Origin of the sequence: Paenibacillus sp. E222, from assembly GCF_013401555.1 — a bacterium.
Taxonomy (GTDB): domain Bacteria; phylum Bacillota; class Bacilli; order Paenibacillales; family Paenibacillaceae; genus Paenibacillus.
Map to the genome: position 1 here is coordinate 634385 of NZ_CP058552.1, position 57671 is coordinate 692055.

Sequence of the window (57671 nt, forward strand, 5' to 3'; positions counted from 1 at the left end):
GATCATCCCGGGCTTTCTGACACGCGGCGAGGAAGCGATCGGACCATTCGGGGTCATGGGCGGTTTCATGCAGCCCCAGGGTCATGTGCAGATCGTCATGAATACGGTGGACTTCCACCTCAACCCACAGGCTGCGCTCGATTCTCCGCGCTGGCAGTGGACCAAAGGCAAAACGATCCTGGTTGAGCCCGGATTCCCTCAGCATATTGCACAGGCACTTGCCCGCAAAGGGCATGATATACAAGTCGCCCTCGATCCGTCGATGTTTGGTCGCGGCCAGATCATCTGGCGCAACCCGGACGACAGCGTATTGTGCGGCGGTACGGAAAGCCGGGCCGATGGCTCGGTAGCAGCGTGGTAATAGGCTGCAAGTGCAGCTGAATGAGAGCGGGAACGTAACGCTCAGGCGTATTGCATATGCTAAGGGGAACAGGGAAAACCGTTCATATATATGAATTTTTTGATTCATGATATGTAGTCATTCATCATTCGTTTGGTTTCAGGAAAGAGGCAAGGAAGAGATCTGATCGGTCTCTTCTTTGCTTTTTTTATCTTTTTTCCCCGTTGACCAGCAAGACGTATTACAGGTTCTGTATAGAATTCATGTCTCTTCAAATGTAAATCCCATGTATAATTCATAGTTTTCATTTTATTTTCATAGATTTTCCGTAAATTTTCATCCTTCCCATTACAGAGACTCTGCTCCCGTCCGATATACATATAGAGGAATTGCTCACCTCACACGTCATCTCCATCTTATAGAAAAGAGGGCATACGCACATGAAAACACAAGGGAAAATCAAATTCTGGTTCACCATGATGATGGTTCTGGTTATTATGGTCCTGGGAGCATGCTCGGCAACCGATAAGGTGTCCCCCGCAGATCAGCGAACCAAAGTCGGAATCGTTCTTACAGATGTCGGCCTGGGTGATCATTCCTTCAGTGACGCATCTTTTGAAGGATTGGTACAGGCAAGAAACGAGAACAGTATTGTGTTTGATTACAAGGAACCGGGAAAGGATCTGACATCCGAGGCAGCCTTTGAGCAATTTGCGAAGGATAAGGTTGATCTGATTATTGGTCTAAGCGACACGATAAAAGCCGATTTGGAGAAGGTTGCTCAAAAATATCCCGATCAGCGTTTTCTCATCATTGACGGGCATTCCGATCTCCCCAATGTGACCTCCATGTCCTTCAAAGCAGAAGAAGGCAGCTATCTTGCAGGTATCATTGCTGGCTTTGCAACAAATGAAGACCATGTAGGCTTCTTGGGTGGAATGGATATTCCGGTGCTTCACGATTTCCAGCAAGGTTTTGAGCAAGGTGTAAAGGCCGCTAATCCCGATGCCGCAGTGCATGTCATGTACGCCGGGGATTTCGGCAATCCTGATCTTGGAGGTAAGCTCGCAGCACAGATGATTCAAGAACAACGAGTTGACGTGATTTATGTTGCTGCCGGACTTACCGGTATAGGCTCACTTTCAGAGATTCAGCGATTGGGTAAATACGCCATTGGCGTGGACCAGGATCAGTTCTTTTTAGCAGAAAAAGCAGTACTCACTTCCATGCTCAAAAATGTAGATGTCTCTCTTCATAACGCCATTAATACGTTCATTCAGAACCAGCATTCATTTCCCGAAAAAGAAATGTTCTATGGTCTGGCAGAAAACGGCGTAGGTTTAACCGCCCTACATAACATCACACTCACGGACGAACAACAGCAAACATTCGAAGATTTGAAAGCACAGATCGCTTCCGGCAAAACCAAAATTACCCTAGATCAATAAACCAATTGCTAATATGGAGGCACGCTTATGAAATTGCAGGGAAAGCTGATATTGAACGCCATCGTATCGTTACTGTTATGCCTTTTGCTAGTAGCCTATATCATCATTCAATTGCTAAACATGAATGCCAAAAATCAAAATCTGGTGCCTGCCATGCTGAAGGTCACGGAGCTGAACGCTAACCAGATACAGACCGAACAGGCGCTCGATGTGTACTCGTTCTCCATGACAGCTGGCAATCAGGATAATGTAGCACGCTTGCTGAATGAAGGTAAAACCATGGTAAAGCAGCTCACAGAAGGTTTGTTGGAAACGGATGAACAGCTTCGCCTGATCCAATCGATCCAAACCAAATTGACGGCTCTTGACACGGGCGCCACCGAAGCCATCACAGCCATGAACAGTTCGGACGCCAAACGTTTCAGCTCACGGGTCAAAGGCATACAAAATGATATCTATATGCTGGATGAGGTGACCCGGGATCGATATGACCAATACACAGTAGATCTTGAACAAGACATCCAGCGAACCTGGCAGATTGCTCTCGTCGGAGCCATCGTCCTGCTGGTCGCTGTCCTGCTGTTCAACATGTACACTTCACGACAATTGGCGGGGCGCATTCGCACCTTGAAGGAAGCTGCAGGACAGATTGCAAACGGCAATCTTACGCAGCAGCTTACGGAGACACGTGGCAAAGATGAACTGGATGACTTAAACCGCTCCTTCCGTCTTATGACGGGGAACATACGCGGTATCATTCAATCCATTGGTGCCGCAGGAAACCGTGTTGATGGGATGGCGCAGGACATTGACCGCGGCAATGATACCGTGCAGGCCATTGTTCAGCAAGTATCTAGAACAACCGAAGAACTGTCGATTGGCAGTCAGAAAATTGCTGAGGATCTAAGTGACACGGTCATGGTCGTGGACAAGATGCAGCATATGTTTGAAAGCAATCTACAGGCGACTTCACAATCGGCCATCTATGGTAACGAAGTTTTGAGTTCCGTTCAGGAGGGACATATTGCCGTACAGGAACAGCTTCGACTGGCTGAAGTAAACCGGATTGCCATGTCTGAGGTAGAGAAGACTGTCCAGGAACTGGAGGAGAGCGCCTCCCGGATCGCAACGATGACCGGCTATGTATCAAGCATTGCTACACAGACAACCCTTCTGTCTCTGAACGCTTCCATCGAAGCGGCACGTGCTGGTGAAGCGGGACGCGGTTTTGCTGTCGTCGCGGGGGAAGTGAAGAAACTGGCTGAGCAATCTGAGCAATCGGTACAGCATATCTTTGCGGCTGTCGGCGAAATCACAGCAGCTATGGGCAAAGTGAAAAACTCTGTGACACAGAGCATCCAGCTCTTTGCAGAACAGGAGCAGGCCACCGGAAAAACCGGCGAATCCTTCTCCGGAATTCGTCACAGTGTAGAGCGGATCAGCACAAGTATTAATCAGCTTACGGAAGACATGCAGCAGTCCAGTGAACTTAGCGCACAGGTTCAGCAGGCGATTGAAAATATAAGTGCCATAACGGAACAATCGGCTGCAAGCAGTGAGGAAATTACAGCTTCAACGGCCGAGCAGCAACGTTCGTTCGCCGAAGCAAGCACTAAGGTGAAAACCCTGCGGGATATCAGTGCAGAGATGCATCAGGAGCTTTTACGGTTCCGGTTGTAGTGGAGTCAGGATGAAAGAAAGAAAGAAAGAAGAGAAGCGATTGTACCGAAGGCTGGAAGAGACTTCCCTTCTCGTCTCGAATCGCTAATCAATTCTAATGAATCGACCACACCTTAATTGGGGGATTTGGATCGAATGTACAGGTTAACGAACTTCAGCCACGTTATTCTCGTTATACTGGTACAGACTTGGGCCAGAGCCTGCCGATCAGTGAAAATAACGTCGCTGTGATTCGTTAAAACGCAGATCATTGGAAAATGCAGCTCATAGCGTGTGCTCGGTTCGTTAAACGGTATTCACACTAAAAAGGGATGTCCACGTCATGTTGATGACTTGCGGGACATCCCTTTCTTAATGTTATGAATGGTTTATATCATTATGCTGTGTGCAGAGACAAGCAGCATATGAAGGACATGCACTCTCTAACTGCACCTGTCACACGAGCTCAAAGCGCGGTGTAAATGCAGCTTATGCAGTAACGAATGCACCAAGAGTGCGGCACCAATCATGCTCAAGATTTATAGTGCATCCACGATATCCCCGGCGAGCAGGGATGCCGGATCACCACGCAGCAGCGCGGCTCTCTCCCCTGCCCGGCCGTGTAGAAACACGCCAAAGGAGGCAGCCTGCTCCGCGCTGAGCCCTTGGGCGAGCAGACCGGCGATAATGCCGGTCAATACGTCTCCGGCACCTCCGGTTGCCATGCCGGCGTGCCCGGTGGTGTTGATATACGCCTCGCCGGATGGCGTTGCGATGACCGTTCGTGCTCCCTTGAGCACCAGGGTCACGCCCTGCTCGCGGGCGTACCGTACAGCGTGTCCGATTCGGTCACGCTGCACTTCGGGGGTCGACATGCCCAGCAGTCGGCCCATCTCCCCCGGGTGCGGCGTCAGGATAGTCGCCGCACTTCGTTTGCCCCAGTCGCGGGGCCCTGTTGGGCCAGCGTCTGCCAGCATGTTGAGGGCGTCCGCGTCGATGACGAGCGGGCGATCCGAATGTTGCCACAGACGGCGCAGCCAGTCTGTGTCGTCCTTGAAGCGGCCGAGGCCCGGGCCGGTCGCGAGCACGTCGCGGCTTTCCGCGAGACGCAGCACGGCGTCCGCGGAAGCCGCGTTCCATTCGCCGCTGTCGCCATCTGCGGCGGCAGCGAGCATGAGCTCGGGCACGGTGCCGATGACATGCGGCAGCAGTGCCGCGGGCAGCGCCCATGTGGCGAGCCCGCAGCCAGCGCGCAGCGCAGCCTTGGCCGAGAGCAGGCCTGCGCCGCTCATCGGCAGACTTCCTGCGGCCAGCAGCACATGGCCGTAAGTGCCCTTGTGGCCGTCCGGTGCCCGGAGGCGGCCCGTGTCCACGCGCAGCGCACTGCGCAGCACCTCTTCCGTCAGCAGACGGACCGAGGGGCCATGCTGCGGCGCAAGCCGCGCGGGAATGCCGATGGAGCGCACCACGATGCGCCCCGCGGCAGAGGCACCCGGGTACTGCACGAGTCCGCACTTAAGCAGCGCGAGACATACAGTTACCCTGGCCTGAATGCAGGGCTCATATACCTCCCCGGTGTCGGCATTCAGCCCGCTTGGCACATCGGCGGACACGACCAGCTTGCCGCTGTCGTTCGCCGCTGCGATCAGCGCCGCATATGCTCCGCGCGGCGCCCCACGCGAGCCGGTGCCCAACAGCGCATCTACGATGCCTGTGCACCGGCTGAAGTCCACGGCTTCGCGCCCGTGGACCAGAGCAGGGATGCCGAGCTGCGCGGCGGCATCCCGCTGCACTGCGGCTTCGCCCCGCAATGCATCAGGCGCATCGGCGTAGACTAAAGTCACGCCGAGCCCAGCTTCAACCAAATGGCGCGCCGCAACCAGCCCGTCGCCGCCATTATTACCCTTGCCGATCAGCATGTACCACTGCTGATCGCCGGGCTGCTCCATCACGAGCGCCGGATCGGCGATGATGTCGCCACCATGAGCAGGCCGATCACCGGGCCCGGTGTGCGCCCACTTCCCGTTTACATCGTTCCAGCAGGCATTCTGCTCCGAACGATGGTCAACATCGCCTTCCCGGCACAGCCGGATAACCTCCTCGGCGATGGCTCTGCCTGCGTTCTCCATCAGACTGGCAGCAGGAATGCCAAGCGTCTGAATCGTATGCTCATCCACAGCTCTCATCTGTTCAGCGGTTACGATAAACAACGTTCATCCCTCCCCGGTGACAACCCTTTTCGAAATATTTCTGCCTAGCAAGCCTTAACTATTGAGTTTCCGTTTCATCGATCTGGTTTAAACAAATAACGATTAATAGCCCACCGTAAACCGGGATTGAATAAATTGCGGATCATCCAGTTCATCCACCAAAGCGGCTGCAAAATCACCAACGGAAATCGAACTCTCACCCAGATCATCGGTAATCACACGATTCATGCCAACCCGGAACAGGCCTGTCCGTCTTCCTGTTGTGATCGTAGCGGCAGGACTCATGTAAGTCCAGTGGATATCCGATGCCTCGATCAGGTTATACGCATCAACATGAGCTTTCGCCAATGGTTTAACCTCCTCAGGGAATCCTGGTGTGTCCATCAGCATTTCTCCAGAATCCGTAAGTAAGCTTCCTGCTCCGCCAACGACAACCAAACGTCCTGCTTTTGCACGGCGAACACCCTCAATTAATGAACGTGTAACTTCCAGCATCTCTTCCTCCGCACCAAACTTCGGTCCATAGGCACTCACAACAGCTTCCTGTCCGGCTGTAAAATCGGCAACCTGGTCCGGGTTAAGCAAATCCCCCTCTACCACACGCAAACGTTCATGCTCCATCTCAACCTTCGAAGGATCACGAACAATCGCCGTTACCTCATGTCCGCGGTCCATCAACTCCCACAGTATCGTCTTTCCAATCGCTCCGGTTGCTCCAAAAATGGCAACTTTCATATCAAATCCCTCTTTTCAGTAGATATCATCTTGTCAACTTACCGTTATTTTAATACTTAATCCCATTGTTATATACCTTAAACGGCTCACGCCATCTTAAACCGTCTTCACTCTCTTGTAAACCATGAGTCTAGCTCATCTCCCCATTCCCGGGTACATTCGTTATTAAAACAAAGAATCACAACTCCCTTTTCCGTTCGAAAAGACACCCCAACCCATGCCAAAAAAGCCGCAAAGCGGCTTTGGCAGCTTACCTCTATTTTGCCTGTCCCACCTTGGTAAAGGTTAAAAAATCGACTGCTTTCTGGGCCCAGAACCGTTCCGAATAAATTTCATGCTCTAAGTCTTTAATGATATGAAGTTCCAGTCTGCCTGAGGGTTCGTCCAGAGCCAGCTTGTATTTCAATATTTCCTGATAGATTTGTTCCGTCTGCTCCACCGGACAAAGTTGATCTGCTTGCCCATGAATAAACAAGATATCACTTCCGCTTAGCGCAGAAGCGTAGGCTACTGGGCTTCGGGTCCTCAGCGCGGATTCATCCTCAAGAAGTTCACCGATCTCTTTTTGCAAAAAAGATCTGAGCTTTGCCCCTCCTCCTGTATACAGCTTGCCCAAATCCGTAAAGGGGGCACACGCTACCACAGCACTCCACAGTACTGGGTCTCTGCCCGCAGCCAGCAATGCAAGATAGGCGCCATAACTGACGCCATACAGAGCTACGTCTGAATAGGAGGATAAGACCTGTTCCCGAATAAACCGGACCACATCTGCGTCCACACCGCCCCAATCGTTCTCATTACGACTCCTGTATCCACCAGTAAAGCCGGAGCTACCCGGATAGTTGAGCCCGATCACCCGTACACCAGCCTCGGATAACCTCTTCATTACTGGACTATAACTGTCGAACAGACAGTTATGTGGGCCTCCGTGCAGGTAAATGACGGCCTGTACAGCACCTTTTGGATGGATATCCAGATAGGGAATGATCTCGGACCGATAGGAGGCTTCCCCGTATTCCACCTTCAGTTCTCCACCGTTGCGACCGTTAGTTATAACTTCCTGCTGCCCTTGAACCCAAGGAATGGCGTTGGTTTGATCTTGAAAACGAAATAGACCTGGTCTCGGAGCTGTCGCGATAGTCTCGTATTTGCCCACCAGCCCCTGCTTGTCCCTGCTGAGAACAGCCTGTGTCAGCGTCCCTGGATAATCTCGCAGCTGAAATACTTCCTTTTTCTCCTGTAATGCATATTGCACATAATGCCATCTGCCACAAGTTATACCTTCACACAGAATTTTCTGTGTATCTAGATCAATCTGTACCCTTGCCAGTTCAGAGAACGCTTCACACTGTGGGAACAATTCGTGCACAACATCCTCACCCTGTTTCAGCCATCCCGGTTTGAATCCCTGCTCTGAAGGGATGGATACCGCAATGATATCCCCCTGTTTGTCCATGACTGGATACGGATATGCCGTATACATCCATTCTGCACTTTGAACGACTTTGTCCCTGTATGAATACACTCTCCCCTGTCCATCAACATTCAGACCGATTTCCTGTTCAATTCCCGACCAGAAAGCCAATTGCGGATGATTCAGATTAGCTGTAATCCATCTAGCCTCATCTCGTTTCGTATCGTAAAGCCCTAATCGAACAGAACCCCCTTTATTTCGGATGGCAAAAAGCAACTGCAACTTTTCGTCTTGCCAAGCCGCCTGTAGAACAGCAAAAGGTAATTGCAGCGCACAGGTATGGACAAGCTTCACTTGAGCTTGCATTTCATACAGATGCAGCCGTTTCCCGGCATCTCCTTGAGTGATTATCAGAACCTGATTAGGTGCAATAAACTGAATATGCTCCGTCCGATCCATTGAATCTGACGTATGTTCATACAGCCAATGCCTGTCTTTTGTCTGACCTGTCTCATCAAGTGTGCACCATTCTGTATGACCATTATCATAGGACAACAGCATTCCAGTCCGCTCCCGATTAATGCTCATTCGAGTCAGGAAGGTACGACGCAACTGGATTCCCTCCTCTCATTCCAGAGCTTCAGTTGCTCCCACTCCTCCAACTGGCTACGTAATCTGTTGATGTATTGATCCAGGACAGAAGTTTCAGGTGAGACATCTGTTTCAAGCTCTCTTATGGCCTGCTGGATCTTCTCAATTTGTGGCAGATTGGCAGCAGGAAGGGACATCATTAATAGGTGATAAACCTCGGTAGCCAGGTCGGTTGACCCTCGGCGTACTTGTTCTCCAGCAATCTCCACCGCACGACGGAGCCGCTTGGCATTGACGGAGGCAGTCTTTAATCGAAGCAACCGAATCAGCAGTTGGTACTCCTTCTCTTCTTCACCACACTGCCGATGTATTTCCATTCTTAAATCGAGTATGGGACTGAGCCAATCGACATACTGCTCAGTGCACAGTTTCTCCGCTGCCAGCAGAGTTGTATGAGCCTCAGCCCATTGGCCTGATCTAAGCTGCAACCCTGCAATATTTAACGCAGTCTGAATCTGAAAAGTACGCTGCTCAGGACCATCAGGAAGCAACTGAATACGCCGACTGGCCTGCCGTTCCAGCTCAATTGCACGATCAGCATTGCCTTCCTGCAGTTCAATCAATGCTTCACCATTATCCAGCGCACAGCATTTCCCAACCCGGAAAGACTCGGTTAATTCCTTATGTGAGAGCAGCTTTCGAGCTTCTGAATAACAGTATCGTGCTCCCGAATAATCCCTGCCTTTTTTGGTTAGCAGCTGTGCCAATTCGAACCATAAAACCGCTTGCTGAGCCGCTGACAAACGTTGAAATAATGTATTCTGTTTAAAAAAATGCAAACAAGCCTTATACCGGACCGGATCATCCGACTTGGACAACAAAATCCAGGCCATCCTGTTGTAGAGCGCCAATGTTTTCTCTTGTCCGCCTTTTTTTCTCGCCATGGCAAGATGTTTATCCAATGAACTTCGGGTATGGTCCGGTGTTTCTCTGACAAGCGAAATTGGAAGCCAGTGCATCTCACCGCGTGTCGGCATTTTGGAAGGATATCGGTGGAAAAATACCAGTACACTGACCCCTCTTAGTTTCTGACGATACAGAAGATGGTGGATAGCCCCGAGATCAGATGCATGTAAATGGGACGCTACCTCCACCAATACCCATTTCCTATGACCCGGAGCCCAGCCCGCTGTTTTGAATCTTAATAAGGCGTTTTTGCAGGCCACAAGATCGCCGGAAGGCTGAATTGCATTTAGCTGATAGATGATGGGAAGAGAATAATACGGATGATCCACCGATATTACAATAGCCTGATCCTGCCAGTGAGTGTGCAGCTTTTGGACCTCATGCTTCACTGCGTCCGGCTCCCCTTGAGCGACAAACAGCCCAGGCTCATGACTCGAACGAAGCCAATTGCTTCGCAGATCACGATATTGCGTACTCTCAAGTAATACAGGGATCATGAGCAATCACGCTCTTTCGTAATCCGGCATACCTGTGCAGGCTCGGGAATCTGCTGCAAATTCAGTGAAGCCATTAATCGATAACTGCCGATATTGTTCGCATCGAGCGAAGCTTTTACCGTTTCATATTGTTCTGTTATACATCGTTGAAGACCGTAAGCAGCAAGCCAGCGCGCCCAGCCCTTACGTTTCACATTAGGTACTGTGCATATATGAGCAATCAATACAGATCCGAACTCATCACTGAGTAAGCAAGCTCCCATCTGTTGCCCCTCTAATTCAACCAATCCGGACCCCTTCAGCAAAGTTCCATATGCTCCTCTATAGATATCTTTGACTGCCTGACGTGCAGCTTCCAAGCCGGGACAGGAGGGATCGCTTTCCAAAAGAATCTGCGCTACCCCCTCCGCCTGTCCCAGTGTAGAAATCCATGTTGCAGCATCATCAGGAATATCAGAAGCCGGGATATCCTTCAACTTACCGATAAATCGATGCCTATGCGCAAGAACATCCACCCGTAATCCAAGTTTTTCCCATGGAAATGAGACAGGAAACGTTGCATATAGAGCATCCCATTCGAGTGACTCAAGTATGGGTTGAATCCGATCCTTCCAATACGTCATGGAACCTGCATCACTCCATAAATCGAGTGTATACTGCCTTTGTCCGTGATCAATGATCATTAATGAAGATCCGGTTTCGCAGTAATCTGGGGCTGCTGCATAATAACGATGCCCGTACTCGCCCTGTTCATGCCGAAATTGAGGAAGAACATCAGATATAGCTGTTAATATCATAATTCATCGCCTCCTTGACAGGGTTAAAACCTGAATATACCAACGGTTCTGCACACACTGAAGGGTAATAAAGACGAAGCAGAAAGGAGTATACGCCCATATATCCTGTCATATAATCCGGTGAGAATGATTCCATATCTTCCAGTGGCCACATCCACATGTCGTGCTCGTCACTTCTCATCGCCAACAGCGTCTGTGCATATTGTTCCAGTCTGGCCGCATACCGGCCAGGATGACAACGCTCCGCCAAAAGCAGCAGATCACCGTTGCCAGCTAACCCATGACATTGCCCGAAGGAAGCAAAGATCGTGGTCTGTTCCACCGCATCTGCAGCTTCTCTGCCAAGCCTCGCAGACACCGGATCACCCAACACATCAGCAGCTGCCAGAAGAAAACGCCCGATGCCAGCCGAACCATTACACCAGTGTACCCAGAGCGTATCCGGTTTTTCAGATGTTGCAGGCCACATCTTCTGGCCATTCTGACCGGTATGACTGGTACGATCCAATGTATAGACAATTCGTTTCACTGCTGATAAATAGACTTCCTTATTGGTTTGATCTGCAATTGCGAGTAGAAAATAACCAATCCCCGCGATGCCGTGAGAAAATCCCAGGGAATAATGCCCACCATTTTTCTTACTTGGCTGCTCTTTCACTTTCCACATACTCAGTCCATCCTCGTTCCGTTCTTCCTGATTCAATATATAAGCAGCCAATAACTCAGCTCGTTCAAGTAGTTCCGCGCGGCCCCCAATGCGATAAATCTCCAATAACATTAATCCCAGACCTGCAGCTCCATGACTGATATTGGTTTGGGTCGGTCCATTCTGAGTTAGCTGTAATGCCAGATTCTCCGCCAGATCAAGCAATGAAGAATCATTTAACGCCTCTGCAGTCTCAGCCAATCTCCACGGAACTGCCCCATACCCAAAGTATAATCCGGTCGGTGTCTCGTCCGGAATGTATGGGTGATGAACCAAAATCCATTCCATAACTTCTCGGGCATACTGATGATACTGAATAAGTTGTGTAATATGACCAAGCTGGTTAAAGCCGTAGACCATGCCTGTCCATCCAAAGTTAAAATTTGCCGGATGAAACATCCGGCTCATGCTGTTTTCCGGATAAAGTTCTTGCCTATTATCAAAATCAAGCGATGTATAAAGCCAATCGGCCATCCTTTGTGCCTGACGCAATACCTCGGCTCCAGTTAGTTCGTTGTTCAATGGCAGAGATGATCCTTGCCATTCATTCATCGGCTCTTTTGAAATTGCATCCAAATCGTTGCGAATATCTGCCAACTGCTCATAAACACCAGTCATGATCCGTACAGAAAGATTACCCAGGGAACGCAGTTCTTCCATATTAACCAGACCTTTCAACAAAGCCTGACCACATTTGAGGTAGTCCGTCTGATATTTGAAATAGGGGTCCACAGATGATGCCATATAATAGAAAACAGCCCCGAGTGAATAGATATCATCCTGGAAGCTTGATCTCTGACTGTGTTCCCGTCCACGAGACACATATCCAGGCGTATGCCCAGTCAATGGCTTGGTCTCCCTCTCGTCATTTCGTAAGTAAGCCAATTCGAGGTCAATTAGACGTACATTACCATCCGGCATTACGACAATATTGTTAGGTGTTAAATCATTAATAATGACTCCCTTACGATGACAGGTCTCAACCATATCCAGAATATCCTGGCAGATCCGAGCCATCTCCGTCCATGTATAATCTGCAGCAACATGTCTGCGATGAATATACTCGCGCAAGCTGATGCTATCAAAATACTCCAGAATCAGATACCGATTTTTCTCATAATTAAACAAATCAAGTGGCTGGGGTGTATAGCCCGTTTCCTTCAATAATTCAAGTACATGATATTCATTTTCTACATAGTCGTGGGCAGAGCGTCCTGCTCTATCGACACGCATGCGATGGACCGCTTCTTTCATAACGGCTTGTGCATGCTGCGTACAGGAAATAAGAAATACGCCTCCCTTGCCAGACTTCTTGAGCACACGCTTCACACGAATATTTCGTATTCCAAACTCATTGTTATTAGGACTGGATACGTTGGAAGAAGAAATATCCTTCTTGGTGGCCTGGATGTGAAGTAGTTCCTCCGGCTCGTTGACCCATTCCGGCTTATACCTGCCAGGTACACGGCGATCCTCCTCCAGATTTCCCTCAATATTCTGGATCGCATGCACTTTTGCTGCCGAATATCGGTCATAATAGAATCGGTCTGTGAACGCACCATAACGATAAAATACGCATGCGCTCCCGCGGTATGACCGATCTGTAGGAATAGCCGGGCCATCGAACCCGATGGTGCATACATGCATATCCTCAAGCAGGTGCAGAAACTGTTTCTCGTTTGCTGCATAGATCGTGACACATTTACCCGTTTGAGGCAGGGGGATCGATCCGTTAGAAGTTTCAATCAATTTCAATCCACTGTTCACAACCTTCCACTGTACACCGTGCTCCGTCAAAACAGGTGTAATGCGGCGTAACAGTTCAGCTCCTTCTCCAGGAACCACAGATAGATGTATTTTCCAGCCTTGTGAAGGAAGTTTCAAATCCTCTGGTCTAAAACAAATCCAATGGCCGTCATTCGACCATTGGATGGATTGGGGAAGTTCCCTGATTATATGTTCCAAAGCGTTCTCAAAGGCGTCCTTCTTAACGGATACATTTGCGAATTTCAATGAGAATCACTCCTGTTGGTTAAAGTTAGAGGGGGAGGTACAATTATTTTAGTAATGCGAAAATCAAAGACTTATCCTTAAATTTACTGGATAGAGCGTTTAATGAAGATGTTCCTAGCTCTCGACAGCGATTGTCTGTGAGCTTGTCCAGCTGCACACGGTACACAGGCTGGTTTCCTCGAACATGTAGTTATCCTCTTCAACCTCTAATGCCATCAAGTCCTGTACAGATAAAATTTCCTTGTTTTCCATGATAAATTACCTCCCATTTGTCTCCCCCTCTTAATAACCAATTTCTACATAAATTTTGATATTCCTTCTTTTTAATTGAATTATTTTACATAAATTATTTAAGATATCCATTTACGCGACATACTCATGTTAACCCAATCGGAATTATCGTATAAAAAATGGAGGTATTCTTACATTGATTATAATTAAACGGATGCCGCTTGCTGTCTGGAATGTTTCCCCTGCTCCTCTCGGAAAGGCCTAACAAACATGCTCCCCAGCCCCATCACAATAACAAATATACCAATCCCCATGTACACCCAGGATGGATTATACGTTTCAATAAACCAGCCTCCGAGCAATAAACCGAGTGGATTACTGACACCACTCATTAAGACTCCCATACTGTTCATGACACGCCCTCTCTTTTCTTCCGGTGTGGATAGAAGGATCGAGGTAACCAGAGGTACATTTACGAGGGCAAGCCCCAGCATTAACAAGAATGAACAGGCGATGGCGATATACAGATTAGGAAACATAGGCATGAGTAACAAACTTGCACCTGAGATGAGGTAACTGATCAGGAACCATCGAGCAAGCGAAAGCCGTTTGGCATATTTCCCGCTGAGCAAAGAGCCTGCAATACTACCAGCGGCAAAGGCCGATTGGAGAAGACCGTACCCTTGTGGTCCGGCATGAAGAACCATGTCAGCAAAAATCGGAGTGAAGATGTGCAGAGGCGCACCAGCAAAGTTGATAATGGCACCAAAAATGATGCAGCTGGCCAGAATTTTACGCGAGAACAAAAAGGTAATCCCTTGCAAACTATCCTTCATGAAGCCAGAAATCCCTTTTTGTTTGACCACTTTGGTCACCGGAATATGAATAAAGACAATGGAGAAAGCAGATAGCAGAAAGGTAAGTGCATAGATGAAAAGGATTGACTGGACTGAGATGAACGCCACCAATATGCCACCTACAGCATATCCAAGCAATTCAATTGTTTTGGAAGATGAATTTAGAAGTGCGTTGGCTGGTGCTAACTGTTTCGACGGGTCGGGCAGAATTGCGGGGATGACGGTCTGGGTTGCCGGATTGAACAAAAATCCAAGAATCGCAATGAGCAAATTGGCAGCATAGATATGCCACGGTACCATCTGACCACTCATGAATAAAAGCGCCAATATACAGGCCACGCACGCTCTAAGTATATCTGTCCAGATCAAGAGCTGCTTTTTGGGCAGCCGATCACTGATTGTAGCCAGTGGTATGCCCAAAAAAGCATAGATAAAGTATGGCAACATAGGAATCAGTGCTGCTGCGAGTGCTGACTCGGTTAGTTGAAGAATATACCACATCGTAGCCATGGAAAATAAAATTTGACCTGCACCGGATATCAGTCTGCCTGCAAGAAGTACACAAAAAGATGGAAGACGCAGAACAGATCCGTAACTGTCGTTATGGATTTCATTTTTCGTCTGTTTCATTCACTCCCTCTCCTTTCCCCTCACTATCACTTTCAGTTTCATTTTGCAGACGTGTCAACAAACCTGAATTGCGAATGGACCGTTGTATCTTGGCCTTTACGCGCTCAAGCTCTGCCGTATACTCCTGAATCTCGTTCAATAGCGATTGATGAGTCCGAATCCCTTCCCTAATTAACATAGCCGTTGCATCAGATCGATTCTTGGCCAGTTCAAGAAATACAAGCTGATCAATAATATCAATCTCTTCCTGACTTAATCTTACCGAGACGACCCCCTTGGTTCCCGAAAGGTTTCTGCTGGCCTGCTCCATGGATCGTTCCACCATTTGATTAAATTGAGTCCGCTGGTTCTTATCCAAATTCGTATCCTCCATTCTGCATTTATTGTTATTATCGTAATTTGTAAATCGTAAATTGTATTTGATTTACATTATACCTGTAAATAATTGGATGTAAAGCAAAAAACCTTTGGATGACAACCAAAGGTTTGAATAACCGATTGTACGAATTGAGTTTGGCTAGACTAATTCCATATACACAAGGCGAGGCTTAATTCTCCTTGTTTCTATCAACTATTCCCCTTGCCTCCACCACATGCCTTCCGATTTCGGACTGGTATAGGTGAAGCCATATTGAGCGTACAGACGATCGGCAGGGACGTCAGCCAGCAGGCTAACCAGTCCACGAGCAGGCACATGTTCACGCAAATAATTCATGATCTCGCTCATGATCAATTTGCCATATCCTCTTCCCTGCTGATCCGGGCGCACGGCGATATCCACCACCTGAAAGAAGCAACCACCGTCCCCGATGACCCGGCCCATGCCTACGATTTCATTTTCTGCACGCAGACATACGGCAAACAGGCTATTCGGCAGCCCAATCTCCGCTCCCTCCTTGCTCATCGCACTAAGACCTGCGCTTTTCCGTAACGCTAGGTATTCTGCTGCTGAGGGCGGTGTGTGTTCAATGTTGATCTGGTCCATAGATCTTGCTCCTTTCCTATTAAACCGATGATTATGTGCAGAATTAAAAATTCATGGAAATTACATCTTCTTTGCATGGGTGCTCTGGTCCTTCTTATGACAGTAAATTCCTACTGTTCCTGCTTGAATTCACGCAATTCCTGTGTAATAGTGAGAGAAAGCTTATGTGAACCGTGTTTCATGCTACGCTACAGTTTTTGCAAAGGAGGAACCACTGTGCTTCAACGCTGGATGCTTGCTCTATTCTCATATCCAGGCTTCGTGGCGGTACTACTCGGAGTGATCGCTGTGCTGCTTGGACTCTACGTATGGTCTGCAACTGAGGTCAGACGGAGTCGTGACAGGCGAATGCAAGCGATACGAGATACTTTATACATAAGTACAACCCTATTGGGACAACTCACAGCCAAAGAACATCGGAATGGTTCTCTTACAGAACATGAGCACCATGAATTATTAACCGCCATGCTATCCTGCAGAGCCGCAGTGCATCTGTCTCCACAGCTTCAGGATCAGATCCGCAGCTGTATCATCGATGTTGATCCCGCTCGACTGGCATTGATGCACAGAGCTCTGGAACGAGAGAGTGCGGCATTGTCCGATGAATTGAATCGATACGCACATCCTGATCATTGGGGAAGGGCGATCTGGAATGTCATTCGTCCGGCTGCTGAGCCTGCCGCTGTCGTGGCTGTACTGTACCTGATCGCTGATTTTGTGTTTCGTCAACAAGGGCTGTTGTATCCCTTCTGGCATTCCTGGTCCAACGCTTTGCCATGGATACGCTTCGTTTCCTTAATCATCACGGTATTCTATGGTTATCTGCTCTGGTCCAGCCCAAGACAAGGTTCATCGGGCACAGTAACCAAAGCACTCTTTACCCTAATTGCCATGTGCTCCCTGCTTCATCTGATCGGACTTGCTGCTGCGCCCTACGCATTAGGATTGCAACTCATCCTGTTCATCTCCGGCTTCAGCCTGACAGGAGCGCCCTCTCGCAGTGATCGCCCCTACGCGGGACACACCGATTCGGATAAGGAATTGAATCACAGTACAGAAGCACATGAGGATGAGAACCTGGATGTGGAGCTAAACCTTTATAAACCACGCACATCTGGAGCCATTTCCGAAAAATAAACCTTTATTTTAACTTGGTTTGCCCGGCATCATCAGACTCAGTTCATTCAAAACCAGAAAAGAGAAGCCGGCAAAATCATCGGCTTCTCTTTTTTTGATTTCTACTATTTTTGCATTATGCCTAATTCGATCCTGAATTACATAAACCCTATCCCTTCGCGCTTGCATTCGATGAGCGCAATGAACGGGGTGAGCTGCTTCGTGCAGTGCTGCCGGATTTGGAGGCGCTGCCGGAGGGCGTATTTTCAAAACGCTTGCGTTCGGTCCGCTCCATCTGCACAATCTGGCCTTCGTGTACAACGATGTGTAACGAGCCAAACTCCATGTCATTCAGTTGTCCGGCAATTCGATCCATCCATACCTCATCCACTTTTAACGGCTTAGCCATAGAGCCGCCTCCTCTTCTCGGGCTACTGCCCGCTATATTCCTCAAGTGCGCTGTCATCCAACCCGACTTATAATTCATTCTTATCCAACCCATATACTTGGTTTATACATTAGCAGGGCTTCCAGTAGCTGTCAATCCGAATTTTCATGAACTTTAAACAAAAACCATTTACATTCGGAACCCTCTTCAAAACCAAGATGATTGGCAGGGATACAGGAGTGTTAAATCACTTTTCGGGAATCGTTTTATGACCCAACCAGCTCTTGAGCAGCAACGTTGCCAGAGCCAAAATCAGCAACAAGGAGGCGACGGCAAACGAAGCGGAGAATTGATATTCGTTATACAGGATCTCGACATGCAGCGGCAAGGTGTTGGTCTCCCCGCGAATATGTCCCGATACAACAGACACGGCCCCAAACTCGCCCATCGCCCGCGCATTACACAAAATAATGCCATACAACAGTCCCCACTTGATGTTGGGCAGGGTCACATTCCAGAAAATCCGCCACCCGGATGCCCCAAGTGTAACCGCCGCTTCTTCTTCCCTCGTGCCCTGATCTTCCATTAGCGGAATCAGTTCTCTGGCGACGAAGGGAAACGTAATGAACAACGTTGCGATGACAATGCCGGGCAGGGCAAAAATAATTTTGATATCATGCTCGGCCAGCCACGGTCCAAACCATCCATTCGAACCAAAGACGAGGACAAAGATCAATCCGCCTACCACAGGCGAGATCGAAAAAGGAAGATCGATCAGGGTGATCATGAGTCCTTTGCCCCTGAACTGGAACTTGGTAATGACCCACGCAGCCGCCACACCGAATATCGTATTGAGCGGTACGGTGATCCCGGCAACCAGCAGCGTAAGTTTCAATGCCGACATCGCGTCCGGCTCGGTAAGCGCGGCGATGTAGACACCCCAGCCTTGCTTTAACGCTTCCATCAGCACGATCACCAGTGGCAAGATGAGCAGCCAGAGCAGCACCAGACTTGCCAATCCGATCAACAACCATTTGACCCATGGTGCTTCCGTCGTTGCACGGTTTGGCCCCGGCCCGGTTCGCACACTGGATGCAGGCGTCAATGGAACGGAACCCGTCATATTATGTACCTCCTTTTGGTTTATATAAGTTGAACAAATGATTTACACTAAACCACTGCGCGGTCAGAACATCTTCCGATTGCTGTTATCCCCAGATTTTTTATGAACCACTCCTAAAAAGGGGAAATCCGGGGATAAAGGCAAACGCTCCGCTTCTCCAGATTTTTCTGTCCTCTCCGTTATCGTGTAAATGTTAAGTTCAACTTATATAGGTGGGCTTATGCATTAGGCTCTGCCTGCCTTACGGCTCCAGCGTTGAAGTGAATTAATGATCAAGAGCAGGACAAAAGAGACCAACAGCAGCAGCAAGGCTACCGCCGTGGCTCCCGCATAATCGAACTGCTCTAGCTTCGCCATGATCAGCAAGGGCGCAATCTCCGTTTTCATCGGCATATTGCCTGAGATAAATACCACTGAGCCATATTCGCCAATGCCTCGGGCAAAGGCTAACGCAAAACCTGTCAGCAGCGGCGGGATCAGATCCGGAAGCAGGATCTTCCGGAATATCCGCCATCTTCCCGCTCCCAGCGTAGCGGCAGCTTCCTCCACCTCAGTCTCCAGTTCCTGCAAAACCGGCTGCACCGTACGCACCACAAACGGAATCCCGATAAACATCAGCGCGAGCGTAATGCCCGCCTGTGAATAGGCCAGCTTGATGCCCAAAGGCTCCACAAACTGCCCAATCCAGCCATTTCCGGCATACAGCGCCGTTAAGGCAACCCCGGCCACTGCCGTCGGCAAAGCAAAAGGCAGATCAATAACGGCATCAAACAGCCGTTTTCCAGGGAACTCATACCGGACAAGTACCCAAGCCAAGAGTAACCCGAGAACCAGATCGATCAGCGCCGCTGCACCTGCAGTCAGAAAACTCACCTGGAAAGAAGCAAGTACCCGGGGATTCGTCGCCACCTCAATCAGTGTGGACCAGGTCAGCCCCGTGGAGTTAAACAAGAGCGCTGCGAGTGGAATAAGTACAACCAGGCTCAGGTAAAGCACACTGTAACCCATCGTTAATCCGAATCCCGGCAGTGTGCGACTCCGGGCCACCATCACCTTGCTCATGCACGTTCATCCTCTCTGCCTTCAGTCGGTCGGACTGGTTGGCCGCTTACATGGTCAAGCAACATCATCGACGTCAGAAGCATTAGCTGCCCGGAACATAAATCTGGTCAAAGATACCGCCATCATTAAAATGCTTGGCCTGGGTATCGCGCCATGTACCGAATACATCGTTCAATGTGAACAGCTCAAGCTGCGGGAACTGATCCTTGAACTTTTCCTTCACGCTGTCCAGGGTTGGACGGTAATAGTTCTCAGCAGCAATGGTTTGCCCCTCTTCGCTATACAAATATTTCAGATAGGCGTCAGCCACTTCGCGGCTACCTTTTTTGTCTGCATTTTTATCTACAATTGCTACAGGTGGTTCAGCCAAAATACTGACCGAAGGCACAACAATGTCGAATTTGTCCGGTCCCAGCTCTTTAACTGACAAGAAAGCCTCATTCTCCCATGCAAGCAGTACATCACCAATACCGCGCTCTACAAACGTAGTCGTCGCCCCACGTGCTCCAGAGTCAAGGACAGGCGCATGTTTGAACAGTTCTGCAACAAATGCTTTGGCCTTCTCTTCATCATTGTTGTTATGTTTGAGCGCATATCCCCATGCCGCCAGATAGTTCCAGCGTGCTCCACCGGACGTTTTCGGATTCGGGGTAATGACCTGGGTATCTCCCTTGATGAGATCATCCCAGTCCTTAATGCCTTTCGGATTGCCTTTGCGTACCAAAAACACGATCGTTGAAGTATACGGGGAGCTGTTGTGCTCGTATTTGTCCTGCCACCCCGCATTGATCAGACCTTTGTCTTCAATAGCATCGATATCGTATCCCAATGCCAGCGTAACCACATCCGCATCCAGCCCATCTATGACAGAACGACTCTGTTTACCTGAACCGCCATGAGATTGCTTAACCGTTACTTCCTGACCTTTCTCTTTTAGCCAATACGCCGCAAACGCCTTGTTATATTGCTCATAGAGTTCACGTGTCGGATCATAGGATACATTCAGCAGCTCGATCGCTTTTGCCCCTTCTTTGCCGCCTTCCGTTCCTCCCGATGTTGCTGTCGCATTCGTGCCACCACTTTCCGATCCGCATGCCGCCAGTACCCCTGTTAACACCAATGCCAGACCAACCAAAATACCCTTATGAATTCTCTTTTTCATAGCTAACACTCCCCCCGAATGGATCTGCAAGATTACCTCAGGCAGGCTGAACAGCATGGAACGCACCGAAAAAAAAACAAAAAACGGAGGAACCCCCGCGCACTTCTCCCTCATAAAGTCATGCCGGCCCAAAGGCCGTGTATGCTTCATCCAGAAATGATGCGCTGCGGTGTTCCTCCGTCTATACGGTGAGAACGTTATTCTGTTCACGTTACGATCTCTCATGTGACTGTAAATGACTGCTCCCGAAAATAGGGCTTAGTCATTTTTATTATTCCTACCTGTTTAGTGAGTTATATACGTATCATAAGGGCAGTACATATGACTGTCAAACGTTTTTTTCCGATTTCTACCGAATATCTGTGGAAATGGCAGAAAAAAAAGAACAACGGACCAAAGACCGTTGTTCCCTTGTCAGCGGTAAGCTTTATACGCTGTAACATCAGCCCTGGGATTGGCATGAGTTCATGCCCTTTCCCTCTTATTTGCCAGCGTACCGGATATTCGGTACGGGAGGTGTACTCATGCCATCTCCTAAATAAAAGCCAGTATGTGGCGGTTGGTTATAGGCTACATTTTGCCAAGCTACACCAAGACGGTATACCGGATCATGCATCAGGGTGTAGATCCGTTTGTCCGTAACGGCTGTTGTCGTGTAGATGCGCAGTGCAGAGCTGTCATTGGTCCGCCATACCACTTCTTCTCTCCAGTCGCCAAACAGGTCAGCCTGCAGATTCGGTGTGGATTTCGTTCCATTATTGGAAGAAACACCGGATGCGGTCAACAGATTAACCGTTTTGCTATTGGCGTAGTCCCATTTATCAATCCGGTTGCTGTCCAGCAGTTCACGGAGCAGGTCACCGTCCCACCAGATGCCAAAATTCGTGGAGGAAGGCAGGGTTGTCCCAATTTTCTGTCCTTTGGCTGTATACAAACCACCATCCGCCCACACTTCGGCACCCTTATAACGTGGATCGATATCGGCTGCCATGCCGCGCCCAATATCTTTGGTCGTAGGTACGCCCCAGATCAACTGACCTGTACGCGCATCGCGGAATTCCACTCCGGCATTGGACGGTGTCTCATGCACCTGGAATACTTCAAGTCCTGCACGATCCGGGTCCAGATCACTGAGATGCATCGCATCCCCATGATGAAGTCCTGTCGTGTAGAGTCCTTTGCCGTTATCATCCACCGCCATCGCGCCATATACGATCTCATCTTTGCCATCACCGTCCACGTCTGCCACACTCAAATTATGATTACCTTGTCCACCATAACCGGAATTACCTGATGTATTGGAATCAAAAGTCCATTGTTTCGTCAATTGCCCATCCCGCCAGTTGTACGCCACCAGCACGGTTCGGGTATAGTATCCACGCGCCATGACCAGACTTGGCCGCTCCCCATCCAAATACGCAATGGCTGCAAGGAATCGATCGACCCGATTGCCGTAGTTGTCTCCCCAATCGGACACATTGCCGCGCGCCGGTTCGTAGTTCACCGTGGAAAGTGCTTTGCCGGTCTGTCCATTAAAGATCGTAAGGAACTCCGGTCCGGACAGAACGTATCCGCTAGAATTACGATAATCCTTGCTGGCATCCCCGATGACTACGCCCGTACCATCCTTGGTACCATCAGCCGTTTTCATCGCCACTTCTGCCTTGCCGTCTCCGTTCAGGTCGTACACCATGAACTGGGTGTAATGGGCACCCGCACGGATATTTTTACCCAGACTGATTCGCCACAGGCGCGTTCCATTCAATTTGTAGGCATCGATAAATACTTCACCCGTATAGCCGCTTTGGGAATTATCCTTGGAGTTGGACGGGTCCCACTTTACAATCAGTTCATACTCGCCGTCCCCGTCCACATCGCCTGCACTCGCATCATTGGCACTGTACGTGTAGGCTACACCATCCGGTGTTGTGCCTCCTGCGGGTACACTGAGAGGTACAGACAAATAATTATTGCCCCATACGCTCACTGCCGCCGAAGCAGCCTGCTCGGTCCCACTGACTACGGCTCGCACCGTATATTTGGAACTGCTTGTCCCGCTTGTATCCTGGAGGTTGGTGCTGTTCGTTATAGGCGATGCATTTACCTTAGTTCCGTCCCGATAAACATTAAACGATACATTCGACCCTTCCGTACCCAGAAGCCGCCAACTGACAAACACACCTGTGCCTGTCTTCACTGCAACTACACCGCGGTCCAGAAACTCCATCTGACGGGCACCCGCAGCATGAGTGACTGGCGTGTTTCCAAGACCGAGCGAAGTAACCAGTAACGCAGAACTCAGCAGGGATACCCCTGCGTTCCGCAATGTTCGCTTCCATAACGATCGTTTTTCCATAAAGCCATTGCCTCCCCAATCGAATTGGTAAGCCCGATGCCCTTGGTAGCGCCATCTTATATGTAAGCGCTTTAATACAATCATTTTAAAATAAACATATAATTCCATCTATAGGTCTAGCTTAGTAATTTCATATATGAAAAAAAGGAAAAAAGCCGAAAGATGAATCTTTCGACTGGAATGCTTCTTTTCTCGCACGCTCGATCTTTCGGAATCTGAACGTAACAAAGAATGTTGTGTCATCTCACTTTATACTACCGGAGTAATACACACTGGGCGGGGTATCTCCAACTTGAATCCGTTGTGTGTCAGACGTCCATCTTCACCATTGATCTGAAAAGCAACAAGGTTGTTGCTGTCCTGATTGGCCACCAGCAAAATGCCACCTGGCAGCAAGTTGAAGTTACGCGGGGTCTGACCGATAGTGGAAGTCCACTCTATCGCCTCCAGCTCACCGGATTCCTGGTCAATGTGATACAGCACAATACTGTCGTCCCCACGATTGGAAGCATACAGGAAGCGACCACACGGGGACACACGGATATCCGCTGCCGTACCTTCTCCAGAATGTCCTTCAGGCAGTGTGGTGATATGCTGCAACGTAGTGAACTCACCTCGACGCTGATCATACATGAATGCCGTAACGGTGTTACTCAATTCATTAATCACATAGGCCCATTGCGAGTTTGGGTGGAAGACGAGATGTCTCGGTCCAGAGCCTGGAGGCTGATTCGTCTCACGATGCGTTACTAAGCGGCCTTCTTCTTGACGATACACAATAATCTGATCCAGACCCAGATCACAGACAACGGCGTACTGACCCGAAGGGTCCGGTTGAATGGAGTGAGCGTGCGGCCCTTCCTGACGGTCATCGTTCTGCCCTCTTCCCGTATGCTCAATCAAAGCACTCATCTCTTCAAGCGTGCCTTGATCTCCTACCGGAAATACGTTCACACTGCCGCTGCTGTAGTTCGAAGTCAGCACCCACTTGCCGTCCTCACTGACAGACACATAACAAGGCGAAGCGCCCTTCGTCAACTTGCGATCCATCAGGTGCAGCTCACCCGTTGCGGCATCCCTGCGATAGACCAGCACCTCTCCCTCATCTGTCTCACTTACCGCGTAGAGACAATCCCCATCCGCAGATAAAGCCAGATAGGATGGATTATCCACCCCATCCATATGACTTACAATCCGCAACTCGCCTGTATCCTTGTTCAACGCACAGAGAAAAATCCCCGGTTGATCTGCTGATGCATAAGTACCTGTATAGAAAAAAGCTTCATTCGTTGCTGTCGGTTCCATCGTCTCATTCTCTCCTTATTGATTCAAATGATTGACCTTACTCCGTAATTACAAGCAATGATAAGAAGTATTAACCCGAATAGTTGATTCCACTGTTATGTACTTACCCAATTCACTGTCTTTTGCTTCAGCGGTTATCCTCCCTCAACATAATACAAAGCAAGAGGGCTTACAATAGTCCAACCACATTGTACCTAATCCAACGGAATTTCATATTGAAAACCAATGGAAAATTGCAGCAACCTTTTGAGGAATAAGGTCGTCTATAGGGACAAATAGCTTATAAACAAAGGGATATTCCCTGGAAAAGTGAGGCGAACCTGACATGAAAAAAAATATATTGGCTGCATTAACAGCCGGAGCTTTACTTACCCTTTCTCTGAGCGCTGGTCCAATTCACGCCGCTCAAGCGGAATTCACTGATATTCAAGGTATTGCAGGGGCAGACAAGATTGAATCCCTGCATCAGGATGGCTTAATCAAAGGCGTGAGTGATAGCTTGTTCAAACCGGAACAGGAACTAAACACGGCTCAGGGTATTCAGCTCATTGCAGATGGTCTGAATCTGAATTTGGACACGATTCGTTTTGTCAAACAACCCCTGCCAAGTGACTACTTCTCCAACGTAAAAGATGGCGTATGGTACAGCGATGCTTTTGTCCGTGCCCAGTTCAATGGTATTAAGATGTCCAACGATATCGATCCTTCCAAGGCGCTGACCCGTGAACAGTACACCCTTTTCTTGATGCAGGGCATTGAAGCCAAAGGTGGCCTGCCGATGATTAACATCAAACCTGTAAATATCACGGATGAAAAAGAGCTTACGCCAGAATTTCAAGGCGCTGTTCAACGCTCCCTTGTCTTGAAGATTAACACGCTCGATGCCGAGGGCAACTTCAATCCGAAGGATACGATTACCCGCGCTGAAGCTGCGGTTATGATGTATAACGCAATTGAGTATTTGGAAGATTTCAATGCACCGAAAATCCCGGAAACACCAGAGAAATAATGCCCCATCTTTATTTTAAATACCAAATAGCCGCATGTTCCCTCTAGAAGGGACATGCGGCTATTTATGTTATATCTATTGATATCTATAGCGATAACTGATCCAAAATCAGTCTTAGAAAGAACCTTTAACAACAACTTCAGACAGCGGGAAACGACCTGCCGGACGAGCTGGAACTGCAGCTTTACCTACAGTGATCAACAACGTTGGCAAATAACGCGCAGGGATGTTGAATGTTTCGATCAATTGTTGCGGGTTGTAACCACCCATTGGGCAAGTATCATATCCCAGGGAACGTGCAGCAAGCATAATGTTCTGTGAAGCAAAAGATGCATTGCGGATTGCTTCATCACGGGCGATTTGCGGATTTTGGTAAGCACCATTGATCTGTCCAACCAATGCGTCACGAACTTCAGCCGGGATCGCACCTGCTTCAACAGCCTGATCATAAATCACGGCGTTGCGGTTTGCTTCCAGATCTCCGAGTACAGCAATCGTAACGGAGCTGTCTGTGATTTGACTTTGGCCGTAAGCGATTGGCAGCAACTTGGCTTTGTCTGCTTCGGATTCAATCACGAGGAATTTCCAGTGCTGCAGGTTCCATGAAGACGGTGCTTCGGAAGCGGCTGTCAGGATAGCGTTCAGATCTGCTTCAGGCATAACAAAACCACTTTCGTACTTTTTGACAGCGTGACGTTCGTTAATCACGCGAAGTGTTTCATTGTTTTCAATGCTGGACATGCGTTCCACTCCCCAAGTTCTTTTTTATTTTTTTACGTTCGCAAGGCCAAACTCTACCGAGTACTCACCTTCCGAAAATAACATCAGCGCAGACGATCGCTTCCATCTGTGTTCACGTTATGCCCGGAATCGCCTGAAACATCAACGGATCTTACAACCGGAGCAAACGCCCTTATATAGCCTGTCCACCATGCCTGACAGCAGCAGTCCAAGGCCAGATCATGAAGAACGGTTAACGATTCAATCTGTCAGGATCTTTCCTTCATGGACAAGGGTTCCATAGCCAAGGAACATTCTTCCCCATTACCGATACGATGCTTCACATCCTCAATGGATATACGGTCAAAATAAGCGCTTAATGCTTCTTCGCCTCCATCGTAGATACTTCCCATCACATCCTGCATATTGGAAGAAACAACGCACGTTGAACCGGATTCTCCCGAACACCAGCTGGGACCAAGCGATCCACCTGCTACCAGTCTGTACAGTTCCCCAAGCTTGATTTCTTCACTCGGACGGCTGAGCAGATATCCACCATGGGCACCTTCCTTAGTGGTCAGATATCCATGCTTCCGCAGCACACTAAGCACCTTGCGTACTCTGGCTGGATGCGTACCCACACTTTGAGACAAGTCTTCACTATTGGCCATACACTCATCCTTCATGGACAGAAAGACCAGACAGTGCACAGCAATGGTAAATTCACTGTTCATTACTTACTCCCTTCCCGGCATAACGTTCACCGATGAAAATTCAATCCAAGGTAAGTATAACTGTTATTATAGGAATAACAGTTATGTTTGTCAACACTCTCCACCCGGTGGTTGAAAATCCTGTTATCCCCTGTCATATCAGTATATATAGGCCCTTCACAGGCTAAGCAAAACGGCTGAGTTCTATACGTTGTTTAAGGGAAAAGAACAAAAAAAGTGAGCCCCTCGCTTCGCGAAAGGCTCCAATAAGATAGACATATGAAAGGGCTTACGAGATTATTATAATCGGTTATCCTTATTTTGAAAACGCTTTTTTTGTAAAGTGTTTTGAGATTTTAAAATATCCTATTTTTTAAGCATATTCACATAGGGTATTGCAAAAACTAATTACATTAGTTATATTACTAACAACATTAGTTTTAAGGAGGATTTAATGATGCGAATTACACGTGAGCATGCTGTTGTCCAAGTTTCATTCCTCCCACGCCTCTTCCCTGTGAACGTATATCTTGTTGAAGAAGATGATGGGTTTACTCTTATTGATGCCGGAATGCCATTCAGTCTGAAGGGGATTCTGACTACAGCACAATCGCTAGGCAAACCGATTACCAGAATCATTCTGACTCATGCCCATGGCGATCATGTTGGAGCACTGGATGGTCTTAAGGATGCGCTGCCTAAAGCCGAGGTCTGCATCTCCAGAAGAGATGCCCCGCTGCTGGCCGGAGACGCTTCCCTGCTTCCCGACGAGCCGCAGACCCCGGTACGCGGCAGTGTCCCCAAAGCGATCCGCACCCGCCCGGACCGCTTGCTCGATGATGGCGACCGAATCGGATCCCTGGTCGCCATTGCCACCCCAGGCCATACGCCGGGCCATATGGCCTTCATGGATACGCGCAGCCGCGTGCTCATCGCTGGCGACGCGTATCAGCTGCACGGCGGCCTCGCCGTATCCGGCCACCTGCGCCCGCTCTTTCCGTTCCCCGCGCTGGCGACGTGGAACCGTGAACTTGCTCTTGCCAGCGCCAAGCGCCTGGCTGAGCTGGAACCGTCCGTGCTCGCAGTAGGGCACGGACGAATGCTGCATCAGCCCGCCGCGGCCATGCGCGCAGCTACGGCAGACGCAGAGCAGCGGCTGCGCCCTGCCGGGGGGCATCTGTGAGCCCCCGTCAAGGGCTGGATCGCGGCGCTCTGTTAAGCGCCGCCACCCAGCTTGCCGACAGCGACGGATTCCATTCGCTAACACTGGCCGCTCTGGCCCAGCGGCTGGATGTGCGCTCTCCGTCGCTCTACAACCACATCAACGGTCTTCCGGGGCTTCGCCAGGAATTGGCGTTGATGTCCGCACAGCAGCTCAGACGTGCATTAACCGAGGCTTCCGTCGGCCGTTCGGGCGACGAAGCCATTCAGGAGGTCGCTGCTGCATATATCGGCTTCGTCCGCAAGCATCCAGGGCTATACGAAGCTTTCTTCCATGCCCCGGATCGTCAGGAGCCGCAGCTCGTTATGGAGAGTGCAGCTGCCCTGGATCTGCTGCTCCGCCTGCTGCAGCCCTATTCGCTAAGTGAGGCGGAAGCGCTCCATGCCGTTCGCGGTTTACGCAGTCTTTGCCACGGCTTCGCCTCCATCGGTGAAAAAGGAGGCTTCGGCATGAACTTTGACCCGGATGAGAGCCTGCAGCTGACTGTGACTGCTTTCCTGGATGGGTTGCGACACCTTCATAAAGCCTGATGCTCTCGATACCCAATGGAAGAGGGCTGCAGATCATCTGCAGCCCTCTTTATGTATCCTACCGTTCGCTACCGAAAGAACGGTTTTTCTATTGCCAGGGTGCTTGCCCTGTCTGGACTTCCTGCAAAATCTTCTTCATCACGGGTACGTATACTTTCCAGTAAAACCGATCCGGAACGCTCTTTTGATCCGGAGTAAGCTTCGTTTTCACCACATCCCATCCCTTGATACGGCGCCAGAACGAATAATGTTCCAGCTCTCCGAAGGATCCCGCCATATAATACGTCCGATTATGGCCCTCATACCGGGTAAGAGCAGCAAATCCCCCCGGAATACCTGCGTCCATCAGTTTCTGCTGTCCATTCTCCGTTAGATCCGTCTTATACCAGGCCAGAACCGTAGCCTGTTGTTCAGGCACAATGATGTCGAACCATTCGCTGTAATGGATGTCTCGGGTAATTCCACTCCATTCCCCACCTTCCTGTGTGAAGACGAATTTTATGTCACCGGTCTTTACATCCCGGCCTTGCTTCAGTACAATCACCCGTCCATCGTTGTGAACCAGTACAATGCCTGCTCCATGATAAGGCCACTGCCTTTTCTCCCTAAGCTCGTAGTTCATTCTTAACTGCTGAGGCACTTCATCCAGGCTCTGCAGATCCGATACCGATCTCCCTTGCCATCCGCTGCTTTTCATGCCCAGAATCGGATACAATTGCTCTCTTGTCATGTCCGAAACAGCATTCGACAAGGCGCTAAACTCAGCGACAATCGTTACGCCTTTGGTCGCAGCTTCACGAATTTTGTGCGCATCATATATCGTAAGACCTTCATAAGCTTTGTCTTGTATACGTTCATTCGTTTCTGTAGATGAAAGATGATGATTCGCCGTCAGATAGATCAGGTCCGTGTCGGTCACCTCATCCGGCAATTTCCGCTCAATACGGGAGATCCCATTCTGTATATCATACCCGTAGTAATCTTCTTCATAATTATAATGTTCCCCTGTCTGCTGAACAATCTTCTGCTGATTCAAAATCCATACCAGTCCTTTATGTCCCACATAGGACAAGTCCGGTTTACTTTTGTCGACAATCATGATGTTAAGCGGTGTTGGTGCCTGTGATTGCCACATAATCCAGGGGATAACCAGGACCACTGATACCACAGTCAGAGAAGCCAATGTCCATACCGTGAGTGGCCTGTGATTTCTATTCATGAAGCGTATTCCTCCTTGCTCTGTTCCAAGGTATTCCTATGATCAGCATATTACTCCTTTCCGTTCTTACTGTCCTTCCTCCTGTAGCCCATCCACCCATAGATTGAATCGGGAATGTATATAATACGTCCACGCTCTTTCATCTGTTTCATATGTTTGTGCAGTCGCCTGACAAGCTCTATATGACCCACTTGGTTATCTGTCTAGTCACCGTCGATTTTTATGACCCTACATGTTCGTTCATTTCCTGATTTCCCCTTATTCGAATAAACGGCTTCACATTGGGTACAATAATACAAATTTTTCAAATGAACCCTCTATATACAATCCGGGTAAATGATACACTAAGCATTCTATCGGCTTTCTTCGTTTGTGATATAATAGAAACAGAAAATTCCGGTAATTCGCATCATGTTCCGGATGTCCGGATAACATATTATTCCAGAAAGAGGGAGTTCTACGTGGCTCAAATCAGTCCGTTTTACCTTCAGATCGGTGCAACTGTGGGTATGCTCGTCATGGCCCTGCTTGCCATTTTTATTCGAATGAAAGCTAGCCATCGTCCGGTAACCATTCGCAAAATACTTATTCCCCCGCTGGGAATGAGCACGGGTTTTCTCATGTTTGTTGTACCCCAGACACATGTCCCGCTTCTATGGGCACTCATTGCGCTGTTGGTGGGCTGGTTTATATTCTCGTATCCCCTCATTCGCAGTACTCGCTTTGAACGAGTTAACGATGAAATTTTTGCCACACGTTCACGAAGCTTCGCGTTCATTCTGCTTGGATTGCTGGCTATACGTCTAATCCTGCATGAAGTCATTCAGCGTTATGTGAGCATTCCTCAAACGGGTGGCTTGTTCTTCCTTCTGGCCTTCGGTATGATCGTACGCTGGCGGGTATACATGTACAAGCACTATAAGGAAGTTGTTGCTGCGGAATCCTAGCATCATCGCAACATTCTAACAACTAAAAAGACACGTTCTGTGCACTTCACCGTGCGGAACGTGTCTTTTCCTGTTCTGGCATATGTTCAAGGGTCTATATCTATTCAGGGTCCGCAACCTTTACTAGCTGTTTGCCCAGGTTATCTCCAGAGAAGAGGCCCATAAATGCTTCCGGCGTCTGGTCAAAACCTTCCACAATGTTTTCTTCAAACTGAATATGACCTTCCTTGATCCATTTTGCCAATTTGGCCCGGCCTTCCTTAAAGGATTTGGCATAGTCACCCACCAGGAAGCCTTTCATCAACGCTGTATTGGTTAACAGTAACGTCTGCGGGCGCAAGCCGATGTCCGGCTTCTCCAGATTATATGACGAAATCTGTCCACAGAGCGGTATACGTGCATTCCGATTAATATGACGCAGTACCGCATCGGAGATTTCACCGCCAACATTGTCGAAATAAACGTCTACGCCAGCCGGGCAAGCCCGTTCAATGGCAGCAGACATATCCTCTTCGTGCTTATAGTTCAACACCACGTCGAATCCCAGTTGTTCTTTCAGATAAGCACATTTTTCGTCAGAACCTGCAATCCCGACTACACGCGCACCTACAATCTTGGCGATCTGGCCCGCAATCATGCCCACCGCTCCGGCTGCTCCCGATACGACCACCGTTTCGCCGTCCTTCGGCTTACCGATATCTTCCATGCCAAAATAAGCGGTCAAACCAGTCATGCCAAGTGCACCCAGGTAAGCCGTAATCGGAGCCTCTTCTGTATCGATCAGGGAAATGTCTCCCGTATTTACGGCTGCATACTGCTGCCAGCCCCACATGCCGGATACTAAATCCCCTTTGCGCAGATTGGGTTCCGAAGACTCCACCACCTGCCCAATCGTTCCGCCCTTGATCACTTCATTCAACGCATAGGGGGGAGCATAGGATTTTGTATCTTTCATGCGGCCCCGCATGTATGGGTCTACAGACAAATATAGCGTACGTACCAGGACTTGTCCTGCTTCCGGTTCAGGAAGCGGTGCATCAATGAATTTAAAGTCTTCTCTGGATGGGGCACCTTCGGGACGAGACGCAAGTACGATCTGTTTATTTTCAGACACCAAAATGACCTCCTTCTTGCCAGTGGACAGGGGTTAACCCTCTGTCAGCTGATATCCTTCACCACTGGCTCTATGTGTATCACCTCTAAATAGTTTAAACCGAAACAGGCGGATCACAAACGTGGGCCGCCTTGAAATATGCAAATATCATCACATTGGAGACATCTGGGGCCATTATTGCGCAGTCAGAATGACAGGACCATCTGCTGTAATGGCAATCGTATGCTCATATTGGGCAGACAGACTTCCATCCTGAGTACGTGCTGTCCAACCATCCGAGTCCAGCTTGCTGCGATACGTACCAATGTTCAGCATCGGCTCAATCGTAATAACCATACCTTCCTTGAGACGTGGACCACGGTGTGGTGGGCCGTAGTGAGGCACTTGTGGTTCCTCATGCATCTTCTCGCCGATTCCATGACCGATAAATTCACGGACAACTGATAGGCCTTCACCTTCCGCATACGTCTGAATCGCATTGGAGATATCACCGATCCGGTTGCCGATCACAGCCATTTCAATCCCTTTGTAGAGCGATGTTTTGGTGACGTCCAACAAGTGTTGTGCCTCTGGAGTCACCTGACCCACCGCATACGACCATGCGGAATCGGCCAGCCAGCCATTCAGATTCACGACCATATCAATCGTAACGATATCTCCATCTTGGAGTACATATTTTCCCGGAAATCCATGACAGATCACATCATTAACCGACGCACATGTCGCATATTGGTACCCGTTATACCCCTTTTGTTCCGGTGTAGCGCCATTTTTCTTCATAAAAGCTTCTGCAAACTGATCAATTTCCTGTGTCGTGATCCCTGGACGGATCATTCCTGCGATTTCTCTATGGCATGCGGCAAGAATTTCTCCGGCCTTCTTCATAAGTTCGATTTGTTCTTTGGTCTTCAACGTAATCATTACAACTACTCCTGTCCGTTAAAATCTCATCCTGTCTTCTATTGTAACGCGAATTGCTCAAAATAAAAAATTCCGTGTAATCGTCGAGCATCCTATTATACGCCCAGCCCCTGTCCAATGAATACAATCCTACTTAAAAAAATCCGAAACCTGTCCAATCGAAGCCCCGTATATGCTTAAAACGGCTGAAGTCGAAAGGATGAACGTTCATGTTCAAAAAGATTATAGGCAAACTTCTGGATTCTAAATCTTCATCTCACCGTAGGCGCAGCTCATCAGATCGACGTTCATATAAACGTTACAGCAGTTCCTCTGGCAAACGCAACTACAGACGATATTCATCTTCGGATGCAAAGCACCGGGATAGCCGCCACGGCTCCGGTTATTATAAAAGCAGAAAGTACAGCTCCAGCTAAACGGGTATTACAATTTCAAAACAGAATGGTTCGTATCAGGTAGACTGGCGCTAAATCATCGTATATGTATTAAAAGGGGTGTTCTGCCAACCGTCCTCACGGTTAGCAAAACACCCTTTATTTATTTCTTCATCGCAATTTCATCAGTACACGGTCAATATCCGCCTGTAATTCCAGCGCATCGCCTTCATAGCCTGGACGAAGTCCAAGCAGTCGTTCCAGCATATCGCGAACTCCCGGCGTGAGCTTGAGCTCTTCCTGCCAGCTGGCCGGTTTGCGACCCTTTTCTGGCTCGTAAGCGGAATACAGCATGAACAAAAGAAAATGACCGAGATCCTGCAAATCCTGGTCCGGAGCAGCCAGTTCATCTTCAGGCTCGGGTAATTCACGCATCCGGCGTTTCAGCTCAGGCAACAACGGCTCCCCCATGCGCCGTGCCAGGCCAAAATCAATTAAATGCGTCTGTCCGTCACGTAAAATGACATTCGGAATACGCACATCCCCATGGATAAATCCCTGCTCATGAACATGCATAATGGGAGCCAGTAATTGCCTTACCAGCTCCAGACATTCCTGTTCCGTATATTTGAGGCCTTGATCGAATATGCACTGTTCCAGTGTCTCCCCTAAGATATACTCAGTAACAATGTAACTGCGCGCCCGGTATGTGAACACATCCAGCAACTGTGGGATGGCCGGATGTTCCATCCGATTCATCACATCCGCCTCCCTGTCCAGCAGCCGTACAGCGAGTTTACCCTTGCTGGGTTTGGATTCTTTTAAAGCCACATCCTGGCCAGTCTGTTCATCGGTACACAGGTATGTCAGTCCATAACTCCCCATGCCGAGCAGGTCATATATCGTATAACGCCCGGCGATCTTCGTACCTTTCCGCCGGGGGCGATCAGTCCATAGGCCAAGCAGTTTTTGCCAGCTTCGTCGCAGCTCCACAGGTCCTCCCACGCCAGCCATCTGATCTCCTGTTCTCCGTTTAAGCAGAACAGATCAGCAGCCAGTCTTGTTGTTGTATGGGCTCATTATATCAAGCTGCCTGTGTAAAATCACGACGAGCATGGACCAGACCCTCAAGCTTCTTTATGCTTTTTGGGCAGCAGCCCGAACAACATTCGGAGCGACGCTCCTTTGGGTTTGCGTTTTCTGCCCTGGAAGCTGCGCAGATTGGTGACCAGTTCACGGTCCCGCTCCTCTTCGAGCTTCTCATTCATCCACAGGCGCTGCTTCTCCATCTGCTCCTGAAGAGCAAGATGGGTATCCGCCAGATGCTGCAGCGTTAACTCCAGTTCGTCCACCCGATGCTGCAGCAGCTGGACCTGATCATCCTGCTGTCCAACAGCACCATATGTCACTTCACTCACCAGTTGTCCCAGACCTTCATAAGATCTCAAGGCTCCAGTTGGCTCAGGTCCCTCAGGGAATACTGTGGGCATCCCTGTTGCAGCAACCTCCATCTTCGAAACCTCCTCCACTGCCATCACAGGCACATCCGGAGTCAGTACAGTCACCACAGCATCTGCAAGTGGCAGGTTATGTTCCCTAAGTTCTGTCATCAGACGTTCGATGCACTCGATATCGTCCGACTTGAACAACCTGGATTTGTTGGCGGAACGCTCGAATCGATACCCATGTTCCTCAAGCGCCGCCGCATATTTACGAAGAGTACTGGCACCAATGCCCAGGCTCTTGGCCGTTTCCGTCGTTGCTCCTGCTTCTTCAATCATTATTATTCCCTCCCGGAATGAAGTCTTTTTGATACAAGGTAGTGGCTTCAGCGTTCCCTTCTGGAACTGTCATCGGATCGGGTCAACCTGTCTCATGGATCAAGTACGCATTTTTCATTTGCTTGTCCGTATGTATTCGTCAGTCTCGTTGCAGATCCCTTTGACGCTTTTCTTCTGTTTCTGCGGATTCATAAGAACTTTTGTCAGCTGCCTCATTCGTAAAAATAACCCTTCATCCGACAAGGAGCATGAATGCTGTCATGTCGAAATTGATTGGTGCAAACGCCGTCACTTTTTATGAATATGAATTATACATGTCAATTTTGTTAACCCCATTACTCCAATACGCTCCCGCGACAGAGGAAATCATTGCTGCACAGCTTTTCCATGTGTTATCTTATGTAACGTAGAAGCAGTTATTCGCATAAAATAAAGGACTATACTTAACATAAGTCTCATTGTGAACGGATAAATCAAATGTAAACGGGGGCTGAACGGCAGTGTTAGGCAAATCAGGTAAAGTAGCGGTGATCGGGGCGGGACTTGTCGGTTCAAGTTGTGCGTATTCGATGATTAATCAATCGATATGCAGAGAGATTATGATGGTTGACCGGACGTATGACCGCGCGGTTGCACAGGCGCTGGATTTTTCCCATTGTATGGACTTCACACATAACCGCACGAAGGTATACGCTGGCACTTATGCAGATTGCGGCAGCATGGACGTCATTGTTCTGACTGCCGGAGCGAATCCGAAGCCGGGGCAGACTCGTCTGGATATTCTGGAGGAAGCGGAGTCCATTGCCAAAGATATCGTTGTTCCTATCATGAATAGCGGATTCCGGGGGATTTTTGTCGTCGCGGCCAATCCGGTTGACATAGTAACTTATATGGTATGGAAGCTGTCCGGTCTTCCGCGTGAACGAGTCATCGGTACAGGTACGTCTATTGATTCCTCCCGGCTCAAAACACTGTTGTCCGAAGTCTTCTCCATCGATCCACGCAGCGTGCACGGATATGCTCTCGGGGAGCATGGGGAATCTCAATTCGTGGCATGGTCGCATGTCACCATCGGAGGCAAACCGATTATGCACATTATGGAGCAGCACAAGGAACGTTTCAAACATCTGGACTTGGAAGATATCGCCCGCAAGACGAAAGATGCCGGTTGGGAAATTTTCACCCGTAAAGGTTCCACTCAATTCGGAATCGGTAACGCACTCGCACATATTACCCGTTCGATTCTCAACGATGAACACAAGATCATTGCTGTCTCCGCGATCCTCGATGGCGAGTATGGACAGAGCAACGTCTGTGCAGGTGTTCCAGCCATTATTGGCGGGAATGGAATTCAGGAGATTATCGAATTGAATCTGGATGCATCTGAACGTGAGAAATTCGAGCGTTCCTGTGAGGTACTGTCGGGTAATATCAACCGTCTTACCTTGGTTTGACCAGTTCATTCAAGGATGGCCCATAACAAAATAACCAGAAACACAAAAACGCCAATAACCTCCTGATACAGAAGCGTCATTGGCGTTTTTATGTTTGTTTATTTTAATACACCTTGGGAGTACGAGTCTTCAGCTCGGTGCAAGCTGAGGTTCATCTGTTGGTCCCCATTGCTGTAATACCCGTTTTAATTCACTCAGCATGATTGGTTTGCTGATGAAGTCGCGCATCCCAATCTCCAAACAAGCTTCCTTGTCTTCACGTTTGGCATTTCCGGTTACCGCTATAATAGCCGGAATTCGCTCCTGCGGAATTAATCGGTGTACAAGGTCTGTCGCTTTCAGCCCATCCATAACAGGCATCTGAAGATCCATAAGAACAATATCATAGGCATTTTGTGAAATAGCCTCGATCGCTTCAACCCCATTGGTGCATACATCTGCCTGGTAACCAAGCTTCTCCAGATACTCTGATAAAATCTTCCGGTTTACCGGGTGATCCTCGGCAACCAGAATACGCATCGCCACCTTATCCCCCTGGCGTGTGCGATCATGGTTGAATTGACGTGCAGATTGCTCTGCCTCTGCAGTCGCATCTACACTTGTGGCTGGCACTGCGAAGCGGAAGGTTGATCCCTTCCCATCTTCACTCTCCACACTGATACTACCCCCCATAATCTCCACAAGTCGCTTCGAGATGACCAATCCAAGACCTGTCCCGCCATATTTGCGGTTAATTACAGGATGCAGTTGAGAGAATGACTGGAACAACTGATCCAGCTTATCCTCTGGAATACCGATCCCCGTATCCTTCACCGCAAAGTCCAGCACACTCGCTTCCGGTCGACTGCCGCGAATAATATCCACCGTGACATCAATGCTGCCCTGATCCGTAAACTTCAAGGCATTACTCACCAGATTGACGAGAATTTGCCGAATACGCATCGCATCTCCCACCATAAACTCAGGAATATCGGGATTAAGTCGATATCGGATCTTCAACTGCTTCTCTTCCGCTTTTGAGGAGAAAAGTTCCGCAACCTGCTCCAGCATGATGCGCAGCGAGAACGGTTCGTAGGCCAAAGCCATTTTACCGGACTCCAATTTACTGAAATCAAGGATGTCATTCAGAATATTTAATAGTGCATCGCCGCTCTCACGGATGATCTCGGCGTATTCTCGCTGTTCCTCTGACAAATCGGTCCCGATCAGCAATTCAGTCATCCCCACGATTCCATTCATCGGTGTACGAATTTCATGACTGACCATGGACAGGAATTCCGACTTGGCCTGTGCCGCGAGTTCAGCGGTTTCCTTGGCACGCACAATTTCGCGATCACCAGTCACATCATTGAACACGATAACGGCACCACGAATCTGACCCTCATCGATAATCGGTGTAACCTGGTACTCCACCAGAAAGCTGGTTCCATCTTTGCGCCAGAACACATCCTCCTTCACCGTACGACGCTGCCCGTCCATCACCGTCATATGAATAGGACATTCATTTTTCGGGAAATAGCTGCCATCTGCACGTGAATGATGAATGATGGGATGCGAATTTTTGCCGACAAACTCTTCCGCTTCATAGCCAAACATGGAAGCAGCAGCCGGATTCATAAATCGGGTGATGCCCTCTGCGTCCAATCCATAGATGCCCTCTGTAACCGAGTTAAGAATCAGGGCATGCTGTTTGCTAAGCTCCTGAATCTGCTCCGTATAATCCTTGCGCTCCGTAATATCAGACAAGATCCCATACACACCCACAAGTTCCTGATCCACAATGATGGGAACATTAATGATAGATACATCAACCTTCCGACCACTGGAATTCACGATCCGAGTTTCATAATGTTGGGGTTTCCCCTGCTTCACCAGTTCGAAGTAGGCTTGCCCGGCGTTCACTTCACTTTTATCCAGATGCGTAAGAAAGGACTGCCCGATCAATTTGCTTCGAGGCACATCCAGCATTTTGACCAGATTTCGGTTCACTGCCGTATATTTACCTTCGAGATTGAGCGAATATACCGCTGCCGGATTATGTTCGAAGAGAGATTTGTACCGTTGACGACTCTCTCTAAGGCGTCTTTCTGCATTTTTATGCTGGGTAATATCCCGGCTGATGCTTACAATCTGAGTATTTTTGCCCTCTTCTCCAGCCACAGGCTTTGCCAGCGTTTCCATCCAGATGTAGTGACCTTTCTTATGAAGCACTCGCATCTTGCAGCCATTCCCACTCGACGACATCTCCAAAAGTTCAGGATAATCCCCAGGGTAACAATAATCCTTCAGGGACTTTCCTGTCACCTCTTCCGGGCGATATCCGAGCAACGGATAGACGGAAGGAGAAACATAGAGCAGCTTGCCGTCCATTGAACTCGTGGTAATCAGATCCTGAGCATGGTCCGCCAACATCTGATATTTCTCCTGCGTTTCATGCAATTTACGTTCCACTTCTACAATCTCAGTTACATCCCTGGCAATACCGTATATCCCTACAATCTCATCTTTCTCCGTTATGGGAACATAGGTAATCTCGGCCTGTTTCAGAGAACCGTCTCTATGATAAAACGTGATTGAATTACTGACTGAATGCCCAGCCAGTACCTCATTAATGTATTTTCCTCGTAACTCCTCGCTCTCTGGAGGACAGATCACATCTCGATTCAACCGACGGAGTTCTTCAAATGTATACCCTGAAATCCTCTCAATCGAGGGATTGGCATCAATATAGTTTCCATGGATGTCCATCACATATATGGCATCCGGGTGATTAAAAAACAATGATTGGTAAGAACTTCCCTCAGAAATAATGCGCTTCAGGGTTTCCGTTTTATTAATATCCAAGGCTTACCCCTCTTTTCTTAGCCTATATCTTCATCTAACAACCAAAAAATATAATTATCTGCGAAATGGGCCTACCCTCGAATAACCATGTAAGCCTTCCTAGAAACAGCTTTTTTTATTTTACCAGATTCCAGTTCAAATTTGCTTAAAATCTCTTCACCATAACCATGTAAAAACGACAAAAAAATCCCCTTTAAGCGACATAGTCCGTCAATAACCGAGGTCTATGTTTGCTTAAAAGGAATTTATTACACAACGAATTGTGAGATCCGGTAATTAAATTTCTTTTTTTCTAAAATATAAAACGCCAATCAAAATGAAGAGAATTGCACTGCCCCCGACAACCGCCAGCATGGTCCCAAGCGGAACATTGTACGCTCCGAATCCTCCACCTTCGATCGGTGTCATTAGAATCATCGGTTGCGCCCAAGGGTAATACGGGCCAAATGTAGCCGAGTTCACGATCAGAATGTTCGGTACGGTCAACGCAAAATTCAATGCCAGCGGTGCGGCAAAGCTGCTCCATATCAAGGAAACGAACATTTGGAGAGCAGCGAGCGGCACACAAGCAAACAGTCCCAGCAGCAGCTTACCTGTAAGGAACCCCCAAGGGATAGGACCGGTCATACCCTGGATCGTACCCGCCAGCAGGATGGACCCCAACAGCAGCAATTGTGTGCCTGCCAGAAGCAAAATCACGATGGTCAGTTTACCTGCATATACGCCTGTACGGGTAAGCGGCAGCACCAGCATTTGTTTCCAGCCTCCCCCCGCATGCTCGAAACGACAGACGAAAGAGGTGAATACACCAGTCAGAATGGGCAGCAATAACAAACCGTGAAGAAAGACCATTGAACCCATAAGTACACTCCATTGACCTGATGGTGTGGACAGCAGCCCGATAAGCAGTGCGATCAATGGACTAAGCAGAATCAGAAGCCAGACAGGTGATTTGCCCATTTTGAGCCGCTCAGAGGACAGGATTCGAAGATAAGTAGTTGCAAAATTCATCTCAGGCCACATCCTTCCGGCTAAAGTGCAGCATCCCCAGCAGCATGATCAAGAGACCCGAACCTACGCCCAAACCGACATACACGAATGGTGTTGGGCTGGCCCAAGCCATCTGTGCCCATGCAAGCGGAAAGTACGGTGAGATACTGAGTGCGAACATGCCCATTACCGCGAGGACAATGCCAAGCGTGACGGGAAGAGCCTGATTTTTGTTTACCATTGTCAGCCATAGCTCCAGCGATAACACCGGAAGCGCGCCAGCCAGTGGCAGTAAACCCAGCTTGATTGCATGTATCCAGGGAATCTCATCCGCGTTGAATCCAAGCACCAGACCCAGACCAATAATTCCCGCTGTTAATAACAAACAGGAGATGATGAGCAGCATACAAGAGAGCAGGAACTTGGCCAGGTATACCGCAGGTCTCGAGATCGGCATCGCCAGCAATTGCTTCCACGATCCCTGTTCATGTTCCACATTTGCGATCATTGAGCTGAGGATCGTCGCCCCCAGCATCAAGGCAAGTGGTACAAAAACAACCACATTATCCAGCAAACTCTCCCACAGATGGCCCCCATACTGTTCTTTCAGATAGTCCAAACGAAGCCCGAAATTCAAAGCTTGCATCGCTGTCAGTCCGATGGGGGCCAAGAAAACGAGGAACCAGATACCTTTGCCACGAATTTTGAGCCAATCGGACGATAACGCACGGCCCGTCATACCGTTGCCCCCTCACCGATGACTCGCATGAACAAGTCTTCCAGGGATTGACGGTGCTCTTCCACACGATAGACTGCGTGATCCTGCTCAACCAATCGGCGAACCAGCAATGCAATCGCGCTATTATCCATATACGGGAACGTGAGCGCGGCTCCTTCACGTTGACCGAATTGTCCCTGCTCTCTTGCCAGCTTCATCGCCTCTTCCGGCTCGGAAACCGTCAGTCGAATGGAACTGCCCGTCTGGCTATGCAGATTGGCAATCGTATCCTGAAGGACCATTTTCCCCTCACGGATAATGCCGACCCGGCTCGCCATCTGTTCCACTTCACTCAGCAAATGGCTGGACACCAGGACGGTAATGCCGTGCTCCAGCGGCATGCGTTTGATTAATTCCCTAATCTCCTGAATGCCCGCCGGATCAAGGCCGTTCGTCGGCTCGTCCAAAATTAGCAGCTCCGGCTCGCCCAGCAGGGCACTTGCAATCCCCAGACGCTGTTTCATTCCAAGCGAATAACCTTTTACGGAACGTTTGGCATCCCGGGTCAGATCCACAATGGAAAGAACTTCGGCAATCCTCGATTTGGGGACATTCAATATCCGACGCAAGGTTTCCAGATTCTCCACGGCGTTCAGGTGTCCATAGTATGAAGGATATTCAACCAATGACCCTACACGTCGCAGAATGTCCATGCGATCTTTGCGGATATCCTTGTCGAATACACGGATGACACCTTTGGTTGGCTTGATTAAGCCAAGAAGCATACGAATGGTTGTTGTTTTACCAGCGCCGTTGGGACCAAGGAAGCCGTAAATGTCTCCCTTTTTAATATGCAAATCAAGTTCACGGACCGCCGCACGGTCCCGGTATGTTTTCCATAAGTTAGCGGTTTGAATAATGTTATTACTCACTGTTTGATCACCTCGGATATCATCGTAACCTTCCAAGGTTAAAGCTGAAGTCGCCTGAAGTTTAAGTTTAGTTTAAAAAAAGGTTAGGCCCTTGGTTTCCCAGCTCCCTCGCCGCTATAGAGGCACACCCGCAGTCCGTTCTCGGAGCTGTCCACCCTCTTCCGCAGACCCATCTCACGAATCAGCAGATCCACGATAGATAACCCGAGACCTGTTCCCTTGGTATCCGAATCTTCCTGCAATCCTGGTCCCCTATCTTGAATGACAAGAGCTACCTCCCCATGGATCTGTTCTGTCGATATGCCAATATATCTCCCACTCGCTGCATGGCGGATGACATTCTGAAACAGGTTATCAAGAACACGACGCAATCCCTGCTCATCCACCTGCCAAGTCAATGGTTCTTCCGGCAGATCGATATCAATCTCAAACTGCTCTTTCTCCCACACAGGATACCATGCTGCTGCCGTTTCTCTGACGATTCGCAGGACGTCCTTCAGTTCCAGCTTCAATGTATATTTTCCGCTGGTGAGCAGGTTGTACGACAACATGTTATCGATCAGTCCGCTCAAGTCATCCATCTTGGCTTCCATACGACGCAATGAAGTATCCGCAGCCGTGCTTAGTGGTTCTTTGTGAAGAGAATGCATATGTCCACGAATAACAGTCAGCGGTGTGCGCAGATCATGCGACAGTCCCGCGACAAGACGTTTGCGAAGCTGCTCTTCCTCCCGCTCCCGGTGACGGCTGTCTGTCAACTGATGCACCATTTCATTGAACGATTCTTCCAGCTGCCCGATCTCGTCTGATCTGCGAATCTCAACAGGAAGTGGAATACCCTCCTTGCCCGGAGTGATCATCGCCGTCTGGAGCCGGATGAGCCGCTTGCGAATTCGCGCAAAGAACAGGATCGACATGATGATAAATAACAGGAAGATAATCATCATCAGTCCACCCAAATACAAGAGTTCCATAGGCCAGTTGTTCTGCGGCTTTTGCAAAAGATATCTTGGGACTTCAATCACCATAAAGCCTTGTCCCTTGTCTTCACTATCTCCCCCTACAAAAGAAACCACCGTTAGCGGATCACGATAGGAGGCTTCCTTCATAAATTCCAGGGAGGTGTTTGCATTCCATATCGAAGGAATCCGGGTCTCGGTTGTCTGATGATTCAACGTCCACTTCAATGTCGTCATTGTTGTTCCATCCACGGTGGATTCCGATACATCAACATCCTCTCCAGCGAGAATAAATGCTGTTTCACCTTTTTGATCCACACGGTACATCGAAGATTTGGGATATTTGCGGTGCAGCTGCTCCATACGTTGATTGATTTTTTCAGATGTCGCCCCATCCAGCTTCTCGGATTCCCGGGTCCACAGGTTACTGATTTTCGTGCTATCCCCATAAGGTGCCGTATTCTCTTTATTTGTATTGTTCACCACCACCACATAGATGATGGATGTAATGGGGAGAATGACCGGCACAAACAAAACCGCTGCCAAGATCAGAAGAATATATCGGGACATCAGGGTCCGTCCAAAACGCATTTTCCGTTTGCCTGGAAAGCTTCGTTTCACTCCTCTATCCCTATTGGATGAATCGCGCATCGTCGCCTTTTTGCTCATGGCTTCTTCACACGATACCCGACACCGCGAACGGTCTGAATGATAGTCGGGTTCGCCGGATCACGCTCCAGCTTCTCACGCAGATGCCGAATATGTACCATTAATGTCTTGTCTCCGTCGAGGTAAGATTCGTTCCAAACGGCTTCGTAGATCTGTTCCTTGGTTCGAATCATGCCCATATGCCTGAGCAGGTAGGCGAAGATATGAAACTGTTTACCTGATAAAATAATTTCTTCCCCCGTCTCCTCATTCACGATCCGGTGGTCCTTCTCGTAGATGGACAGGTGGTCCAGTTTCACCACGGTATCGGCGGAGATTGCCGTTCCTGCCTTTCGAAGCTGGACTTCAATCCGTGCGGCGAGTTCATCGGGATGGAATGGCTTGGTTACATAATCATCGGCAAAATCAAGCCCATGCAGCTTGTCGTCAATGGACGTTCTGGCCGAAAGCATGACAATGGGCACTTCTGGATGTTCCTTTTTGAGTCGCTGTCCTACCGTAAATCCATCCAGTCCCGGCAGCATGACATCCAGAATAACCAACGAACAGCCCCCGGCAGCTTCAGCCGCACCTTCACCACTTCCGAGCCACAGCACCTCATATCCACGCTCCTCCAAGTCGGCTCTGACCCAGGTGGCAATTTCCGTATCGTCTTCAATGTATAACAGTTTCGTTTTCATGCGTGTATTCGTTTCCTTTCTGCACCCTTTGGGTTAATTATATATTTGAAACATAATGAGATATCTTGTTTATATAAATTGTACAAATGTTGATTCCGCAATCATTGATGTCCTTTTATTTTAAATTATACCTTAATCATCCGCTTCGCATAATTCTGCATCGAATGCTTCGACTTGCTCACATAATACATGTGTATACGACGGGAGGAAATTCAACATGCTGCTGGAAGCCATCTATCATCAACCAAAACGGAACTGGGCCTATGCCTACGATAAGGATACCATTCGTCTGCGTCTGCGTGCCAAAAAGAATGATCTTACCGAGGTACATGCCCTGACTGGGGACAAATACGCCTGGGATCGCACCAAAGAGCTGGTTCCTTTAACCAAATATACATCCGACTCCATGTTCGACTATTATGAGGGGCAAGTAAAGCCTCCGTATCATCGACTGAAGTATTCCTTCCTGCTGAAAAGTGGCACAGAACAAATCTGGATGACCGAAACGGATTTCCAAGACCATGAACCCGACGACCCTGGTCACATGTTCCAGTTCCCATATATCCACCCTGGGGCTGTATTTACACCGCCTGCATGGGTTAAGGATGCAATTTTCTATCAGATCTTCCCTGAACGATTCGCAAATGGCAACCCCGACCTCAATCCGGAACATGTGGAACCGTGGGGAGGCAAGCCGACCCCGTTTAACTTCTTCGGCGGTGATCTCCAGGGCGTCATCGACCATCTGGATTACCTTGAAGAGTTGGGTATTAACGCCATTTATTTCACACCGATCTTCGAGGCAACGACCAATCACAAATACGATACCGAAGATTATCTGCGAGTAGATCGTCATTTTGGTGATGCAGATACGGTCAAACGGCTTGTTGAGCTGTGCCATGCACGCGGAATCCGGGTGCTGCTGGATGCGGTGTTTAATCATTCCGGGAAGACGTTCGCGCCGTTTGTTGATGTGCAGAAGAACGGGGAGAATTCCAAATACAAGGACTGGTTCCATGTGCATGAATTCCCGCTGGAGGTGAAGGATGGCATTCCTACGTATGAAACGTTTGGATTCGAAGCTCACATGCCGAAGCTGAACACGGAAAATCCGGAGGTGAAGGCGTATTTGCTGGAGGTGGCGGAATACTGGATTAAGGAAGTGGGTACCGACGGCTGGCGGCTGGATGTCGCGGATGAAGTGGATAATGCGTTCTGGCGCGACTTCCGCCGTGTAGTGAAGGCTGCGAATCCGGATGCCTATATCTTGGGTGAGGTATGGAATGAGTCCTCCTCCTGGCTGCAAGGTGATCAGTTCGATGCCTCGATGAACTATCCATTTACGGAAGCCGTAAATCGCTTTTTTGTAAAAGATGCCATGCATGCCGACCAATTCGCGAACTCGATCGGTCGACAACTGTCCCGCTATCCGCTGCAAGCCAGCGAAGTGGCATTCAACCTGCTGGACAGCCACGATACACCACGGCTGCTCACCTTATGTGAGGGCGACCAGCGGAAGATGAAACTGGCTGCGCTGTTCCAATTCACTTATATGGGTACTCCGTGCATCTATTACGGAGACGAGATTGGGCTGGACGGAGAGCATGATCCCGGTTGTCGGAAATGTATGGAGTGGGATGAGACGAAGCAGGACCGCGAGCTGTTCACCTTTTATCAAAAGCTGATTGCACTTCGTCATGCCCATCCTGCCCTGCGTGCAGAAGGCAGCATTCGATTCCTGCAGGCCCGTGAAGGCGGGAGCCAGCTTGTGATGGAACGACAGGATGATAATGAGCGTATTCTGATCCTGTTCAATCGTTCGGAAGAAACAGCGATCGTCGAGCTGGAGGCGGGCGCAGGGGAATGGACGGAGTTATTTGGCGAGAATTATCGCACAGCCAAGGAAGAAGGAATCCTGGTCGTTGAGTTGCCCGCATACGGATATGCTGTACTAAGTACAGATATCGCATAGCATCTTCATATTGTGGTGTCCTTGCCATTCCAACGCATTGAAAGCAACCCCGAATAAGCAAAAAAGCCGATACGCTTCTTCATCAGGAAGAATTCGTATCGGCTTTTATATTATGATGGGAACAGATCACCGTTCATGATCCAGGCTCCACGAGTTAAATTCAGTTCATGTTCGTTCATGGATGTTATGCCTTGGCTTCTGGTTTATTTTCAGCAGGGGACTCAGCTTCAGCCTCAGGCTCAGCACGCTTCGCCTTCGGTTTAGCAAGCTTCTCCATCATTTTCCGTCCTGTCGGTGTTTGGGCAAGCCCACCTTGGGCCGTTTCACGGTGCCTGCTCGGCATCGCACTGCCCACTTCCAGCATGACATCAATGACTTCGTCAGAAGGAATTGCACTTCGTACCCCGGCCAGCGCCATGTCGGCTGCAGCCAAAGCGGTTACGGCACCCAGTCCGTTACGGACGATGCACGGAATTTCCACGAGGCCTGCCACTGGATCGCAGATGAGGCCTAATGTATTTTTTAACGCGAGGCCAACCGCATGAACCACTTGCTCCGGCGTCCCTCCTCGCAGCTCCACCATGGCTCCAGCGGCCATACCGATGGCAGAACCCACTTCAGCCTGACAGCCACCCTCGGCACCGGAGATAAATGAATTGTTGGCAATGACATAACCAATCGCTCCCGCACAGAACAGACCGTTCACCAGATGCTCGTCACTCCAGCCAAAACGCTCTTGGGAGCTGATAAACACACCCGGAATGATGCCGCAAGAACCGGCTGTCGGTGTCGCTACGATCCGGCCCATGGAGGCATTCACTTCCGATACACAAAGGGCATACGCCATGGCCAGTGCAGAAGCATCTCCAGAACAAGTCTCACCTTTACGAATGTACTCAGCCATTTTTTTGCCGTCTCCGCCAGTCAAACCGCTGCGTGATGTCGTATCTTCTGTCAGCCCTTTGTGTACAGCTTCCTTCATCACCTGATAGTAATCCGACATCTGCCGTACAACATCCGCTTCCGGGATATTCGTCTCCTGAACCTGCTCTTCGATCATCAGCTCGGCAATGGTCTTGGATTCTGCTGTACAGATGGTATTCAGTTCATGTAGATGTTTAAACCGCATCAGGCTCGACCCCTCTCTTTAAATCAATCACGCGAATGTCCAGCATATGATCCAGTGACCGCAGACGGTTCAACATCTCAGGATTCGGCACACCATCCATCTCCATCGCTGTTAATGCTTCACCATCCCGGGCTTTCCGATCCACTTGCATGTACCCGATGTTCACCCCGGACGAACTGATGGTGGAGGTTACGGAAGCGAGCACCCCTGCTTTGTCCGAATGGCGCAGTACAAGTGTGGGAAACTCTCCGCTGATCTGTACACGAAAATCATTCAATGCATGCACCGATACACTACCTCCGCCAATGGAAGCACCAATTAGTGAGCATTGACGGTCTCCATGCCACAGTTCAATCTTGACCGTATTTGGATGAGGAGCAGGCAGGCCGCTTGTAAAAAACTCTACCTCCATCCCCGCTTCCTCTGCATATTGTTCTGCATCCGGTATACGTGGATCATCCGTCACATAATCAAGCAGGCCACCGATCAACGCAAGATCCGTACCATGCCCCTGATACGTATCGGCGAACGAGCCGTACAGCGTTAATCGGGCGCGTTCAGGCGTGCATCCCAGCCACTGACGAGCAATTCGCCCCAATCTTGCCGCTCCAGCCGTATGTGAACTTGATGGACCTGTCATGGACGGACCAATAATTGAAAAAACGTCTTTAAAACGCATCGCAAACCCTCCATTTATAATCGTCATTTTCATCCAGACGTACACCCATAATGTTCCTTTATTACTGAATGATGACATGAGAAAAGGACAGAAGAAGGCCCTAGGCCCTCTCTCTGTCCTCGATACCTGAGAGTTTCATGATAAGAAGCGCGGCGAATCGATGCATCCCTGTATTCACAGGTGATGTCACCCTGCACACCGTGCTGCTTGACCATATACCCCTTGGGTGGCGCAGTTTGCGCACTCTCCAGAGTTGCGTCCAACGATGGTACATTTACCTGAGAGATTAACCGCTGCGCCGGGTGCGCAGCAGCTTGCTCCTTCGGTGCCCGACAGCTGCCATTTTACTCGACATGCCCAGGTCTCTCCCGCTCGCTATCATTCGCTGTATGGAACCATTCTGATCTTGTACCAGAACGATAATTGAAGTTTTTAATACTTTCTCATTAAGATTAATCGACAGGAAGATCAGTGTCAACAAACTTAACGATTTCTTTGTGAATATTTGCTTTTTTCCATTTTATACACAAGATAAACTGATGAACTGTAAACTTTCATCACATGAATGTGTTAATGCGTTTCATCTAGAAAGCGTATACATTTTTCATTTTCTATTAGCCAATATCTGTGTTTAATACTATTTATGTTATGTTCCACTGAACGGTTCGGGTATTCAGGCAACCATTATTCTGTACTGGAATTGCCTTATTTCTGCCTGTTACCCCACCATCGCCTTGGACTTCGCCGGTTCATCGTAATACCTGCTTCGGGAAGGAAACATGCTCGTCACCCACAATCCCAACGCAGCTAACAGCATGACCCCAGATACAACTGTATATACCATACGAAGTGACAACTGCTCTGCTATTACCCCTGCAATCAAAATGGAAGCCACCTGCAGCACACTTAACACCAGTCCAAGTACACTGCTCATTCGCCCCATCATATCCACAGGGATATTATTTTGATAAAAGGTAACCAGGCCCGTATTCGCCAGTGCCGAACAGAGACCGAGCAGAATAAAAGCAACCGCCGCCAGCTCAAACGAGAATGAACGGGCGAACAGGAAATAACCCAGCGCAACCAGAAGTACACCGCCACCCATCATGTGACGGATCGGCAAATGTTTGGCGAACAGCCAAACCAGCATGGAGCCTGCCAAATAACCAATCCCGGTGATACTCATTAATGCTCCGTACTGCGATTCAGGCAGGTTCATCACCTGACGGATAAATACCACTTCCTGGGCATCCAGCGACATGCCGACGACCAGAATAATCTGGAACAGAGCATATATACCGACCACGTAGCCCGACTTCCGGCTAAAGCTCAGTACAGCTCTCCAATCCTGGGCTACCATCCGAGGGGTCAGTCTGCTGCCTGTCCCTATATTCTGTTCTCCAATGCCCAGTTTGGGAAGAAACATTAGAATCAATGCAGAAGCAGCAAAGGAAGCCGCATTGGCATAAATGGCTGCCGAAGGAGATAAATATATCAGCATCACTCCTGCAACTGCCGGACCGGTAATAAATGCCCCTGAGCTGATCAGAGCTTGTAGGGAATTAAAGCGCTTGCGCCGTTCAGCAGGCACCAGCCGGGTAATGTATACCTGAGAGGAAGGGTCAAATATGGAGGAGGACATGCTGATCAGAAACATCACTGCGTACATCATCCATAGACTGGACATCAGTGGGAGCATCGCCACCAACAATGCCCGTAGCATATCAGCACCAATCATCAACTGCCTCTGATCATAACGATCAATCAGGCTGCCTGACCAAAACTTAGTACACACCGAAGCAATCGGCGAGATAATCCATAACCCTGCGACTGCCGCTGGAGACTGTGTCATATCCAAAACCATCAGGTTAATTGCCACAATATATATGAAATCACCCAGATTGGATATGCCCACTCCACTAAGCAGCAATCCGGCATGCTTCCAGCCACCAGACTGCCCATTTGATGCAGCTCTCTTTGTACGGATTTCCTTCATAGCGCTACCCACCCACTTGAAATCATAAATTATAAATTATAAATCATAAATCATAAATTATAAATCATAAATCATAAATCATAAATCATAAATCATAAATCATAGAAAATACTCTCATTCTGCAGATATGGTCTGCAAAATTTGCTGCATATAAGATGCATTCGCTCTTTCATCCATTCGTACCTGGATTCATTCTCCATCTGGAATGCGAAATAGCCAAACGTAAAGATCAGCATGAATCCTTCCATTAACCGAATATCACGCTTCGTTAGTGGTCCTGTCTGCTCCGTATAACCCGATAGGAAGACATCCCGTTCCTCCGGATTGAAAATAAGAGCTGCACCACCGGCATCAAACAGATAGTAGCCATAACCGTATAAACAAAAATCAATCATGGATATGCCTTGATCCGTCACTAACAGATTGCCGCGAGTAATATCCCCGTGAATTATTCCCCATGTCTCAGCATTATACGGATACGTATCGAGTTGCCCGTTAATGTTCTCAAACGTCTCGCGAATCAGATCGAAATCTTCAGGAGTAAAGATGCCACGTCTAACGCCTTCCTCCAATTGCTCCAGCATGACCAGATTCTCTTTGATCGAGCCATAGGCTGGTCTTACTTCCTTTTGCTTCAAGGTAGGGCTGTCGCTATCGGTATACTCCCCTGAGATGGTCGTCTTATCAGCATGCTGTTCACGGTCATTCACCTGCTGTCCGCTTTCAGACTCCCATGAACCAGCCCCCGGCTTGGGAGTTTCCTTCGGTCGTCGTCCATATTGATGCAATATCTGCAACTGTACACCCAAATCATGAATCTGCGCTGTTGTCAGACGTTCTCCCTGCTTGATATCCCTGCCCTCAATCCATTCCAGAACAGTACAACAGATCTCTTCTCCTGTTTCGTCCAACCAGACGGTAACCCACTCATCCGATGTATTGCGAACGGGTGTCTGCACCCGCAATGGACTGGTAGCCCGTAATTCATGAAGTAGATTCATCTCTGCTTCAAGTGCAGGTCGTGTATGCTGAATGCCCGTCATGCTTGCAAAAGCGGCTTTATGTATTCGCAATAGATACTTCTGTCCGGTTGATTCATCAACCACCTGATACGTTAGATTTTCATTATGTCGGATAAAGGAAACCGAAGGCTTTTCTATGGAATAATGCGAGATAATTTCAGTTGCCATGGTGTCATGGGAAATCTTATGGGTAGTTATAATCCACATCTCCTTCTCTTATCAAATTAAAGGCAGTGTTTACAAATATCGTAGCATGATTGTTTTTACTTTGGCAAACTATTCCATATTTACGAAGATGTAAAAAAGCATAACTCCCGAACGACCTCGCCCGAGTGTTATGCTTCCTTGTATCTCTATAAAACTATCTCTATCTCATACTCCATCCAATATAACAGTTAACCGAAACGTCCCATAATATATTCCTGAGTCAGACGATTGTCCGGATTGGTGAAAATATGCTCCGTATCTCCGTGCTCAACCATGCTTCCCAGATAAAAATAAGCCGTATAATCCGAGATGCGTGCCGCTTGCTGCATATTATGGGTAACAATTACGATCCGAAGATCCTTCTTGAGCTCCGAGATCAACTCCTCCACTTTACCCGTAGATACCGGGTCAAGCGCAGATGCCGGCTCATCGAGCAGCAATATCTGTGGATCAACCGACAACGCGCGCGCGATACAAAGCCGCTGCTGTTGTCCACCCGAAAGGGCCAGGGCAGATTCATTCAGTCTGTCCTTCACTTCGTCCCAGAGCGCAGCGCGGCGCAAGCTTTTTTCCACAATTTCATCCAATGCCTTCTTGCTCTTGATACCGCGGTAGCGGGGGCCAAACGCGATATTATTGTAAATGGACTTGTGAAAAGGATTCGGCTTCTGCCACACCATGCCAATCTTCTGGCGAAGTTTGATTACATCTGTGCCTGGCTCATTCAGATCATTGCCATCCATCCAGATATGTCCCTCCGTGCGGGAACCGGCAATCTCGTCATTCATCCGGTTGAGCGACCGCAGGAACGTAGATTTACCACAGCCGGATGGTCCAATGAGTGCCGTTACACTGGCTTCGGGAAACGTCAGGCTGATCTGTTTAACGGCCTGAAAATGCCCATAATATATGCTTAACTGTTCCGTACCAAAAGGTATGGCCATGTTGGTTCCTCCTTATTTCGAAGCTGTCATGCGGCGGTAAACCACCCGACCGATCCAGCGTGCACTGAGATTGAACGCCAGTACGAGAAGTACAAGCACGGCTGAAGCGCCAGCTGCTATTTCTTTGGAATCCGGGCCAATGCCTTCACTGTTTACTTTCCAGATGTGCACGGCCAGCGTCTCTGCCGGACGCAATGGATTGATCGGAGACCTTGGACTTGTTGGATTCCAGTCCGTGAAGTCCAGCGGCGGACTACTCATACCTGCTGTGAACATCAGGGCTGCTGCTTCACCGAAGATCCGTCCTGATGCCAGGATCGTACCCGTGATTAAGCTTGGCAATGCCACAGGCAGCAGAATGGAGGTAATAATTTTCCATTTGGACAATCCGAGTGCAAGACCCGCTTCCTTCTGCTCTTTCGGAACGGCCCGGAACGCCTGCTCCGTTGTCCGCACCATGAGTGGAAGATTGAATATTGCCAAGGCCATAGCACCCGATAGAAGGGAGAATCCGAGACCAAATGTATTAACAATCAACAAGAGTCCGAACAAACCAATAACGATAGACGGGAACGAGGATAACACTTCGACAACCAGTCGAATAAAGCTTGTGATCCGGCCTGGCTTGGCGTACTCAGCCATATAAATACCGCCGCCCCATCCGAGCGGAATCGTAATAATCAGGGTCAGAACAAGCAGGAAGATCGAGTTGAATAATTGCGGTCCAATCCCGCCACCACCTTTGAGCAGCTGTGGTGCACTGGTCAGGAAGTGCCAGTTAATCTGCCCAATCCCACGTACCAGAATGAAGCCAAGCAAACCGAGCAAGAGAACAACAATGAACAGGGCCAGAACAACGATAATGGAAGTGGCAACTTTATCTACCGTTTTAGCCTTCATTTTCATACCCGGTTCCTCCTTTCAAGCAGGCGAACCAGAATGACGAAGACAAAGGTCATCACCAGCAGGACAAGCGCCATACTCCACAGTGCATTATTATGAACAGATCCCATCGTGGTGTTACCCATACTCAGGGTGATTACACTCGTTAATGTTGAAGCCGATTCGAGCAATGATGTCGGTACATGCGGGGCATTCCCGATGACCATCTGTACGGCCAGAGCTTCACCAAATGCGCGTGCCATGCCCAGTACAATCCCTGTCAGCAAAGCTGGAAGAACCGTCGGGATAATGACACGGTAGATCGTTTGCCAGCGAGTTGCCCCCAGCGCATAGGATGATTCACGCAGACCTTTCGGCAGTGCAGACAATGCATCTGCCATAATGCTAGTTACGGTAGGCAGAATCATAACAGACAGAACCAAACATCCGGCTGCAATCCCGACGCCGGCTCCGCCAAACATGCTGCGCAACAATGGAACGATCACACTGAGACCGATAAACCCGTACACAACGGAAGGGATACCGGACAGCAATTCAATCGCAGGTTGCAATATCTTTTTACCTTTACCTGGTACAATCTCGGTCATGAAGAGCGCTGCGCACAAGCTAAGCGGACTTGCAATCAGAGCTGCAAGCAATGTTGTTATGAATGAACCGGTAATGAACGGCAACGCTCCATAGGCAGCAGGTTCCCCCGTTGGGTTCCACGTTTTTCCGGATATAAATTCGCGCAAACTTACGCCATCCTGGAAAAAGGTCGACAAGCCTTTGGACGCTACAAAATAAACGATGGAAAACATGACAACGATCAGGAAAACGACACAAATCGACGTATAGATCCGTCCCGTCCACTCTTCCCAATAATGCTTCTCTCTCAAGGGCCGGCGCGGTTTCAACTTGTTGTTCATTACCGTTCCCCCTTCGGTCTGTTCCATAACAACCATCCTTCTATAGTAGAATTCATAAATATGGGATTATTCCAGAGCAAACCGCGCAAAGAGGCAGGACCTGGGTCCGCCTCTCTCGCTGTATGCGCAAGTTCAAAGATTATTGAGTCACAGTGCCTGCAGCGTCACGTTTTACTTTCATGCCGGATACTGGGATGTAACCAAGCTCCGTCACATCTTTCTGTTGAATTTCGTCACTCAAGATGTAGTCAAGGAATGCTTTTGTTGCTGCATCCGGGTCACCTTTAGTGTACATGTGCTCGTAAGCCCATACCGGATAAGTTCCTGCTTCTACGTTCTCAACTGTTGCTTCTACACCTTCGTATTTCAAAACTTGCAGGCTGTCATCCAGGTAGGACAGAGCCAGATAACCAATTGCGCCTGGCGTTTCAGCTACGAGCTTTTTAACTGTACCGGAGGAATCTTCCTGAATAGAACCTTGGATATCTTCAACTTTTGTTCCCAGTGCAAAGTTCTCGAATGTTGCACGAGTACCGGAGCTGCTAGGACGGTTTACGATAACGATAGCTTGATCTTTACCGCCAACATCTTTCCAGTTTGTGATTTTACCAGAGAAAATGTCGATCAGTTGTTGCTTCGTCAAATCTTGTACACCTGCATCTTTGTTGCTTACTGGAGCGATGGCTACAACAGCCACTTGGTGATCTTTCAATTCGCTTACTTTTGCTGCGTCATCGATTTTCTCTTCTGCAAATACGTCAGAGTTACCGATTGTAGCTTGTCCGTCGGATACTTGTGTCAAACCAGTACCACTACCGCCGCCTTGCACTTGTACTGTTACGTTCTTATATTCATCAACTGCCATAAATTTTTGTCCAGCTTGCTCTACCAGAGGTTGCAGTGCTGTTGAACCAACAGCCAGAATGTTACCGCTAAGTTCAGTAGCAGTTTCTCCTGTGGAATTATTGCTTCCCTCTGTACCAGCGTCATTTTTCGATCCGCATGCTGCGAGAACCAGTACGAACGTTAAGGTCATCAAAATGAACGGCAACTTTTTAAACATGTTTTGTTTTCCTCCCCCAATTTAGTGACGGTGATTTGGCTTTTATTTTTGTTCACCATCAACTCTTTATTCATTGTAGTTTCGTTATGTCATCTCAAAATCAATGTTTTGTAAACGCAATGTTAAAAATGTTTACTGTGGATTGAAATTTACCTGAGACAAATTGCGCTGAAGTGACCGCTTCGTGAACGGACGTTGTTTCAATCCGTATTGTGTCCAGTTTTTCATCACATAATGAATAAGTCGCTAATACTTTCGAGTGGCCGTTCCGGTTACGGATCGTTCTTCCGATCGCTGTTGTCTCCAATTTTTTTTGATTTGATATGTATAATGTTAAAACTCGGAGACAAAGGCGAACGCTGCCGCTTCTTCAGAATCGATTCCGTCCCCTCCACTACGTTACGTATTTTATCTACCCATTAAGAATAAATGATCATTTTGATCTTTTCTTACAATTAAAATTCTTACACAGAATACGTTTCGCTTTTACACCATCGTTCCGTTCCCTGCGCTGTGTCAGCGCTGGTTGTGTCCCAGGCATTTTAATCCTCAGCCTGGGGGATGGCAAAAAGAAGGCCAGTCTATAGAAGGCTGGCCTTAGTGTAAATGCATAATGAAGAAAGAGGATTTGTTTCTTCTATAGAAGAAACAAAAAAACTGCCTCATAGCTAGTAGGTAATACCAGCGTGTGAGAGCAGCTTTTTACAATATATTGGATCATTTGATGATTGTTAATGTAAAATGCGATTTTACTAACCCAATATCCATAGCCATAACGCTAATCCGGCCAAGGTAATTAATAGGGTAGGAATGGTTAAGATGATGCCTGCCTTGAAATAATATCCCCATGTAATCTTCACACCTTTGCGGGACAGCACGTGCAGCCACAGTAATGTGGCAAGTGAGCCGATCGGCGTCATTTTGGGACCCAGATCCGAACCAATCACATTGGCATAGATCAGCGCCTCACGCACAATGCCTTCGGTGTGTGCACCCTGAATCGCGAGTGCGTTAATTAACACGGTGGGCAAGTTGTTCATTACAGATGACAATATTGCTGCGATCATGCCCATTCCCACTGAGGCAGCCAGCAGACCTTGCTCTGCGATGGCATCAAGCCAGCGGCTCAGGTGATCGGTTAATCCGGCATTACGCAGCCCATACACCACGATGTACATACCGACCGAGAACACGACAATGGACCATGGGGCCTCCTTGATTACGCGTTTCAGGTCCACGGCTTCGCTCTTTCTCGCCAATATGGCGAACAAAAGAGCTACTGCACCGACGATAACCGATACGGGGATCGGCAAAAACTCACTGGAAGCATAGGCCACGAGCAGCAGCACCAGCATAAACCAGGCGATGCGAAACATCCGCGGATCACGAATGGCTTCCCGTGGATCACGTGCTGCAGAGATATCGTAGCGGAGCGGGATGTTTTTACGATAAAACAAGAACAACATCCCCGTACTCGCCACGATGGAAAAGAGATTAGGCACAATCATCCGCACCGCATACTCCACAAATGTAATACCGAAATAATCCGCAGATACGATATTCACCAGGTTGCTGACGACCAGCGGCAACGACGTTGTATCCGCGATAAATCCACTGGCCATAACAAAGGCAAGCACCATGCGCTCATCGAACTTCAATGCACGTACCATCGCAAGCACAATCGGGGTAAGAATGAGCGCTGCACCATCATTGGCGAAGAGAGCTGATACCGCCGCCCCGAGCAAAATGGAATAGATAAACAGCCTGCGTCCATTTCCTCCCGCCAATCTTGCCATATGAAGAGCTGCCCATTCGAAAAAACCTGTCTCATCGAGTATTAATGAAATCATAATAATACCGACAAAAGCGAGCGTTGCATTCCATACAATGGATGCCACATCAGAGGCATCGTTCAGACTGACGACACCACACATCAACGCCAGCAAAGCCCCGCCCATGGCGGACCAGCCAATACCCAATCCGCGTGGTTGCCAGATAACCAATGTGATGGTCAGGACAAAAATCAAAATTGCTACATATGTCATAAAGCCTCCTGTGCCGCTATATTCATCATGTTTTGGAGCATGATATGAGAATGGCCTGCGCGATATGATTACACCGCAATTCTTGCGGATAAACCAGACGCTATAGTTATACAGGGCTTCAGGAGAAATGTCTATCTTTATTTCCTTCTAACTCTATAGAAACTGCGGTAAAAGATATGTCGTCTAATGGTTAGACTTGTCCCCATCCTTCGGCGTGTCCTCCACCATTTTGAACATACCCAACAATCCTTGCAGTTGCTCCGCCATACTGTTCAGATGTGCTGAAGACGAAGCGATCTCCTCCACAGATGCCAGCTGTTCCTGAGAAGATGCCGAGACGGATTCCGTATTCGCAGCAGATTCTTGGGTCACGGTCGATATATCGTTCATTGCTTTGGCAACGTGGGAAGCACCAC

General features: G+C 48.7%; 49 protein-coding genes, 1 pseudogene and 1 riboswitch (2 of these 51 running past the window's edge). Of the genes and pseudogenes, 11 read left to right on the forward strand and 39 right to left on the reverse strand.

What is annotated here, in order from left to right; translation table 11 throughout:
* The 3 genes from HW560_RS02725 to HW560_RS02735 form a co-directional block, all read left to right on the forward strand.
* A protein-coding gene (locus tag HW560_RS02725) for a gamma-glutamyltransferase family protein (RefSeq protein WP_179261936.1) crosses the window boundary here: on the forward strand, positions 1-361 show its end. It extends 1250 nt beyond the left edge of the window; 361 of the gene's 1611 nt are visible here — the last part of the coding sequence; its start codon lies off the left edge, out of view; the stop codon is at positions 359-361.
* Between the two features lie 419 nt (positions 362-780).
* Positions 781-1788, forward strand: a complete 1008-nt coding sequence (locus tag HW560_RS02730) for a BMP family lipoprotein (protein ID WP_179261938.1) — start codon at positions 781-783, stop codon at positions 1786-1788.
* 27 nt (positions 1789-1815) lie between these two features.
* A complete protein-coding gene (locus HW560_RS02735; protein ID WP_090904176.1) occupies positions 1816-3468 on the forward strand; it encodes a methyl-accepting chemotaxis protein in 1653 nt (550 codons plus the stop codon).
* Positions 3469-3986: 518 nt separating this feature from the next.
* Here the strand turns inward: HW560_RS02735 and HW560_RS02740 are convergent.
* The 10 genes from HW560_RS02740 to HW560_RS02785 form a co-directional block, all read right to left on the reverse strand.
* On the reverse strand, positions 3987-5657 hold the full coding sequence (locus tag HW560_RS02740; RefSeq protein WP_179261940.1) for an NAD(P)H-hydrate dehydratase: 1671 nt from the start codon (positions 5655-5657) through the stop codon (positions 3987-3989).
* Positions 5658-5759: 102 nt separating this feature from the next.
* The gene (locus HW560_RS02745; protein WP_090904174.1) at positions 5760-6392 is read right to left on the reverse strand and encodes an NAD(P)-dependent oxidoreductase; all 633 of its coding nucleotides are present in this window, start codon (positions 6390-6392) and stop codon (positions 5760-5762) included.
* 256 nt (positions 6393-6648) lie between these two features.
* Complete coding sequence (locus tag HW560_RS02750; RefSeq protein ID WP_090904173.1) at positions 6649-8418, reverse strand: alpha/beta hydrolase family protein; 1770 nt, start codon at positions 8416-8418, stop codon at positions 6649-6651.
* Positions 8400-9860, reverse strand: coding sequence for a hypothetical protein (locus HW560_RS02755; RefSeq protein ID WP_179261942.1), 1461 nt, complete (start codon positions 9858-9860; stop codon positions 8400-8402). The genes HW560_RS02750 and HW560_RS02755 overlap by 19 nt, the downstream gene beginning before the upstream one ends.
* A complete protein-coding gene (locus HW560_RS02760; protein ID WP_179261944.1) occupies positions 9857-10657 on the reverse strand; it encodes a hypothetical protein in 801 nt (266 codons plus the stop codon). The genes HW560_RS02755 and HW560_RS02760 overlap by 4 nt, the downstream gene beginning before the upstream one ends.
* Positions 10635-13376, reverse strand: coding sequence for a class III lanthionine synthetase LanKC N-terminal domain-containing protein (locus HW560_RS02765; RefSeq protein ID WP_090904170.1), 2742 nt, complete (start codon positions 13374-13376; stop codon positions 10635-10637). Before HW560_RS02765 ends, HW560_RS02760 begins: the two co-directional genes overlap by 23 nt.
* A gap of 114 nt (positions 13377-13490) precedes the next feature.
* On the reverse strand, positions 13491-13628 hold the full coding sequence (locus HW560_RS02770; RefSeq protein WP_157258615.1) for a hypothetical protein: 138 nt from the start codon (positions 13626-13628) through the stop codon (positions 13491-13493).
* A gap of 185 nt (positions 13629-13813) precedes the next feature.
* On the reverse strand, positions 13814-15094 hold the full coding sequence (locus tag HW560_RS02775) for an MFS transporter (protein WP_090904169.1): 1281 nt from the start codon (positions 15092-15094) through the stop codon (positions 13814-13816).
* Positions 15075-15452, reverse strand: a complete 378-nt coding sequence (locus HW560_RS02780; RefSeq protein WP_090904168.1) for a ribbon-helix-helix domain-containing protein — start codon at positions 15450-15452, stop codon at positions 15075-15077. The genes HW560_RS02775 and HW560_RS02780 overlap by 20 nt, the downstream gene beginning before the upstream one ends.
* 213 nt (positions 15453-15665) lie before the next feature.
* Positions 15666-16079, reverse strand: a complete 414-nt coding sequence (locus tag HW560_RS02785) for a GNAT family N-acetyltransferase (RefSeq protein WP_109999214.1) — start codon at positions 16077-16079, stop codon at positions 15666-15668.
* A gap of 216 nt (positions 16080-16295) precedes the next feature.
* On the opposite strand from HW560_RS02785, the gene HW560_RS02790 reads away from it, so the two are divergent.
* On the forward strand, positions 16296-17216 hold the full coding sequence (locus HW560_RS02790; protein WP_109999215.1) for a hypothetical protein: 921 nt from the start codon (positions 16296-16298) through the stop codon (positions 17214-17216).
* Between the two features lie 148 nt (positions 17217-17364).
* On the opposite strand, the gene HW560_RS02795 is transcribed toward HW560_RS02790, so the two are convergent.
* The 6 genes from HW560_RS02795 to HW560_RS02820 form a co-directional block, all read right to left on the reverse strand.
* Positions 17365-17604, reverse strand: coding sequence for a YezD family protein (locus HW560_RS02795; RefSeq protein ID WP_062322628.1), 240 nt, complete (start codon positions 17602-17604; stop codon positions 17365-17367).
* 226 nt (positions 17605-17830) lie between these two features.
* Positions 17831-18706, reverse strand: a complete 876-nt coding sequence (cysW, locus tag HW560_RS02800) for a sulfate ABC transporter permease subunit CysW (protein ID WP_179261946.1) — start codon at positions 18704-18706, stop codon at positions 17831-17833.
* Between the two features lie 225 nt (positions 18707-18931).
* Positions 18932-19768: a sulfate ABC transporter permease subunit CysT gene (cysT, locus tag HW560_RS02805; protein ID WP_063566191.1), complete on the reverse strand. Its 837-nt coding sequence runs from the start codon at positions 19766-19768 to the stop codon at positions 18932-18934.
* 82 nt (positions 19769-19850) lie between these two features.
* Entirely contained in the window at positions 19851-20930 is a 1080-nt protein-coding gene (locus HW560_RS02810) for a sulfate ABC transporter substrate-binding protein (protein WP_090904164.1), read from the reverse strand.
* Positions 20931-21411: 481 nt separating this feature from the next.
* Positions 21412-23286: a rhamnogalacturonan lyase gene (locus tag HW560_RS02815; protein WP_179261948.1), complete on the reverse strand. Its 1875-nt coding sequence runs from the start codon at positions 23284-23286 to the stop codon at positions 21412-21414.
* A 249-nt stretch (positions 23287-23535) separates the two neighbouring features.
* Positions 23536-24591 carry a lactonase family protein gene (locus tag HW560_RS02820; protein ID WP_179261950.1) on the reverse strand — a complete coding sequence of 352 codons (1056 nt, stop codon included), beginning with the start codon at positions 24589-24591 and terminating at the stop codon, positions 23536-23538.
* A gap of 325 nt (positions 24592-24916) precedes the next feature.
* On the opposite strand from HW560_RS02820, the gene HW560_RS02825 reads away from it, so the two are divergent.
* Entirely contained in the window at positions 24917-25600 is a 684-nt protein-coding gene (locus HW560_RS02825; protein WP_090904161.1) for an S-layer homology domain-containing protein, read from the forward strand.
* Between the two features lie 114 nt (positions 25601-25714).
* Here the strand turns inward: HW560_RS02825 and HW560_RS02830 are convergent, their stop codons facing one another.
* Complete coding sequence (locus HW560_RS02830) at positions 25715-26341, reverse strand: nitroreductase family protein (RefSeq protein ID WP_063566195.1); 627 nt, start codon at positions 26339-26341, stop codon at positions 25715-25717.
* Between the two features lie 248 nt (positions 26342-26589).
* A complete protein-coding gene (locus HW560_RS02835) occupies positions 26590-27054 on the reverse strand; it encodes an Rrf2 family transcriptional regulator (RefSeq protein ID WP_090904160.1) in 465 nt (154 codons plus the stop codon).
* A 436-nt stretch (positions 27055-27490) separates the two neighbouring features.
* On the opposite strand from HW560_RS02835, the gene HW560_RS02840 reads away from it, so the two are divergent.
* From HW560_RS02840 to HW560_RS02845, 3 genes and pseudogenes are all read left to right on the forward strand, one after another.
* Positions 27491-28216 (forward strand): MBL fold metallo-hydrolase, encoded by a 726-nt coding sequence (locus tag HW560_RS02840; protein ID WP_179265726.1) that lies wholly within the window; start codon positions 27491-27493, stop codon positions 28214-28216.
* A pseudogene (locus HW560_RS34185) lies at positions 28213-28341 on the forward strand (TetR family transcriptional regulator); the annotation flags it as partial. The gene HW560_RS02840 and the pseudogene HW560_RS34185, both read left to right, overlap by 4 nt.
* 51 nt (positions 28342-28392) lie before the next feature.
* A complete protein-coding gene (locus HW560_RS02845; RefSeq protein WP_306459238.1) occupies positions 28393-28785 on the forward strand; it encodes a TetR-like C-terminal domain-containing protein in 393 nt (130 codons plus the stop codon).
* 88 nt (positions 28786-28873) lie between these two features.
* On the opposite strand, the gene HW560_RS02850 is transcribed toward HW560_RS02845, so the two are convergent.
* Complete coding sequence (locus HW560_RS02850; RefSeq protein ID WP_090904158.1) at positions 28874-30004, reverse strand: hypothetical protein; 1131 nt, start codon at positions 30002-30004, stop codon at positions 28874-28876.
* Positions 30005-30465: 461 nt separating this feature from the next.
* Here HW560_RS02850 and HW560_RS02855 point away from each other — a divergent pair, with 461 nt between their 5' ends.
* Positions 30466-30951 (forward strand): CcdC family protein, encoded by a 486-nt coding sequence (locus HW560_RS02855; protein WP_177185872.1) that lies wholly within the window; start codon positions 30466-30468, stop codon positions 30949-30951.
* 100 nt (positions 30952-31051) lie between these two features.
* On the opposite strand, the gene HW560_RS02860 is transcribed toward HW560_RS02855, so the two are convergent.
* The 4 genes from HW560_RS02860 to HW560_RS02875 all read right to left on the reverse strand — a co-directional run bounded on the left by HW560_RS02860 (position 31052) and on the right by HW560_RS02875 (position 35141).
* Positions 31052-32065 carry an NADP-dependent oxidoreductase gene (locus HW560_RS02860; protein WP_179261954.1) on the reverse strand — a complete coding sequence of 338 codons (1014 nt, stop codon included), beginning with the start codon at positions 32063-32065 and terminating at the stop codon, positions 31052-31054.
* Between the two features lie 174 nt (positions 32066-32239).
* Positions 32240-32986: a type I methionyl aminopeptidase gene (map, locus tag HW560_RS02865; RefSeq protein ID WP_090904156.1), complete on the reverse strand. Its 747-nt coding sequence runs from the start codon at positions 32984-32986 to the stop codon at positions 32240-32242.
* Positions 32987-33531: 545 nt separating this feature from the next.
* Complete coding sequence (locus tag HW560_RS02870) at positions 33532-34374, reverse strand: serine/threonine protein kinase (RefSeq protein WP_179261956.1); 843 nt, start codon at positions 34372-34374, stop codon at positions 33532-33534.
* A gap of 113 nt (positions 34375-34487) precedes the next feature.
* Positions 34488-35141 carry a hypothetical protein gene (locus tag HW560_RS02875; RefSeq protein ID WP_179261958.1) on the reverse strand — a complete coding sequence of 218 codons (654 nt, stop codon included), beginning with the start codon at positions 35139-35141 and terminating at the stop codon, positions 34488-34490.
* Between the two features lie 500 nt (positions 35142-35641).
* On the opposite strand from HW560_RS02875, the gene HW560_RS02880 reads away from it, so the two are divergent.
* On the forward strand, positions 35642-36595 hold the full coding sequence (locus HW560_RS02880) for an L-lactate dehydrogenase (RefSeq protein WP_090904152.1): 954 nt from the start codon (positions 35642-35644) through the stop codon (positions 36593-36595).
* Positions 36596-36724: 129 nt separating this feature from the next.
* Here HW560_RS02880 and HW560_RS02885 read toward each other — a convergent pair whose 3' ends face one another.
* From HW560_RS02885 to HW560_RS02910, 6 genes are all read right to left on the reverse strand, one after another.
* A complete protein-coding gene (locus tag HW560_RS02885; RefSeq protein ID WP_179261960.1) occupies positions 36725-39439 on the reverse strand; it encodes a PAS domain S-box protein in 2715 nt (904 codons plus the stop codon).
* Between the two features lie 276 nt (positions 39440-39715).
* Positions 39716-40450, reverse strand: a complete 735-nt coding sequence (locus HW560_RS02890) for an ABC transporter permease (protein WP_090904150.1) — start codon at positions 40448-40450, stop codon at positions 39716-39718.
* A 1-nt stretch (position 40451) separates the two neighbouring features.
* The gene (locus tag HW560_RS02895; RefSeq protein ID WP_179261962.1) at positions 40452-41168 is read right to left on the reverse strand and encodes an ABC transporter permease; all 717 of its coding nucleotides are present in this window, start codon (positions 41166-41168) and stop codon (positions 40452-40454) included.
* The gene (locus HW560_RS02900) at positions 41165-42079 is read right to left on the reverse strand and encodes an ABC transporter ATP-binding protein (RefSeq protein WP_090904351.1); all 915 of its coding nucleotides are present in this window, start codon (positions 42077-42079) and stop codon (positions 41165-41167) included. The genes HW560_RS02895 and HW560_RS02900 overlap by 4 nt, the downstream gene beginning before the upstream one ends.
* A gap of 83 nt (positions 42080-42162) precedes the next feature.
* Entirely contained in the window at positions 42163-43707 is a 1545-nt protein-coding gene (locus HW560_RS02905; protein ID WP_179261964.1) for a HAMP domain-containing sensor histidine kinase, read from the reverse strand.
* Entirely contained in the window at positions 43704-44387 is a 684-nt protein-coding gene (locus HW560_RS02910; RefSeq protein WP_090904148.1) for a response regulator transcription factor, read from the reverse strand. The genes HW560_RS02905 and HW560_RS02910 overlap by 4 nt, the downstream gene beginning before the upstream one ends.
* A 217-nt stretch (positions 44388-44604) precedes the next feature.
* Here HW560_RS02910 and HW560_RS02915 point away from each other — a divergent pair, with 217 nt between their 5' ends.
* Positions 44605-46359, forward strand: coding sequence for an alpha-glycosidase (locus HW560_RS02915; protein WP_179261966.1), 1755 nt, complete (start codon positions 44605-44607; stop codon positions 46357-46359).
* Between the two features lie 184 nt (positions 46360-46543).
* Here the strand turns inward: HW560_RS02915 and sdaAA are convergent, their stop codons facing one another.
* The 10 genes from sdaAA to HW560_RS02965 form a co-directional block, all read right to left on the reverse strand.
* The gene (sdaAA, locus tag HW560_RS02920) at positions 46544-47488 is read right to left on the reverse strand and encodes an L-serine ammonia-lyase, iron-sulfur-dependent, subunit alpha (protein WP_179261968.1); all 945 of its coding nucleotides are present in this window, start codon (positions 47486-47488) and stop codon (positions 46544-46546) included.
* Positions 47478-48167 carry an L-serine ammonia-lyase, iron-sulfur-dependent subunit beta gene (gene sdaAB / locus HW560_RS02925; protein ID WP_076290630.1) on the reverse strand — a complete coding sequence of 230 codons (690 nt, stop codon included), beginning with the start codon at positions 48165-48167 and terminating at the stop codon, positions 47478-47480. The genes sdaAA and sdaAB overlap by 11 nt, the downstream gene beginning before the upstream one ends.
* Positions 48168-48424: 257 nt before the next feature.
* Positions 48425-48548: riboswitch (glycine riboswitch) on the reverse strand.
* Positions 48549-48885: 337 nt separating this feature from the next.
* Positions 48886-50163 (reverse strand): MFS transporter, encoded by a 1278-nt coding sequence (locus tag HW560_RS02930; protein ID WP_179261970.1) that lies wholly within the window; start codon positions 50161-50163, stop codon positions 48886-48888.
* Positions 50164-50255: 92 nt separating this feature from the next.
* A complete protein-coding gene (locus HW560_RS02935) occupies positions 50256-51392 on the reverse strand; it encodes a phosphotransferase enzyme family protein (RefSeq protein WP_090904144.1) in 1137 nt (378 codons plus the stop codon).
* A 188-nt stretch (positions 51393-51580) separates the two neighbouring features.
* Positions 51581-52336, reverse strand: coding sequence for a phosphate ABC transporter ATP-binding protein PstB (pstB, locus tag HW560_RS02940; protein WP_090904143.1), 756 nt, complete (start codon positions 52334-52336; stop codon positions 51581-51583).
* Between the two features lie 12 nt (positions 52337-52348).
* Positions 52349-53236 carry a phosphate ABC transporter permease PstA gene (gene pstA / locus HW560_RS02945; RefSeq protein ID WP_090904349.1) on the reverse strand — a complete coding sequence of 296 codons (888 nt, stop codon included), beginning with the start codon at positions 53234-53236 and terminating at the stop codon, positions 52349-52351.
* A gap of 2 nt (positions 53237-53238) precedes the next feature.
* Positions 53239-54147: a phosphate ABC transporter permease subunit PstC gene (gene pstC / locus HW560_RS02950; RefSeq protein ID WP_090904348.1), complete on the reverse strand. Its 909-nt coding sequence runs from the start codon at positions 54145-54147 to the stop codon at positions 53239-53241.
* A gap of 139 nt (positions 54148-54286) precedes the next feature.
* Entirely contained in the window at positions 54287-55210 is a 924-nt protein-coding gene (locus HW560_RS02955) for a phosphate ABC transporter substrate-binding protein (RefSeq protein ID WP_090904142.1), read from the reverse strand.
* Between the two features lie 752 nt (positions 55211-55962).
* Positions 55963-57255 (reverse strand): arsenic transporter, encoded by a 1293-nt coding sequence (locus HW560_RS02960; protein ID WP_179261972.1) that lies wholly within the window; start codon positions 57253-57255, stop codon positions 55963-55965.
* A gap of 183 nt (positions 57256-57438) precedes the next feature.
* Positions 57439-57671, reverse strand: partial view of a methyl-accepting chemotaxis protein gene (locus HW560_RS02965; RefSeq protein WP_179261974.1) — the 3' end only. The gene runs 1870 nt beyond the window's last position; the window shows 233 of its 2103 coding nt (coding positions 1871-2103); its start codon lies beyond the right edge, outside the window; the stop codon is at positions 57439-57441.

What these genes read in the sequence shown, in the direction of transcription:
- HW560_RS02730 (WP_179261938.1), top strand. Translation starts at nt 781, where the DNA reads ATGAAAACACAAGGGAAAATCAAATTCTGGTTCACCATGATGATGGTT.
- HW560_RS02735 (WP_090904176.1), top strand. Translation starts at nt 1,816, where the DNA reads ATGAAATTGCAGGGAAAGCTGATATTGAACGCCATCGTATCGTTACTG.
- HW560_RS02745 (WP_090904174.1), bottom strand. Translation starts at nt 6,392, where the DNA reads ATGAAAGTTGCCATTTTTGGAGCAACCGGAGCGATTGGAAAGACGATA.
- HW560_RS02755 (WP_179261942.1), bottom strand. Translation starts at nt 9,860, where the DNA reads ATGATCCCTGTATTACTTGAGAGTACGCAATATCGTGATCTGCGAAGC.
- HW560_RS02760 (WP_179261944.1), bottom strand. Translation starts at nt 10,657, where the DNA reads ATGATATTAACAGCTATATCTGATGTTCTTCCTCAATTTCGGCATGAA.
- HW560_RS02770 (WP_157258615.1), bottom strand. Translation starts at nt 13,628, where the DNA reads ATGGAAAACAAGGAAATTTTATCTGTACAGGACTTGATGGCATTAGAG.
- HW560_RS02775 (WP_090904169.1), bottom strand. Translation starts at nt 15,094, where the DNA reads ATGAAACAGACGAAAAATGAAATCCATAACGACAGTTACGGATCTGTT.
- HW560_RS02785 (WP_109999214.1), bottom strand. Translation starts at nt 16,079, where the DNA reads ATGGACCAGATCAACATTGAACACACACCGCCCTCAGCAGCAGAATAC.
- HW560_RS02795 (WP_062322628.1), bottom strand. Translation starts at nt 17,604, where the DNA reads ATGGCTAAGCCGTTAAAAGTGGATGAGGTATGGATGGATCGAATTGCC.
- cysW (WP_179261946.1), bottom strand. Translation starts at nt 18,706, where the DNA reads ATGACGGGTTCCGTTCCATTGACGCCTGCATCCAGTGTGCGAACCGGG.
- cysT (WP_063566191.1), bottom strand. Translation starts at nt 19,768, where the DNA reads ATGAGCAAGGTGATGGTGGCCCGGAGTCGCACACTGCCGGGATTCGGA.
- HW560_RS02810 (WP_090904164.1), bottom strand. Translation starts at nt 20,930, where the DNA reads ATGAAAAAGAGAATTCATAAGGGTATTTTGGTTGGTCTGGCATTGGTG.
- HW560_RS02815 (WP_179261948.1), bottom strand. Translation starts at nt 23,286, where the DNA reads ATGGAAAAACGATCGTTATGGAAGCGAACATTGCGGAACGCAGGGGTA.
- HW560_RS02820 (WP_179261950.1), bottom strand. Translation starts at nt 24,591, where the DNA reads ATGGAACCGACAGCAACGAATGAAGCTTTTTTCTATACAGGTACTTAT.
- HW560_RS02825 (WP_090904161.1), top strand. Translation starts at nt 24,917, where the DNA reads ATGAAAAAAAATATATTGGCTGCATTAACAGCCGGAGCTTTACTTACC.
- HW560_RS02830 (WP_063566195.1), bottom strand. Translation starts at nt 26,341, where the DNA reads ATGTCCAGCATTGAAAACAATGAAACACTTCGCGTGATTAACGAACGT.
- HW560_RS02835 (WP_090904160.1), bottom strand. Translation starts at nt 27,054, where the DNA reads ATGAACAGTGAATTTACCATTGCTGTGCACTGTCTGGTCTTTCTGTCC.
- HW560_RS02840 (WP_179265726.1), top strand. Translation starts at nt 27,491, where the DNA reads ATGCGAATTACACGTGAGCATGCTGTTGTCCAAGTTTCATTCCTCCCA.
- HW560_RS02845 (WP_306459238.1), top strand. Translation starts at nt 28,393, where the DNA reads ATGTCCGCACAGCAGCTCAGACGTGCATTAACCGAGGCTTCCGTCGGC.
- HW560_RS02850 (WP_090904158.1), bottom strand. Translation starts at nt 30,004, where the DNA reads ATGAATAGAAATCACAGGCCACTCACGGTATGGACATTGGCTTCTCTG.
- map (WP_090904156.1), bottom strand. Translation starts at nt 32,986, where the DNA reads ATGATTACGTTGAAGACCAAAGAACAAATCGAACTTATGAAGAAGGCC.
- HW560_RS02870 (WP_179261956.1), bottom strand. Translation starts at nt 34,374, where the DNA reads ATGGCTGGCGTGGGAGGACCTGTGGAGCTGCGACGAAGCTGGCAAAAA.
- HW560_RS02875 (WP_179261958.1), bottom strand. Translation starts at nt 35,141, where the DNA reads ATGATTGAAGAAGCAGGAGCAACGACGGAAACGGCCAAGAGCCTGGGC.
- HW560_RS02890 (WP_090904150.1), bottom strand. Translation starts at nt 40,450, where the DNA reads ATGAATTTTGCAACTACTTATCTTCGAATCCTGTCCTCTGAGCGGCTC.
- HW560_RS02895 (WP_179261962.1), bottom strand. Translation starts at nt 41,168, where the DNA reads ATGACGGGCCGTGCGTTATCGTCCGATTGGCTCAAAATTCGTGGCAAA.
- HW560_RS02905 (WP_179261964.1), bottom strand. Translation starts at nt 43,707, where the DNA reads ATGAGCAAAAAGGCGACGATGCGCGATTCATCCAATAGGGATAGAGGA.
- HW560_RS02910 (WP_090904148.1), bottom strand. Translation starts at nt 44,387, where the DNA reads ATGAAAACGAAACTGTTATACATTGAAGACGATACGGAAATTGCCACC.
- HW560_RS02915 (WP_179261966.1), top strand. Translation starts at nt 44,605, where the DNA reads ATGCTGCTGGAAGCCATCTATCATCAACCAAAACGGAACTGGGCCTAT.
- sdaAA (WP_179261968.1), bottom strand. Translation starts at nt 47,488, where the DNA reads ATGCGGTTTAAACATCTACATGAACTGAATACCATCTGTACAGCAGAA.
- sdaAB (WP_076290630.1), bottom strand. Translation starts at nt 48,167, where the DNA reads ATGCGTTTTAAAGACGTTTTTTCAATTATTGGTCCGTCCATGACAGGT.
- HW560_RS02930 (WP_179261970.1), bottom strand. Translation starts at nt 50,163, where the DNA reads ATGAAGGAAATCCGTACAAAGAGAGCTGCATCAAATGGGCAGTCTGGT.
- HW560_RS02935 (WP_090904144.1), bottom strand. Translation starts at nt 51,392, where the DNA reads ATGTGGATTATAACTACCCATAAGATTTCCCATGACACCATGGCAACT.
- pstB (WP_090904143.1), bottom strand. Translation starts at nt 52,336, where the DNA reads ATGGCCATACCTTTTGGTACGGAACAGTTAAGCATATATTATGGGCAT.
- pstA (WP_090904349.1), bottom strand. Translation starts at nt 53,236, where the DNA reads ATGAAGGCTAAAACGGTAGATAAAGTTGCCACTTCCATTATCGTTGTT.
- pstC (WP_090904348.1), bottom strand. Translation starts at nt 54,147, where the DNA reads ATGAACAACAAGTTGAAACCGCGCCGGCCCTTGAGAGAGAAGCATTAT.
- HW560_RS02955 (WP_090904142.1), bottom strand. Translation starts at nt 55,210, where the DNA reads ATGTTTAAAAAGTTGCCGTTCATTTTGATGACCTTAACGTTCGTACTG.
- HW560_RS02960 (WP_179261972.1), bottom strand. Translation starts at nt 57,255, where the DNA reads ATGACATATGTAGCAATTTTGATTTTTGTCCTGACCATCACATTGGTT.